Genomic DNA, 46325 nt, shown 5'->3' with positions numbered 1-46325 from the left:
ATGATTCGGGGTACAGTTCATTGTGAGTTGCTCTTTTTTAAATACATATTAATATGGTAAATGAAATTATATTGACTTTACACACATAACGACAACGTTAAGCTGCTTTCAATACTTTAATACCTTTAACAATATTCCAAATGAAGTAGTAAATCCCTACAAGAATAAACACTGCATACGTTATAACCATCCCAATTCCAACGCTCTCAGACTGATTGAAACTTAAACCGTATACTCCTGATAAAGCTAACCCTCCAAATAAAATTGCATATGGGAAAATATGTGACCAAAATGCTTTTTTCGCATGATATTTTACTTCATCTTCCGCAACGAAGTAAACGATAATTGGTAGTAAAAATGGTGCAAAAAAGATACTAAAATAACATAGCGAGGATAAAATATTATTTCCTTTCATACGATTCACCTCTAAAGTTTTTTATTACCTTCATTATGTCAGGAAACCTTTCCAGAAACTATCGCTTTACCTTTCATGAACATGACATTTTTGTAAGATTTTCCTCGAAATAAATCCCGCCTCAAATTTTGGGCGGGATTACTTTAACTATATTCGATTCATAAACCAATATTGCGTAATCGCTAAATATTCTCGTACATTCGATGGAATGATAATTGGCTTCGGTGTTTTGGCCGGAAGCCCTTCTAATTGCAAACCTTGTTTTGCAGCTATTTTTTTCGCTCTAAACATATGGAAATCGTTTGTTACGATCATACCTTTTTTCATATTGGCTGGAATTAACGGCTTTGAGAATTTAATATTTTCATCTGTGCTCGTCGACTTATCTTCCATTATAATGCGGTCTTCTGCAATATTTTGTTTCATTAATCCTTGTTTCATCGCTAATGCTTCTGTAATATCTTCACCTTTTCCTTGGCCTCCAGATACAATAGCAATTGTTTTATCATGTAATTTTAAATACTCAGCTGCTTTATCAATACGATATTGCAATGAATAAGAAGGTTTTGTTCCATTTACTTTCGATCCTAGTACAATTATATAATCCGCATCATCAATTGCATTCATATGCCCATGCTTATAAATGTTATATTGTAAAAACCCCGCATATACGGCGCAAATCATTATAACAACTAAAATATACTTGATTATTTTCTTCTTTCTCATATCCATATACCCCTATTCCCTTTACTTCCTTTATCATAATATCCATTTATTCGTTTGTATACAGACGAATTCCAATTAAGCCTAATTTATCCTCCAAAAGGTAATATTTCTATTAATTTCGGGAATAGTAAGTACAACTTCGCACGAAGGAGTGTCCCTATTGCTTCTCTTTTTATGTAACGTATCATTCTTTTTCATCTTATTTTTACTATCACTTAAGCTACTTGGTAAATCTGCATTAGCACAACTAACTCCTCATGATTTTGGGGCTATTATCTTTTTATCTTATTTAGCTTTTCAAGCCATACCAGTCGCTGGTGCTTTACAAGCATTTCTCGGTATGGTCGTTATTACATGTTTGCATTTGCTTCTTACAAAATTAAGCCTACTCAACAAACTAAATCGTTTTATTCTCGGACACCCCATTATTTTAATTAAACATGGTGATATTATTTTTGAGAACTTACAAAAAAGTAGATATCCGATCCCTGAATTGCTTTCTAACCTTCGCGTCGCAGGATATCCAAGTGTTCATGAAATCGAGTATGCGATATTAGAAGCGAATGGAGCTATTAGTATTTTACCAAAAAGAGAACTTGTGCCTCTGACTCCAAAAGATATGAATATAAATGTTAAGTATGCAGGCTTACCAATTGCTCTTATCGTTGATTCACAAATTCAATACGATAACTTAAAATTAATCCATAAAAATGAAAAGTGGTTACATGCAGAGTTAATGGAGAAAGGCGTTACAAATATTAAAAATGTGGCTTTCGCTTCTGTGCAGGAGACAGATGGATCTTTTGCGATTAGTTTAAAAGAATGAAAAAAAATCCCCTTACTTGTTCAAGGGGATTTTCTTCACTATATTGCTTTTTTCTCTCTCACCATGTTTAACGGAACAGGATGTTTCATACGATTCATCGTAAATACGATAATTGCTGTCAATACTTCCGCTACTGGCATAACGAGCCAAATTCCGTTTATACCAAATACTTTTGGCATAATCCAAAACAATGGGATAACAAATAATAAACCTCGGCTCATTATTATAAGTACTGATTTTTTCGTTTGTCGCACTGATTGGAAGTACTCTCCATATACAATGTTATAGCCTAAAAATACATATTGAATAAAGAATAAACTAATACCTGTTAACGTTAACTCCAGTAGTTCTGGCGATTGAACATTAAATAAACCTATAATATATTTCCCGAAGAATAAACCGACAACAATTGCAATACCTCCGAGTACAAGCGCAATTTTTACAGCAAACTGCAATCCTTCACGCAATCTTTCTGATAAGTTTGCACCGTAATGGAAACTAGCGATTGGTTGTAACGCTGCACCAACACCGAAGAATAATAGCAATGTCATTGCATGAATACTATTCACCATCGCATAAGAAGCTACACCTAGTTCTCCTGCATATTGAACGAACGCAATGTTAAAACCGATCGTTACGATTGCAACTGTACTTTCTGCTGTAAAACTTGGGAAACCGATCACCATAATTTGTTTAACCGTATCCCATTCAAAATGGAATTTCGTCCATTTTAAAATACTACTTTTTCTAAAGAAGTGAGTTAATAATACAAGGAAACCAATTGCCGCTGAAAGAATAGTAGCTGAAGCAGCACCAGTTACACCCCATCCAAAGATGAAAATAAAAATATAGTCGAACACTATATTTAATACAGCCGTTACAACAAGACCTGCCATTGCTAAATTAGGATTTCCGTCATTTCGTATAAATGTACTTAAAATATTTTCTAAAACGTATATCATTCCAAATGTTAATAACACCTGTAAATAGTCTAATGCGTATGGTAAAATCACTTCATTCGCACCAAATAAATATGCTAAATCTTCTATTCTCCATAAGCAAATAGCCGCTAAAACGCCAACGATAACAACTGCTACTGTCATAGATTGAGTAAAGATAGACCTTGCTCTTTCCAGTTTATTTTCACCTAGTGCAATGGAATATAGCGTTGCTCCGCCCATTCCAATCCATAATGAAATAGAGAAGAAAATTGAAAATGCTGGAATAGCTACGTTTACTCCGGCTAAACCGTTCGCTCCAACTCCTCTACTAATCATGACTGCATCAATCACAATATTAACCGACATTAATACCATCCCAAGAACAGCTGGTATTAAATACGTAATAAATAAACTTTTAATTGGTTTTTCTCTTAATTTTTCTGTTGTTTCCATCATATAAATGCTCCTTTTTCAATGCTCTGTTCACAGTTTAAACCTTCAAGTTACTTGAAGGTCAATAGAGAATCGAAAAATATATAAGCCTATTTTTTAACAACAGGTATTTGAATTTCCGTTACTTGCTCCTTCGGATTTTCTGTTACGGACCAATCAATTAATGCAAGTTCCAGTGCATCTCCGCACACTTCATATCCTTCGTTATCAATGTGCTTTAATAATTCCGTATACGTTGCGTCTGTTTCTTCATATGGTCCATGGTGATAAGAACAGGCAAATATCCCTTCTTTTATTTCATCTGAAGTATGCGCTTCAAAAGGCATGTAATCCAATAAAATAAACACACTGTTATATGCTTGAAACTCATTTTGCATTAATGCTTTTTTTGAAACTGTTACACCGATATCACCTGAAAATAAACTATTATCAATTTGCTTCATATTTTTTTGCAACGAATGGATATAATATTCAAACATATCATCCGTTGTATTTGGTGCAACTGCAATTGCTGTAATTTTTCGTTTCGGTATCTTTTTATAAATAATTTGATTTGCTTCAGATTTCGTCGCTTTCTTCATTAAATGGATTTTATGTTCCATTTTTGCCAAAGCATACTCGATTTCTCTTTGTTTTTTCAGCATCATTTCTTGTTGTTTTTCAAGTAAATTCAGCGCATAAGATGGATTTCGTTCATCAATATATTTCTTTATTTCCTTTAACGGGATGTTCAATTGGCGTAAAAATTTAATCGTATCTAATAGTGAAAACTGATCAATTGTGTAATAACGATAATTGGTTTGAGGGTCAACAATTGACGGATGAAAAATCCCTTTTTCATCATAATAACGTAATGTAGATTCCGCTATATTATGCATTTTCGCCATTTCCCCAATTGTAAAACGTTGATTTAATAACATTTTTCTTTCTCCATTCATTATATGTAAACTTTATTACTTCCTATTATATATCTATATCCCCCGTTTCTAAAACGAATCCTCTCATGAAAATCTGCTATTTTTTCATTGATTTTTAATAAATTTTATTATATATTAATTACAGGTTCAAATTACAAGTTCAAAAGAACTCGTAATCAGACCCTTTGTTTAATGGATCTTTACATATTATCATTAGGCAAATTCCGAGAAATCGTATGATAAAAATAAAAAATGATGAGGAGAGGATCAAATGGAATTCGAATTTTTCTTTCAGATTGCACTTATTTTATTAAGTACAAAGCTCGCTGGTGACCTTAGTGTTAGATTAGGTCAACCTTCTGTACTCGGTAAATTAATTGTTGGTATCGTTATCGGTCCAGCTATATTCGGATGGATTGAAAATTCAGAACTTCTAACACAATTAAGTAATGTCGGAGTTATTCTTTTAATGTTTATGGCAGGACTTGAAACAGACTTAGAAGAATTAAACGCAAATCGTAATTCTTCTTTAGCTGTTGCACTTGGAGGTATCGTTCTTCCATTCGTAGGTGGTTACGTTGCCGGTCTTGTTGTCGGTATGGAACAAGGGAATGCTGTCTTTTTAGGATTACTTCTATGTGCAACAAGTGTTAGTATTTCCGTTCAAACACTTCGTGATTTAGGTAAAATGAAAACACGTGAAAGTACGACGATGCTTGGAGCCGCTGTATTTGATGACATTCTTGTTGTTATTTTATTAGCATTTGCAATGAGCTTCTTAGGCACAGATGACGTTAACTTAACAATGATTATCTTGAAGAAAGTAGTATTCTTTGCTTCTATCATTTTAATTGGTTGGAAAGGTGTTCCAGCAATCATGCGTTGGTTATCACCGCTTCGCGTATCTGAGTCTATCGTTAGTGCTGCGCTTATCATCTGTTTCTCATTCGCATACTTCGGCGAACTATTAGGAATTGCTGGTATTATCGGTGCTTTCGCAGCTGGTATCGCTATTTCTCAAACGAACTACAAACATGAAGTAGAAAAGAAAGTAGAACCAATTGCTTACGCTATGTTCGTTCCAGTATTCTTTGTTAGTATCGGTATGAATATTACATTTGACGGTATTGGCGATCAAATTTGGTTCATCTTAGCATTAACAGTTATCGCTGTATTCACAAAACTAATCGGTTGTGGATTTGGTGCACGAATCACTGGATTTGATGCAAAGTCTTCTGCAATTATCGGTGCTGGTATGGTTTCTCGTGGTGAAGTTGCACTTATCATCGCAGGAACAGGACTTTCTTCTGGCCTATTAGCACAAGATTACTTTACAGCAATCGTTATCGTAGTTATTTTAACAACGATGATTACACCACCAATGTTAAAATACACTTTTGGTGCAAAAGATAAAGCAATGAAAGCAAGTAAATAAGTTTCATATAATAAAAGGAGATTGCTCTCTTATAAGATAGCAATCTCCTTTTTCATTTTATCTTTAAACAATTCCATTCATTTTTAACCAGTTTTCAAACATAGTTCGCGCTTCTTCATCATCGATATCATTACTAAATGAATACACCTTAATGCCATAATCATCTATATATTCACCTAGCTTCATTTCCTCCACTTTTTTGTAAAAATCATCTACCTCATAGTGTGGAATATATGCATCCCAAACTGCCTCATTTATTCTTTTGTACGCTGTCACTTCTAAATCATATCCGTCTTCATAATAACCAATGTGATAATGTTTGTTAGGATCATATTTCTCCATTAAAAGCTCCTCCTTGTAAACAAAAGCGAGCCTTATATTACAGCTCGCTCCTCTCGTTCTATTTATTAAATACGTTCCATCGCTGTCTTCAACGTTCCGACAATAAAAGCAATTTCTTCACCTGAAATAACAAGCGGCGGTGCTAATGTTAAAACGTTATTATAACCTGCTGTTGTCATACCGTTACGCCCAATAATAAGCCCTTTTTCTTTACAAGCATTTACAACACTTGCAATTTTGTCATTATCAATTGGTTCTTTCGTCGCTTTATCATTTACTAGTTCGATTCCAACTAATAGCCCTTTCCCTCTAATATTACCAACAAGTGGATGTTCTCCGATTTCTTCTTTTAATTGATTTAATAAAAGCGAACCCATTTGTGCAGAGCGCTCAATTAAATTTTCATTTTCCATAATCTCTAAGTTTTTAAGCGCTAATGCACAAGCCGCTGGATTTCCACCAAATGTATTAATATGGCGGAAGAATTCATATTCTCCTGTTCCTTTAAATGCCTCATAAATTTCTTTTTTTACAGCTGTTGCTGATAATGGTAAATATGCGCTCGTAATACCTTTTGCCATCGTAACGATATCAGGCTTAACGTCATAGTTCATAAACCCAAATGCTTTTCCTGTACGCCCGAAACCACAAATAACTTCATCACTTATAAGTAGTGCTCCGTGTTTTTGACATGTTTCGTGAATTGCTTTCATATAGTCTTGTGGTGGCATTAAAATACCTCCGCCTGTAATAATTGGCTCCATAATAAATGCTGCTATCGTTTCACTTAATTCCCATGTCATAACACGATCTACTTCTTTTACGCATTCTACATCATAAATATTTTGTGATTCCATTTCTGGCATGCGGTAACAATCTGGAGGCGTTACATGTAAAAACCCTGAAGCAAATGGCTCATATTGGTATCTACGTTGTGCTTGGCCAGTTGCCGCCATCGTTGCCATTGTGTTTCCGTGATAACCACGATAACGTGACATAAATTTGTAACGATGCGGTTCACCTTTTTGAGCATAATATTGTCTTGCTATTTTAAAAGCGGTTTCATTCGCTTCTGATCCACTATTAGAGAAGAAAATAACATACTCTCCACCAAGCCACTCGTTTAACTTTTCAGCGAGCTTAATTGCTGGTTCATGTGATTGTGACATCGGAAAATATGATAATGTTTGCAATTGCTTATAAGCTGCCTCTGCAAGCTCTTTTCTTCCATATCCGCTATTTACACACCAAAGACCACTCATACCATCTAAGTATCTTTTTCCTTGTATATCTTCAACCCAGCACCCTTCTGCTTTTGCCCCTACCATTGTACTACTTGGACTAAAGGGACGCATTCCGTGCCACACATATTGCTCATCTTTTGCTAATAATTCATCGGTTTGTTTTGTCTTCATCATTTCTTCCACCTTCCATAACAACTTATTTTTCACAAAGCTGCGCTGGTGCCATGATGAGTTAAATTTCTCCCTGCCTATTTTCATTCCACAAACACAAGACAAATCCTACCAAAATTAAAGTAATATTTATAAGAAAATGTCAAAAGAAAGAGGAGCTTTTCTTATATTTCGAAAAGCTCCTCTTTTTTAATGCGAAGATGCATCACTAATACCATGACCAGTATTAGATTTCACAAGAATTTCATCAAATTTCGCTGCATCTTCTTTCTTACTAGAGAAAACAGTTCCTAAATATGCTGCAAGAAACCCGAGCGGGATCGAAATAATTCCAGGTGTCGTATATGGGAATATCGCTTCTCCAACAAAAATAGCTTTTCCAGCTACTGGGTTCCAAACATTTGGACTTAACGCTACAAGAACAATCGCTGATACAAGACCAACAATCATACCAGAAATTGCTCCTGTTGTATTAAAACGCTTCCAATAGATTGTAAATAATATAACCGGTAAATTTGCACTCGCTGCAACCGCAAATGCTAGTGATACTAAAAATGCTACGTTTAATGTTTGAGCAAATAAAGCAAGTATAATAGATACTATCGCTACTCCAATAGACGCATAACGAGCCATTGACACTTGCTCTTTTTCCGTTGATTTTCCTTTACGGATAATCTCATTATAAAAATCATGCGCGAATGCTGATGCTGCTGTTAACACAAGTCCTGCTACTACAGCTAAAATAGTTGCAAAAGCAATTGCTGATACGAAAGCAAATAAGAAATCTCCGCCTAATGCTTTTGCTAATAAAGGTGCTGCCATATTACCAGCAGAGTTTGCTTTAATAATCGCCTCCTTTCCTACAAACGCTGCTGCTCCAAACCCTAAGAAAATTGTCATAATATAAAACGCGCCAATTAACCACGTCGCATATACAACAGATTGACGTGCAGTTTTTGCATCACGTACTGTAAAAAAGCGGACAAGAATATGTGGTAATCCCGCTGTACCAAGGACTAGTCCTAAATTTAAAGAAAGTGTATCAAGACCATCCTTATACTTTACTCCTGGATTTAAAAACGAATCTTTTAATGGAGTAGCTGTTTTCATGTGAGCGAACATTTCAGTCACACTGAAATTAAATTTGGAGAAAACGATAACAGAAATAATAAATGTCCCTGCCATAAGTAGTACAGCCTTTACAATTTGAACCCAGCTCGTAGCTGTCATTCCTCCAAAAATAACATACACAGTCATAAGTGTACCTACGATTAATACAGATGTTGTATATTCAATACCTAATAATAGTTTAATAAGTGCACCCGCACCAACTAATTGTGCAATCATATAAAAAATTGAAATCGTCATCGTATTAAGCGCTGCTATACCACGAACTTTTTTCGCATCAAAACGTGCCGCAATCATATCTGCTAACGTGTACTTCCCTAAATTTCTAAGCGGTTCTGCGACAAGATATAGAACAACTAAATAAGCAACTAAAAAGCCGATACTATAAAAGAACCCATCAAACCCAGTTAACGCTATCGCTCCGGCTATACCAAGAAATGACGCAGCAGACATGTAATCCCCAGCAATAGCCAGACCATTTTGCCAGCCAGTTAATCCCCCTCCAGCCGTATAAAATTCACTCGCATTTTTCGTTTTTTTTGATGCAAAATAGGTTATGACGAGCGTACCAAGAACAATAATTAAAAATAGTGCAAACGCAGTAGTATTCAAATTCAGCCCCTCCCTTTTTGCATATCTTGCAGAATTTTTTGCGAAATTTCATCAAAGGATTCGGCTTTCTTGCTGTAAATCATACATAATGACCATGTCATAATAAATTGCGCAAAAGCAAATACCCATGCCCATGTCACATCACCAAACACCGGTGTATTAAGCACCTTTGAATACGATGTTAAAATAGGTAGTGCTATAAAAAAACTTAAAAAGAAAATACTCATCGGAATGATAAACTTCTTTTTCGTATTTAATAACAATTGAAACTCTTCAGACTGAACAACTTCTGTATAATTCACCTCATTTTTTAACTTACGTGCTGACGTATCATCTCGTTTCATTCTCTGGTCCCCTCTCTTAACTTAAAATACAATTCACCTTGCATACATAAAGACTAAATTTTATAAATATTCAGAAACTTATTTTCATTTTAGACAATCCGTACATTCCTGCAAAGATTTTTCGATAGACATTTTTCGTCATTTTCTCCTAAATTTTCAATATACTTTTTTAACATAAAATTTGATTGATTCGATTAAACTTTTATTCCCATTAATAGAATAAAAAAGTAGTGCTTATCGCACTACTTCTTTCTTTGTCTCCTTTTCTAAATTACGAGCTGTTTCACTTAATTCAACGTCTTTTCCATCTTTAAGTGTTCTAAATATAAAATCGAATACTGGATTTGAAACTCCGAACCAAAACTTTTCATTTTTATAATGGTGTAATATGTGCTGTTTTTTTAGCCATCTTCCAAACTTAGTGAAGGGACGAATCGGTTTATGTGCAATATAATGTTTCCATTCATAAACGAGGAGCATGATAATCATTCCGATTCCGAATGAAAGTGTAACAGTAACACTTTTTGTAATACCATACGTTATAAGTAAATATATAGTAAAGCTAGGTATACTAAACCATACAGGCAAAAATAAAAGTTTTAAATCATCTGGATATACGTGATGATCATAATGTAATCTTCTTAACATTTTTAATAAAAATGCGTTTTTAGGCGGCTTTAAATGGAATAAAAAACGGTGTGTCATATATTCGTTAAACGTATAAAAAACAATCCCAAACATACACGCTAACATACCAATCCATGTAAAAAATTGCATTTTTAAAATAATAATAAAAATTAATAGAACACTATACATAATAACAATATCATGTTGTAAAAAAAACTCTTTCACCACTCTCTTCATCTTACTTCCCCCTTTTCCACAAAAACAGCCGCAACATATCGTTACGACCATTTTTTTCCATTTCATTCTTATTCCATTCACTTTACAAATTTGCCTGCTGTTCTATTGTCGAGAAAAAAGTGTTCGGACCAAATATATTTTGCTTCGGAATAATGTGTTCTAATGCAAACACTGTTACTTCTCCTCTTTGTACTTCTCCAATAATGAGACCAAATACTTCATGATTTACCGCAAACGTTGGTTGTTTCGTTTGCAGTAACCTTGCTGCATTTTTAAATACCGCTTCATATAGTGGATTCCTATCAGTAATTTCTTTTCGGATTTTTGGTGCTAAAGTGATGATAATTTCTTTTCCGTCAATAGTGGTTCGATACATAAAAATCTCCCCTTCAATCTTATATGAACAACTGTAAAGCTTTGTATGCAAATTGGATAGAATATCCTACTAAAATAATACCTGCTCCGGCTGTAATATAGCCAAGTGCTTTTTTCTTTAATAAAGTTCTTCCAAAATGTACAGAAAAAGCAATATTTAAATTCCACAAAATAATACCAACAATAATACAAAGACTGTACAAAAAAGCTTCTTGTTTTGTTACCTTTGTAAGCAACGAGCTAAGTGTACTTCCATATATACCAAACCAAAAAACGAGATTTAATGGATTGGATATCGCAATTAGAAATCCTGCCATAAAAGATTGTTTAAGGCCACCTATCTCTTCTTGTTTATATTCCATATTAGAGTGAGAAATTCCTTGTTTTACACTTTGAAACCCTAAATAAAACAACAAGAAAAAACCAGCGCAATACATAAAAGCTTGTACATATGTATACATAAACACAGAAGATAAACCAAAATAAATAAGCAGCATAAACAAAATATCAGCAGTCATTCCTCCGATTCCAACAATCCACGCATGCCAAAATCCACGTTCAATTCCTCGTTTTAACATTTCAATATTAATCGGACCTACAGGTGCAGCTAATGAAATACCTAATACTATTTGTTGTATAATTGCTCCAAACATCACTCTATCCTTTCTACTTCTTTTACTATTAAGTAATGATGCAAATAAAGAAAATAGACTAGCTTTCATAAAAATTATTCACTAATACAATACCCTTTTTTATCCAAAATATGCAAAAGAGCCATCCAGTTGATGGCTCTTATTTCTCTACCCTATGATGAAAAGGACATTTACCTTTAATCGGCTCAATATCATCCCCTATGAAATATTGTTTCCATTCACGATGATTAGGATCGCCGTAGTGACTAATGTTAGGGTGCTTCGGCAACTGATCCCACTTTTCAACTCGTTCACGGACCATTTGTCTTGAATACGACCCCTTAGGACGATCTCCTTCTAATCCATCGAAAATAGTTCGTGGCTGGAATCCAATAACGAGAGAATTTCCTAAATGCCTAGTCTTTCGCTGTTTATAAGCTGGCGCATTCCCAAATGCAAATATTGGTTCACCACCAAATGAAAATTCCCATAAATGATGGTCTGGATTTTTCGGGATTTGCTTTGGCCATAATTGATTATCTTGTTCATGCAAATATTGTAGTACTTTCCAAAAATAATCTCGATAATATTCGATTGATTTTTCTTCACATTCCGGTTCCACAAAAAGAAAAAATCCTCTTCTTACAATCGGCCGCTCTTTCATTAGCTCCAAAAAAGTTAACATTGTATTGGGCAAATGACTCCAATCATTATGAGAGAGAAATGAATAACGAAGTTCATTCTTCTTCAAAGCTGTTAAACCGAAATAACACGGGAAGGTTGGTTCTAACACGACACTCGAAAAATCATGAAATTCTTTTGCAACCCAATTCGGTATGTCGACTCTATTTTTCATCCCTTCATTATCTAATAAATAAGACTCATCCATTCTTTCACCTCATTATGTACAGCATTCACTTAAGAATATTACATACTCGGCTTGTCCTATACCTTTTTAAAAATTCAAGAAAAAATTAATTCAAAATACAAAATTTTAAAAACGCTTACTTGACTAAATTCTACCAATTCATGTATATTTAAATTAATCATTTAGCAGAATATTCGAGAATATAGCATTTTTTATTTTTATTATTTTTTAATGAATTTCACTAAATGAAAAAAGGAATCGTTTTTAGGAGGAATTGTGACATGCAAGGAAAAGTAAAATGGTTTAACAATGAAAAAGGTTTTGGATTTATCGAAATGGAAGGCTCTGAAGATGTATTCGTACATTTCTCTGCTATTCAAAGCGACGGCTACAAAGCTTTAGAGGAAGGTCAAGAAGTATCTTTCGACATTACTGAAGGAAACCGTGGACCTCAAGCTGCTAACGTGGCAAAACTTTAATCCCACTTATGACAGGAGGTTACCTTACTTGGTAACCTCCTTTGTTATTCCTTTGTATATTTCCGTTTTCCAGAGCAAAAACTATGTGAAATGCGCAAAATACAAAGGAGGCAATAACAATGGGGTCACATGTAAATGATTTTGAAGAAGTAAAATTCCGTGTAGAAACTGCACAAAAAATGGTAGGTTCTGCAACAATTTCAATGGATCCAGACACATTAGAGCATGCCACTACTGCAGTAGAATCGGCTCGTTCTCAGCTTGAAATCATGAAATCCGTTGCAACGGATTTAGATGAGCCATTTCTAATGAATGAAGAAAAAAAATTAAGTAAATGCGAGCATCAATTACATGAAGCGAAGCACTAAAAAACATCCAGAGAAAATTCTCTGGATGTTTTTTTATGACAATTGCTCCCCATACTTTTTCAACTTCTCTCCAACCGTACATTGCCGTATACAAAAAGAATGGGCATAGTATTTACTATGATTTTTCCGATTATGTTCCTGCAGGAAACACCCTCCGCAATACGTTTCTAATAAGTCATTTACCTCTGTAATGAGTTGCTTCTTCTTCACGTGTGCACCTCTCTATTCGGTTATTTCTTTATGACTATCAATTGTCGTCCCTTCTAATGCTTGCGCTGCTAATTGATGTGCCTCTTTATTTTGTTTTCTAGATATCGGTTCACAAATAAGTTTTAATTTCATTTGCTTCGCTTTTTGTTCAATTTGATCTAAGTAATGATTTAAATGTTCATCATAGCAAGGCCATTCACCAGCTAATTGCTGCAGTACAACTTGAGAATCTCCACGAAGTGTAACTGCTTCATATTTAATTCCTAATTCCTCGAGTGTATTCATCCCGTATAATAATGCTGCATACTCCGCTTCGTTATTATCATATATGCCTTCTATGTATGCATTGCGACGAATTCGGTAATTTGTATTTCCTTTTTTATAGTATACACATATACCAACCCCAGCTTCTTTCGTCTGTACATCATAACCACCATCAAAATAAACTTGAATTTCTTGCGGATCTTCCTCCACTTGCTTACTCAGTTTTTTCATTTCTTTTAATGACCATTCCGCGTCCATTTCATCGAAAAATAAAAGTTCTTTCACCCTACCTGTTTTCTCAAAATCCTCCGCAAATTGAAGCACTTCTTCTATGTTCATATAATCTGTTGTTAATTCAGTTTGTAAACCACGCTTCGTTTTATACAACCAATGTATTTTATATTTCATACTAGATTCCCCTTTTATAAGACTTCTTATATGTAGCCAGCTAATGAAAGCCTCACTTTATTTTATCTCTTTCGGCAAGCAGACTCCATCTGATTTGCGTTACGGGTGAAACCCAACAATTCAGGTGGAGATGAATTGCCGTCAGAAGGTAGACCAAACACTTTTGTTTCGTTCATAACAATTTTTTGAGGGCGAATATTTGTTTCTTTTTGTCTTACGATATAATCTGTCGTAGATAAGGAGGGAATATATCGTAAGACAACGAAATTGGATAATAATAATCATTTGGTTACTTGAGCCAAAAGGAATTACGATGAAGATCATGTTCATATTTTGTTCCGTTTCGTTCCAAATAATGCTTTGTCAAAAGCGATTAACAGTTACAAAAGTGTTAGTTCTCGTTTCCTGAAACGAGATTTTCCTAAGATAAAACATGATCTATGGAAAGAAATGTTTTGGTCTCGAAGTTATTGTCTTTTAACAACGGGCGGTGTACCTATAGATTCTATCCGTAAGTACATTGACTCACAAGGAAAGCAATAATTTTCATGAACTCTCTGAGAAAGGTGGTGAAAACAATGGCTAGAAAGAAAGCAGTGAAAGTATTACGTAAACAAAAGAAAAGAGAAACCATGCAACGATTCACGCAGAAACAGAATATCGGACGAGCTTGTCTCACAGCAAAAGAATTCCGCTTACTGCAACGCATGTCACATAGTTCAAAAGCGTTACGAAATGTTGGATTGTACACGATTAAACAAAGTTATTTGACCCATAATAAAATGGCTACTGTAAAAGAAGTGGACACCGCCATGCAAGCCGATATGAACTACTGGGGCATTCAATCAAACTCTGTTCAAGCGATTCGTAGAACCTTATTTACAGAAGTGAAGAGCTTTTTTAAAGCACTGGAACAATGGAAGAAAAAACCTGAAACCTTCACAGGTCGTCCTAAGTTTCCGAATTATTCTCGTTCAACTGATAAACGAATTATTGAAATCTATCAAGTTCCAAAAGTGGATGATAACGGGTATTGGATGATTCCCATGAATGTGGCATTCAGAAAAAAATTCGGTTCCATTAAAATACGTATGCCAAAAAACTTAAGACATAAAAAAATCTCCTACATTGAGATTGTACCGAAGCAAAAAGGTCGGTTCTTTGAGGTGCATTACACATATGAGATGCACGTTTCTCAAATGAAGAAACAATCCACGACTACTAGTAACGCTTTGAGTTGCGATTTAGGTGTAGATAGATTATTAAGTTGCGTAACAAATACAGGTGATGCATTTTTAATTGATGGGAAAAAATTAAAATCCATTAACCAGTACTTCAACAAAATGATACGTAATCTCCAACTGAAAAATGTGGAAAATGGACTTTCCAAACGTGTTGTAACGAATAAAATGGCTGCACTTTGGCATAAACGAGAAAGACAAATAAATGGTTACATTTCACAAACTGTAGGTTTGTTGTTCAAAAAAGTGAAAGCATGCAACATAGATACGGTTGTCGTAGGGTATAACACTGGTTGGAAACAAAAATCTGATATGGGAAAAAAGAATAATCAAAAGTTTGTTCAAATTCCATTTCATAAACTGATTGCAGCAATTGAGAATAAATGTGTAAAAGAAGGCATCCGATTTTTAAAACAAGAAGAAAGCTATACTTCAAAAGCTAGTTTTCTTGATAAAGATAGGGTTCCAGTTTGGTCTAAGGATGATAGGACGCATTATCGCTTTAGTGGCAAACGAATCACTCGTGGTCTGTACCAAAGTAAAGCAGGAACATGTATCCATGCTGATATTAATGGCGCGTTGAATACATTGGAAAAATCAAGAGTTGTAGAATTGGATGAAAATCTTAAAGTGAAAACGCCGATTCTATTAGAAGTGCAAACACGTAAGGCTGTTGCTTCGGCATAGCTTAGTGGGTGTGTCAACCATCCATGTGTACTCGACTTGTCGGGGCTTGTAGCACACGCCGGATTCATCTGAGTGGTGGCTTCTTCCATAAGGAAGAACTGCTCTTTTTCAAAAGGGTGGTGCAAGTGGGGAAACGATTGTTCGTTTCTAGTACCAACCAAAAACTTACTTGGGGTGTTACCGTAAGGTGGCATGAATTCTAGAGCGTCAAACTGTCTAGCGATAGATGAAAAGACCTAGAGTTCTAACTCAAGCCCCCACTGAAACGTTTCATCACAGTGGGGATAGTTGACCAAGAGTCACAGTATTATATACAATTTAATCACATACAAAAAGAGCCATCCTAAGTAAGGACAGCTCTTTCATCTATTGCATAAATCTTTCAAATTGCACTCGCTTATTAATCCAGTACATTACAGGCATACCAATTGCCATTACAACAAATTCACCAACTGCACAAGTTAGCCATGTCAATAAAAATGGCAGATCAAACGCAAGATGAAGTTCAATTGCAATCATAAGCATTGTGACTGTAAAAATAACTGTATTAAAAATCATACGAGCCCAAACACCTTTAATGAAGCGCATAGAAATAATAGTTGCAAGTAATGCAAGAATGGATTGCCCTACTCCAAATACTAAATCATAAGCGATCATAGGTGAGAAAAAGAGATTCGTTAAAAATACACCTAATACAATCCCGTAAATTGCTTTCTTATTGAATACAACGAGATGATTAAACATCTCTGAAATACGAAACTGTACACTGGTAAAGCCAAATGGCTGAATAAGCATAGAAACAGCAATATATAATGCCGCTAAAATACCATTACCGACTAATGTCCTTATATTCATGACAAAATCTCCTTAGTTTTTTTACGTGGGATGGTTTCGAACCACGTTATTCGTTTTTTAAGCAACAAGAATATATTCTACGCAATAGACACTCTCTCGTCAATAGATTCCTATCATTAACTACCTTTTTTCTTTTAGAAAACGTATAATAAAACATATGAAAGTTTTAGGAGGTTTCACTTCATGACAGCAACAATTCAAAATGAAAAAGTGATCGTTTCCATTTCTGACAAAGGTGCAGAATTACAAAGCGTTCGCTTAAAAGAAGATAACACTGAATACTTATGGCAAGGCGATTCTACTTATTGGGGGCGCCGCGCACCAATTTTATTCCCAATTGTCGGCCGATTAGTAGATAATACATACTACGTAGATGGTAAACCGTATTCTTTAACACAACATGGCTTTGCTCGTGATCTTACATTCTCTGTACAAGAACAAAGTGAAACGAAAATCACTTATATTGTAACTAGTAATGAAGAAACATTAAAAAAATACCCATACGAATTCGAATTACTCGTTTCTTATGAGCTAGACGGACAAATCGTCCATGTAACATATGAAGTAAATAATCCTGCTTCAAAAGAGATGTTCTTCTCAATCGGAGCACATCCTGGTTTCAACTTCCCCTTATTAGAGGGCGAATCATTTACTGATTATCATTTAGCATTTAATGGTTCTGAACGCTTAGAAACAAGCGTATTAGAAGGACCTTATCTTTCAAGTAAAAAACAATTAATTGCTGAAAATACGAATGAATTACCACTTACATACGATTTATTCAAAAATGATGCGCTTATTTTTGAAAATATGAATACGGATGAAATCTCTATTCGCTCTCATAAACATAATAAATTTGTAAAAGTAGAATTTGACGGATTCCCATTTGTCGGCGTATGGACACCAGGCGAAAACGCACCTTTCTTATGTATTGAACCTTGGTACGGTATTGCTGATGAAGTAAATCCGGCAAAAGATTTCAAGGAAAAAAAAGGAATTCAATCTTTACAAGCGAATGAAACATTTACATGTCGTTATAGTATTACAATCGGCTAAAGTACTCTATCCCCTACTTCAAAGAAACATATAAGTAGGGGATCATCTTATAATTTGGAGGTTTCTCATTTTGATTGAAGTATATATTGATGGTGCATCAAAAGGAAATCCTGGTCCTTCTGGTGCTGGAGTGTTTATTAAAGGGGTGCAACCAGCTGTACAATTATCATTGCCCCTTGGGACAATGTCCAATCATGAAGCAGAATACCACGCCTTACTTGCGGCATTAAAATATTGCACGGAGCATAATTATAACATTGTCTCTTTTCGTACAGATTCGCAACTTGTCGAGCGAGCTGTCGAAAAAGAATACGCAAAAAATAAAATGTTTGCACCACTATTAGAAGAAGCATTACAGTACATAAAAAGTTTCGATCTCTTTTTTATTAAGTGGACTCCAAGTAGTCAAAATAAAGTTGCTGATGAATTAGCTAGAAAAGCTATCTTACAAAATTAACGGGGGTATGAGTGTGAAAAAAGATTGGGTTGCTCCTCTTGCTTTATTATTTGTCTCTTTTATTTGGGGAGCTACATTTGTTGTCGTTCAAAATGCTATGTCTTTCGTTGGTCCATTTACTTTTAATGGTATTCGCTTTTTATTCGCTGGAATTATTTTATTATTCGTTCAAATGATTTTCTCAAAAAAATCTTCAAAACAAGATATAAAACAGAGTAGTCTCGCTGGATTAATCGTTGGATTTTTTTTATGCGTTGGCTATGTATTACAAACATTCGGCTTACTTTATACAACTTCTTCAAAAGCTGGTTTCTTAACAGGACTTAGTATCGTTATGGTACCCATTTTGTCTTTTATCTTTTTAAAACAAAAAGCTACCATTTTTATCGTAATGGGCATTGCTGTAGCAACAGCAGGTTTATACTTATTAACGGCTGGTGATTCTTTTCAATTAAACATTGGAGATATACTCGTTCTCGGTTGTGCAGTTGCTTTTGCTGCCCATATTCTTGTTAACGGTTTCTTTTCTAAGAAAATATCACCTTTATTACTAAGCACCTCTCAAGTATTAGCTGTCGGTATATTTTCTTCTATTTGCGCTTTTTTGTTTGAAGATTGGGAAAAATTATTTTCAGTTTCACTATGGACGAATCAATCCTTTTTATTCGCTCTATTTCTAACTTCCCTATTTGCGACATCAATTGCCTTTTTCATTCAAACTTCTGCACAAAAACACACTTCTCCAACGAGAGTAGCAATAATCTTCGCAATGGAGCCTGTTTTTGCAGCATTAACAGGTGTTCTAGTAGCAAATGAACAGCTTTCTATTTCTGCCATTATTGGATGTCTATGTATTTTCCTAGGTATGGTTTTTGTTGAATTACCTTCCAAAACAAAAAAAGAAGCGCAGGCTGCGTGAAGTTACGCTTGTAACTTCCGCATAAAAGCCTTAGCGCTTTTTTTATCTGTAATTTCTTCTTCTTTCAATCGTTCTAATAACGCAACAAAATAACTGCCATCAAACTGTAATTGATGTTTAATCGTCGCTTCTATTGCTACGTTCACAATCCCATCAGATGCACCAGTATATCCTTGTCCGAACATAATAAATCCTTGTGCTTCCTCTGATAATTTAAATCCTTTCGTATGTAAGAATGAAAGATAATCTTCTACTGTTTGCATGATATTCCCACCTACTCAAAAATTCTCCACTTCTTATCATACATGTTTTTATACTCTATGAGAATGAAATTTATTTGACAACTTTGTAAATCTATCGTCTACTTCTTAGAAAAAAGAGGAGTTCCTTACAATATAAAAGAATATGTAAAGTGGAATTTATTTCATATTAAAGGGGATATCGAATGAAACAAGCACTATTAATTATCGATGCTCAGCAAGAATTAATTGATGGAAATGAACAAGAAAATGAAGTTTTTCGTAAAACCGAGCTATTATCTACACTAAATACAGCCGTACAGAAAGCAATAGATTCAAATGCCCTTATTGTTTTCGTAAGAGATATCGATGTTGCTTCTGGTAGTGGTGTAGGATTTGAAGTACATAATCAAATTAAAGTACCTCAGTCTGCAATCCTTATTAATAAAGCAGCAACAAACTCATTCTATGGCACTTCTTTACTTGAACTTTTAAAAGAAGAAAAAATTAATCATATTGTTATAGGGGGATGTAAAACAGAACATTGCATTGACACCGCAGTTAGAACAGCTACTGTACAAGGATTTGACGTTACATTAATTAAAAATGGTCATTCCACAACTGATTCTGACGTATTGTCTGCAGAGCAAATTATTGGTCATCATAATAAAACTCTACACGGTCATTATAATGTTGATCATTTTTCTATGGTGAGAGATATCGAGGAAGATCTCTTTCAGCCAACTCACGACCAATATCGTGATTAACGAAAAAGAATCCTTCATTCAGAAGGATTCTTTTTTATCCAAAAATTTGTGCCGCAATACTATATAGCTCATTATTCCTTTTTAATAATTTATCGCTATTTTTCATCATAATTGGTGGTGTATTAACCTTTTTAAAACCGATAATCTCTAATTCTTTCATGAAATCTTTCTTTCCTTCTGGTACATCCATTCTTAATTTCCCATTATGCCCTTTTGCTAAATAATGTACCATTCTCATTGCCATCTTATCATTTTTAGCAACAATTGGTCCTATTATTTTATTTTCTGGCGTTTGTATACTTATACCGTATCCTAATACATTCTGTTGTGCATCCTTTGTAACAATACATTGTTCACTTTGTATAATTCGATACTTTAAAAACTCTTCTCTATTTGTTCCAAATGCATCTTTATCTATTTGTATTATATCTTCTAAATCACGTTCTTCATAATTCACAATATACTCTTCATTTCCTACACAATGGTAATTCGCATTGTACGAGTTACATATGTATTTAGAAACATAACTAACAGCCCTGAATCCTAGTTTTTCATATAAAATTTTCCCCTCATCCGTGGCAATAAGCATAATTGGGGTTTGAGTTGATACGCTTTTAACACATGAATCCGTTATTATCTTTCCAATCCCTCTTCCTTTATAATCTGGATGTACAATTACCATTCCAATTGAAGCTAATGTCTCCCCGTATAGTATAATTGCTGCGCTAGCAATAAGCTCTTCCCTCTCATTTACTACACCATATACTATACCCGTATGCAAAATCGTCTCAATTTCCTCTCTGTTGTAATCCCAGCCAATATGAGAAGATAATGCTACAATATCCTCTATTTTTCCTTTCCTAAGACGCTCCACTCTAATTTCCAATTCACTCATTCTCCATCCCCATATTTAGACGTTTGCATCATTCTTTCCGAATTAACTTGTACATGTTTCCCTTTACCAGTTACACACATATCCTATTTTGACCAAGACTCTATTGTAAATGAGGTGACAACATGCCCATTACGAATCGATTTTCTACCACCACTAACGGCGCACTCGCTATTACAGGAAACACACTAGGTTTAAGTAAAATTAGCAATCTCAACCGTGCTGGTACAATCGGTGCAATTGGTGCATTCGTAACTACGAATACTGCTTTACAAGTACCTACTTTTCCTGCTGGTACAACATTAAACTATACACAAAATAGTTCTACCGCTCTTTTAAATATCCCTGCTGGTAGTACTATTCTTTACGCAGAACTCGTTTGGGGTGGAAACTATTTATCTCGGGATCAAAACATTACGAGTGTATTAGGAAATCCCGTTTCTTTTACAACACCTGTGTCAACATACTCAATTACCCCTTCGGCTGTTACAGCTTCAAATCAAACATTCGTTTCTGGATCTGTCACATTTGGATTTTATACACGATCAGCGGATGTAACGTCACTCGTTCAAGCTGCTGGATCTGGATCTTATACAACAGGTTCTGTTCCTGGACTTGTAGATCCTTTAGACGCTTCTAATGGAGCCATTAATTCTGCAGGATGGACGCTTATTGTCGCTTATCAAAACGGTTCCTTATCCGCAAGAAATTTAACAATTTACGTAGCTGGTAACCGTGTTTCTGTAGAAACCGGTAGTGCAGATGTATCTGTCTCAGGGTTTTTAACACCTGCCGGGGGACCTGTAAGCGGGAGATTATTTTTAAGTTCTACTGAAGGGGATGCTGATTTAACTGGGGATCAAGCTTTATTTGGACCAAATTTCAGTTCATTAAATGCATTATCTGGGCCAAATAATGCTGTTAATAATTTCTTCGGTTCTCAAATTAATAATGCTGCAGGGAACTTAGATACAACTGGTACATTTGGAACACGAAATCAAAGTGCCTCTACAAGTACAAATATCTCCGCTGGAAGACAAGGATGGGACATTACTTCCATTGATATTTCTCCTTATTTAACAAATTCCCAAGTATCTGCCGCAATTCGTTTAACTACTAACGGAGATGCATATATGTTAAATACAGTCGGTTTACAAATCAATATAAACTCACCTAATATACAAGCAACTAAAAGTGTGAATAAAAGTGTCGCTACAATTGGAGATATTCTAACCTATACAGTTATTGTTCCTAACACCGGGCTTCTTCCTGCAAATAACGTTACTTTTACAGATGTTCTCCCTAACGGTACTTCCTTTATACCTGGAAGCGTAACGATAGATAACGTACCACAAACAAACGCAAATCCGGTCGCCGGTATATCTCTGGGGACAATTAATAATGGCTCTTCTCGTACAGTAGCTTTCCAAGCGACTGTCGTTTCTCTTCCAAGTCAAAACCCTATTTCTAACACTGCTAATATTACATTTCAATATACACCAATTGCCGGAGGAACGACTTTTAACGGTCTTGCAACAAGCAACTCTGCTGGAACACAAATTAACCTCGCAGATATTAATGGAACAAAATCAGTTAACAAACTTTTTACCGACATTGGTGAAACGTTAACGTACAGTATTTCCTTAGCTAATATAGGAAATATCGCTGCAACTAATGTTATATATACAGATCCGATTCCTAGCGGGACTACTTTCATTCCAGGGAGTGTAACTGTTAACGGAGTTACTCAAGCTGGAGCAAATCCCGCTAATGGTATATCAATTGGATCTATTGCTGCAAATTCTACTACTACCATTTCCTTTCAAGTATTCGTTCCTTCTATCCCACAAACAAATCCAATATTAAATAGTGGTACAACAACATATCAATACATTCCCGTACCAAACCAGCCGGCAGTAAGCGGGACTGACACGACGAATATTGTCTCCACGCAAGTGAATAATGCTACTGTAACAATGACGAAAGCAGTAGATAAAAACTATGCAGATATTGGCGATACACTGACTTACACTGTTGCCTTTACAGGTACAGGTAATACGAATGCGAACAATGTTATTTTTACAGATGTCATTCCTACAGGAACAACTTTTGTCCTAAACAGTTTAACAATAGATGGATCGACACAAGTTGGCGCTAATCCCGCTAATGGTGTGAACATAGGATCCATCCTAACTGGCACAACCAAAAGTGTTTCATTTCAAGTAGTAGTAAACACAATACCCGTGTCAAATGCCGTATCTAACGGATCAAGCGCTTCTTATCAGTACACCGTTAACCCTAGCCAATTACCCATTATGAAAAACATTTCTTCTAACGTCGTTACTACTCAAATTAACAATGCGAATTTAACATTAACAAAGTCTACAAATAAACAATTTGCCACAATTGGCGAAACGATAAGTTATACAATCCTTATTACAAACAGTGGAAATACGGCCGCCAATAACGTTCAACTAACAGATCCACTTCCAAATGGAACGATATTAACATTAGGTTCTGTAACGCTCAACGGAGTTTTGCAAAATGTGGATTCTCTCGTTGCTTTACCTATCGGCACAATTCCTGGTGGAGCTACTTTCACCTTATCCTTCCAAGTAACAGTCATTAACATTACTGCACAAAACCCTATCATTAATAACGCTTTCTCCTCTTATATTTACACTGTAAATCCAAGCCTGCCACCAACTTCAAAAACAGTAAATTCTAATTCTGTTACATCAACAATTAGACTAGCAAATCTTCATGCTAGTAAATCTGTAGATAAAGCGTTTGCGGAAGTTGGAGATGTATTAACTTACACCTTTGCTCTTACAAACGATGGAAATGTTGCGGCGAACAATGTATTACTATCCGATTCCATTGCGAATGGCACTTCCTTTGTACCGAACAGTGTTATAGTTAACGGTGTTACTCAGCCGGGCGCAACACCAGCTAGCATCAATATTGGTAGCATCAATGCTAATACTACAATTACAGCTTCATTCCAAATATTAATAACTAGTATCCCAAATCCTAATCCTATTTTGAATAGCGCTTCCATTTCCTATAACTTTATTGTTGATCCAAATGCTTCACCTGTAAGTAAAAATACAACTTCAACTACTACATTTACTCAAGTAAACGAAGCAAATGTAATTTCGGCAAAAACAGTGGATCGAGAGTTCGCTACCGTTGGAGATATATTAACTTATACCGTTATTTTAACGAATGCAGGAAGTGTTTCTGCTGATAGTCCAACTTTCTTAGATACAAATCCAGATGGCACTACCTTTATTCCAAACACTTTCCTTATTAACGGTGTACTCCAAAATAACGCAGATCCAAATATAGGTGTTCCGTTACCTTCCATTCCTGCTAGCGGATTAATTACCGTTTCTTATCAAGTAACTGTCACTGCTTTACCAGCTCAAAATCCAACAACTAATTCATCGAGTACACAGTATAGTTTCATTCTAAATCCAGGTGATCCACCAATTATAGAAACATCTTTAAGTAATACTGTAAGTACACAAATTAATTTAGCAAATGTAGTTATTGTCAAAGAGGTAGATTTAACTATTGCCGATGTCGGGCAACCAATCACATATACAATTTCCTTAGCTAACCTTGGCAATACTACAGCAAACAATGTTGTTGTTACCGATATAATCCCTCCCGGCACCACTATCGTACCAAATAGTATTTTTATAGGTGGCGCTTTACAGCTAGGTGCAGACCCAAGTACCGGCCTTCAAGTCGGCTCCATTCCTGCAGGTGGTTTTACAACGATTGTTTTTCAAATAAGTGCAAATGGGCTACCTTCACCAAATCCAATTCAAAATAGCGCTTCACTTCAATATAGCTTTATCGCTGATCCAAGTTTACCTGTTGTTGTGAAAAACGCTACTAGTAATATAGTAACTACACAAATTAATACTGCTAATATTGTTGCTACAAAACTAACGAGCACAAATTTCGCTGATGTTGGTGATGTCATATTATATGCGACTATTTTAACAAATAACGGGAATATCCCAGCTTCTAATGTAACGTTTACAGATATCATTCCAGCGGGTACCCTGTTCATTCCTAATACTGTAACAATTAGCAATGTCCCTATAGCAAATGCAAATCCTGCTAACGGTATTTTGATCGGTACGATCGGGGCGAATTCATCACGTACCGTTTCATTCCAGGTTTTTGTACCAAATATCCCTGCTGTAAATCCGATTACAAATCAATCAGGCACAACATTCCAATATACGTACGATCCATCCAAACCAGCTGTAATGCAGATGGTGGCTTCTAACACGGTACAGACAACTATTAATAACGCCTCAATTGCCGCTACAAAATCTGCAGATAAACAGTTTGCTAACGTAAATGATATTATTACGTACACGACTACTTTAACGAATAGTGGGAACACACTTGCATCAAATGTAATATTTACAGATGTAATTCCAAACGGGACCTCGTTTATTCCTAATAGTGTAACAGTAAATGGGAATACACTCCCTAATGTAAATCCAGCAAACGGAATTGCAATTGATCCAATCAATCCGAATGCAAATACTACAATCTCATTTCAAATAAAAGTAAATTCTATCCCTAGTCCAAATCCAATCCCGAACCAAAGTAATACAACGTATCAATATATTGTAAATCCTAACTTACCTCCAGCATCCGCCAATGCGTTAAGTAACGTAATAACAACTCAAATTAATAACGCTACGATCGTCGCTACTAAATCAGTGAATACACCGACAGCTGCAATTGGAGATATCGTTACCTATACGATTGCAGTTACAAACACTGGAAATATCCCTGCTAGTGCAAATGTTTTAACGGATGGGCTTGGCGCAGGAGCTTCATTTATCCAAAACTCCGTAACTATCAATAATGTTCCACAACCAGGATTAGATCCATCACTTGGTATTCACTTAGCAGATATTCCACCAGGTAATACTGTATTTATTACTTTTCAAGCACAAATTTTAGCGATACCGCCTAGTGGCACATTAACAAATAACGCCCTTGTAAATTATGAATATACAGTGAATCCAAACCAATCACCTGCTGTTGGTAGTACAATTACAAACACAACGGTTACTCCAATTATTGATGCTACTCTATCTATAAATAAAACTGTCAATTCAACATTCGCTACTATTGGAGATACACTTACTTTCACTTCTACCATTACTAATTCCGGTAACACTACCGCAAACAATGTTATTTTTACAGATTTAATTCCAGATGGTACAACGTTTATTCCAAATAGTTTTACAGTAAATGGAACAACAATTCCTAATACAAATCCACAAAATGGTATCAATATCGGTAACATAAATTCAAATGCATCAGTTATACTCAGCTTTCAAGTAAACATTACAACGATCCCAAATCCGAATCCAATTCCTAACAAATCATCGCTTCAATATAGTTTTATTGTAGATATTAATGAACCACCTGTTTCACGAACAGTTAAATCCAATAAAACTTTTACACAAGTAAATACTGCTTCCGTTATCGCAACAAAAACTGCGAGCAGTGCATTTGCTGCTGTTGGCGATACAATTACGTATACAACTACTCTCACTAATAACGGAAATACAACTGCAAACACACCTGTTTTTATCGATATATTACCACCTGAACTTTCATTCGTTCCTGATAGCGTACAAATTAATACCACCCTACAACTCGGATTTAGGCCAGATAACGGGATTCCTTTAGACCCAATTCCAGTTGGAGGAACGACAACAATTAGTTTTCAAGCGATCGTTGGCTCAATACCAGCTACAAATCCTACGTTGAATCAATCCAGTACGACATATTCTATCATTGTGGATCCTACCCAGCCGCCAGTGACAGAAACAGCTACAAGTAATCCAACTTTAGTGCAAATTAACGAAGCAATTATTCAAGCAACAAAAAGTGTCGATCGACTATTTTCTGACATCGCACCCGGAAATTCATTTTTAACTTATACAGTTTTATTAGAAAATATAGGAAACACAACTGCTACTAATATCACTTTTACAGATCCGATTCCAAATAATACAGTATTTATAGAAGATAGCGTTCGAGTAGGTGGGGTTTTATTACCTGGAGTAAATCCGGCGAATGGGATACCAATTGGGGATATTATTGCAGGAGATTTTATAAACGTCACCTTCCGTGTGCAAGTAGTTAGCATCCCAAATCCTATTTTTACAATCGGACCTGGAGGACCAAACTCACCTGTTGTAAACGGAGCTTCTATTAATTATCAATTTATGACAGGACCTAATTTACCACTTGTTTCACGAAGTACAACATCTAATCCGGTTTCAACACAAATAAATTCCGGAGAAATTTTGGCAGTTAAATCTGTAGATAAAACTTTTGCGAAGATCGGGGATACACTTTCCTATACAATTTCATTAAGCAACCCTGGAAATGTCACTTCACAAAATATAATTTTCACGGATATTTTGCCTGATGGAACGACATTTATATCTGGTACTCTTGTAAATGATTCTGGTGCTCAGCAAATTGGAAATCCTGGGAACGGAATACAGATTGGAAATATAAACCCAAGCGGAATGGCCGTTATTACTATTAACGCACTTGTTACAAACATTCCAAGTATAAATCCAATCTCTAATTCTAGTTCTGTACAATTTCAGCATATTGTCGATCCAAGTCAACCAGTTATAACTCAAACCGCTTCATCTAATACCGTTACTACGACAATAAATAGCGCAATATTAGCTACCTCAAAAAGTGCTGATAAATCCATTATTTCTGTCGGTGATACAATTACGTATACAACTACTATTACAAATATAGGAAATACACCAGCAACGAATATTACTTTCACAAGCGCTATTCCAGCCAACACTACATTTATACCAAATTCGGTTACAATCAATGGTATGCAGCAACTTGGTGCACGGCCAGCACTTGGAGTCAATATACCCAATATCGCTCCTGGCGCAACAGTAACCGTTACTTTCCAAGTAACTGTTATTTCTGTTCCCCCTTCAAGTTCAATTATGGATAACGATACAATTTTATACTTTTATACCGTTGATCCAAGCGCAGTTCCTGTTACTACTTCTACTTCAACGAACATCGTTACAAACCCTGTACTAGATGCTATGATAACGATGATTAAATCAGTTGATCAAACACTTGTAACACTAGGTGATACTATTACCTATACGACACTTTTAACGAATAGTGGGAATACAAATGCTACGAATATTACGTTCACTGACCTTATTCCAGACGGTACAACGTTCGTTTCGGATAGTGTCACAATAAATGGCATCACACAACTTGGTCTTAATCCTAATACAGGTATTACAATTGGATCAATTGCTCCTAACAGCTCAATAGCAATAGCATTTCAAGTTACCGCTACTTCCACCCCTGTTCAAAATCCCATTGCCAACTCCGCTACTGCTTCTTACACATTTATCGCTGATCCAAATGCACCAATTGTTTCAAGAAATGTTACTTCAAACACAACGTTTACTACAATTAATACAGCTACCATTCTTTCATCAAAGCAAGTTGATAAAGCATTTAGCCATATCGGAGACACACTCACTTATACTGTCACTTTAACAAACAATGGAAATTCCTCCGCACAAAATGTTATATTCACAGATACCGTGCCGAGCGGAACTACTTTTATTGCAAACACATTTTCTATTAATGGAATTCCTCAAAGTGGTGCAAATCCAGTGAACGGTGTAAATATCGGATCTATAACAGCTGGTACTACCGTAAATGTTTCTTTCCAGGTTACTGTAACGTCATTACCAACTGAAAATCCAATTGTAAATTTCTCATCGACATCGTACCAATTAGTCTCACCGCCTGATGCAGAAACTTCAATTAGTAATCCTGTTTCAACACAAATTAGAGAAGCTATATTATCTATGAAGAAAAATGAAAGTCTATCCTTTGCAGATGTCGGGCAAACTGCTTTTTACACTACTTCTATTGCCAATGTAGGCAATACGGATGCAACTAATATTGTATTCACAGATGTATTACCAAGTGGACTCACATTTGTTCCTAACACATTAACTGTCGATGGCATTTTACAACCTAATGCGGATCCAAATACAGGTGTATTACTTGCAGCACTTCCACCAAATGAAATATATAGTATCGTCTTTCAAGTTACAGTGAACAGCATTCCACCTATTAATCCAGCACCGAATACAGCATCAACGACATATGAGTTTACTGTTGATCCAGGTAATCCGCCGGTATCGAATACAGCTAGCTCCAACACTACACTTCTTCAAATAAACAACGCAAATATTATTAGTACAAAAACAGCAAATCTTACTTTTGCGGATGTTGGTAATACAATAACATTTACACTTAACCTTCCTAATACAGGGAATGTGGCTGCAACTGATGTAACTATTATCGATATTCTTGATAGCAATTTAAGTTTCATTCCAAACAGTTTCACAGTTAATGGGCAAACCATTCCAAACGCTGATTTGTCTACTGGTGTAAACATAGGTTCAATTAATGGAGGTAATACGGCAATCGTTACATTCCAAGCAACTGTTACTACACTTCCAACACTTAATCCAATTTCTAATTTTGCTTCTACCACATATCATTATGTCGTTGATCCTAGCCAGTCACCTATTACAACTTCCAATCAATCGAATACAACGACAACCCAAATTAATAGCGCTATCCTTACTGCACAAAAAAATTCAACTGCGGAAACGGTAGATATCGGGCAGGATATCGTCTACTCCGTTACAATTACAAATAGCGGAAATGTTAGTGCAACGAATGTTATTTTTACCGACCTTATTCCAGCCGGAACTTCCTTTGAACCGAATAGTTTTACACTTAACGGAATTAGCATCCCAAATGCAAATATAATTACAGGTGTTCCAATTGATGATATCGCGCCAAACGAATCTGTCATCGTAGCATTTCATATTAATGCCAATGAAATTCCGCCTATAAATCCAATTACCAATCAAGCTAGCGTTAGCTTCCAGCATATCGTTAATCCGGCTAATCCACCTGTTTCAAAAAATATTACTTCTAATAGCGTTACAACAAAAATTGAAAGTGCAATTTTAAACACTATTAAAATAGGAGATAAAACTTTTGCAACTATCGGTGATACGATTACGTATACAACTACTATTACGAACACAGGAAATATCTCTGCTAACAACGTTGTTTTCTCAGACCCTATACCAACATGGACACAATTTGTTGCTGGATCAGTTGTTGTTGATGGCACTCCATTACCATCCGCTTCTATTATTAGCGGTGTTGGCATAAATACGATAACTCCAAATCAAATCGTAACAATTATGTTCCAAGTCCAAATAATAAGCAATCCAACAACCTTCACACCTGAACTCCAAAACTTAGGATTTGTTAACTTCCAATATAACGTAGGCAATTCATTACAGGCTCAGCCTGGCAATGTGGAGACGAACGTCTTCGTTACTTCTATTAATTCAGCAATACTTTCAGCTGTAAAAACTGCTAATACAGCCTTTTCGAATATCGGAGACACAATCACTTATACAGTTTTGATTCAAAACAGCGGCAATACAAACGCTACGAATGTAAATTTCTCAGATCTTATTCCAGCTGGAACGACCTTTGTTGAAAATAGTTTTTCTGTAAATGGAAGTATCATTCCAGGGGCAAATCCAAATAATGGAGTTAATATCGGAACCGTTAGTACGAACAGTTCCTTAACTGTTACTTTCCAAGTCATAGTCACATCTACTCCACCCTCAAACCCAATTACAAACGTTGCATCTATTCAATTCACATTCATTGTTGACCCGGCAGCTCCTCCTGTTACAAGCACAATAAATTCTAATGGCGCTTCAACACAAATTAATAACGCTACCGTTACTACTGTTTTAGAAGCAAATCGATCAATCGTATCCATCGGAGATATAATTACGTATACAGCAACATTAACAAATACCGGAAACTTCCCTGCAAATTCTGTATTGCTCATAAACGGAGTTCCTGTAGGTGCAGTATTCGTTCCAAATAGCGTTACGTTAAATGGAATTTCGCTTCCAAATACAAGTCCAACTCTCGGTATTCCAGTTGGTATTATCGTACCAGGTGATTCTGCTACTATTACGTTCCAATTTCTTGCAAGTTCTATTCCACCGCAAGGAGCGATTATAAATCAAGCACTTACAAGTTACACTTATATTGTCGACCCAAGTCAACCTCCAGTTACAGCAACATCCTCATCTAATACGGTTAATACAGCTGTCGTTGATGCATCGTTATCCGTAATTAAAAATACAGATTCTCTCGTACAATCTACTAACGGTACAATCACTTACACAGTAGTCGTTCAAAATAACGGAAATACAACTGCAAATACAGTTAATTTAACAGATTTGGTCCCTGAAGGAACTGCATTTATTCCTAATAGCGTGACCATTAATAGCGTTTCCGTTCCAGGTGCCGATCCAAACGTAGGGATACCATTAAACGCCATCGCGCCGTCAGAAATCGTCACCGTCACATTCCAAGTTATCGTTCAATCCATTCCAAGCGTGAATCCAATTTCTAATACAGCCCGTATTGACTATACTTTTATCGCCGATCCAACCTCTCCTATCATCTCTCGTACAATTACTTCTAATCCAGCTTTCACACAAATTTCGGATGCGAATGTTCTTTCTTTAAAAGCTGTCAATGCACAACAAGCAACAACCGGTGACATTTTGACCTATACGATAACGCTAGAAAAGACCGGAAATATTCCAGCTACTAATCTCATATTTTCAGATACGCTTCCAGAAGGGACTACATTCGTAGAAAATAGTTTTACACTTAATGGAACAGCTATACTTGGTGCAAATCCAAATGTAGGGGTTGCTTTGCCTAACCTAGTAGCAAACGCTACTCACCTTATTTCGTTCCAAATTCTTATTAACGATTCATTCTCGCAAGAATCGATTACAAATCAATCTAATACAACATATACAATTCAACTAGACCCAGGACAACCGCCTATTACTGAAACATCTACAAGTAATATTGTCATTACAAATTTCGTGCAAGCACAATTGACAGTTACAAAAACGTCCAATCCAATAACTGTAGATATTGGCGGAACTATACTTTATATTTCTGAAGTGAAAAATATCGGCAATGTTGACGCAATAAATATTATTTTTACAGATTCTATTCCAGCTGGGACTACATTCGTTTCCGATAGTGTCACAATTAATGGTGTCCTGCAGCCAGGTGTAAATCCAGAAAACGGAATACCACTTGGAACAATTCCAGCAAACAGTTCCAAAACGATACTATTTCAAGTGCAAACAAACAATCCACCTACTGAAACCGAAATTGTAAATCAATCTTCTGGAAATTACCAATATGTAAGTATTCCTACAGCTCCACCGGTGAATCGCTCTGCAAATTCTAACATTGTTACAACATCACTTCAAAATGCAAATATTATTTCTGTTAAAAGCGCGGATGTAACTTTCTTATCAATTGGGCAAATTATTACCTACACAAATACACTACAAAATATAGGAACCATTCCAGCTAACAATACCGTGTTTATTGATAACATTCCAGAAGGTACTATATTCATTGAAGATAGCTTATCAATAAATAATGTGATTCAGCCTGGCGCGAATCCTGAAAACGGAGTAACTCTCAGCACGATACAACCAAATGAAACAGTCACTATTTCATTCCAAGTACAACTTACAAATATACCGTCCGGCAATACAGTCATTAATATTTCAGACACTTCGTACGAATACCAAATTGACCCTAGCTCTCCGATTATTCAGCGTAGATCGTTATCAAATGCAGTAAACACGGAAGTGCGGACGGCAAATGTTAGTGCAATTAAATCCGCCAATAGATCCATTACACGCATCGGTCAAATCATCACATATACAGTCGCCGTTACAAACGCTGGTACAGTACCTATTACAAATACTCTCCTAATTGACGCAATTGCTGCTGGCACCACATTCGTTCCAAATAGCATCCTTGTAGATGGCATACCAAGACCTAACGAAAATCCAATTACCGGTATCAATCTTGGTATTATCCTTCCAAATAATACGATTATTGTTACGTTCCAAGTAAATGTAGTCTCTATACCTGCACAAAATACTATTAATAATATCGCTGTTATACACTATGAATATCAACCGGAACCAAGCGCACCACCAATTTCAGAAACGACCTCTTCCAATACTACAAATATACAATTTATTGATGCTATTCTTATCGCTACAAAATCCGCTAATAAAGTATTAGCTAATATTGATGACACCATTGAATATACAGTATTCATTCAAAATAACGGATCTACTACAACTAACTCCATCTTTTTTACAGATACTATAGAAGATGGAACAGTATTTATTCCGGGAAGTGTAACAGTTAACAACACTGTACTTCCTGCAGCAGATCCGAATATCGGCTTTTTCATTCCTAATATTGCGTCAGGGCAAGCGACTACAATAACGTTCCAAGTTTCCGTTACGAATTTACCAGCTTTAAATCCAACGCCTAATACTGCAAACATCGTCTACGACTTTATTTTCAATCCTGACTTTGCACCAATTCAAAAATCTACTACTTCCAATACTACTTTCGTCCAAATTAATGATGCCGATATCGTTTCACTGAAAACTGTTAATTCGACTTCTGTAACGATTGGCGACATTTTAACTTATACAACAACTTTAACGAATATAGGAAATACAGATGCTACTGCTGTTGTATTTACAGACAACATACCTGATGGAACAACCTTTATAGACGGTAGCGTTTTAGTAAATAATATTCCTCAGCTTAACGCGAATCCAAGTACTGGTATACTTGTAGGAACGATTGCCCCTAACGTTTCTATTCCAGTCACGTTTTCCGTTACTGTATTAGCTCTTCCAGCTAGCGGTCGTATTCAAAATCAATCCACTTCTCGTTATACAATTAATGGTGAAGAACAAATATCGACTAGTAATATTACCTTCACTGAAGTTATTTCTGCTAATGTAATTGCAACAAAAACAACGCCTATCCAATATGCTGACCTACAAACTATCATCCCTTACACAATTTCCATCACAAACAATGGGAATATACAAGTAGAAAACATTATCGTTACTGATATCATCCCAGCAAATACGAGCTTTATAGAGAACAGTGTTATTGTGAATGGCACCGCTCGTCCAAATGACAATCCACTTAGCGGTATACAAATTGATAACATTCCGCCTAATACGACAGCAACTATTCTATTCCAAGTCCGGGTTACTTCCATTCTGCAAACAAATCCAATCTCTAACACGAGTACAATTGAATATGAATACACGGTACCAGATAGGCCACCTATTACTGAAACTATTATTTCATCAGCTGCCGTAACAGAAATTCATCACGCGAATTTAAATAGCAATAAAACTGTTGACCTTGCATTTGCAACGGTCGGTGATACGTTAACGTATACGATTACACTAAATCAAACTGGTAATGTTTCAGCAGATGATGTAGTCATTCAAGATATTATTCCTCAAGGTACTACGTTTATAGAAAATAGTGTCATTGTAAACGGAGAAACTGTTCCGGGAGTTAATCCAGTAAGCGGCATACCAATTGGTACTATAATTATAGGTGGAGATGCCATCGCTTCATTCCAAGTAACTGTAACTTCTATTCCAACACCAAATGAACTCAACAACAAAGCAATTACTACTTTTAACTATATAGTCAATCCAAATAACTTACCTGTTACAAATACGACTACAACAAATACTGTCACAACAACTGTCCAAAATGATAATATCGTTGCCATAAAATCTGTTAATGCCACGAATGCATTACCTAGTCAAACTTTAACGTATACAATTACAATTACTAATAGCGGTAATGTAACGATTGAAGACCTTCTTGCCATAGACACCGTACCAGTAGATACAATTTTCATTACTGGCAGTGTTACGATTAACGGGATCAATCAGCCTAATGCGAATCCTGAAAATGGTATTCCATTAGGAAACCTTGCTCCTAATGAATCTGTTGTCATTACGTTCCAAGTAACAATATCTTCTTCGACTCTTCTACCTGCAATCAATAACGATGCTTCTGTTTCCTATACTGTTATCATTGATCCGAATGAACCACCTATTACAATTACAAAGCAAACAAATGTCGTCACAACAACAATAGTGGATCCAATGGTTGGTATTGCAAAAATCGCTAACAAATCTATTACTATTACAGGAGATATCATTACATTCACACTAGACGTATTTAATCATTCTCCGATTCCGACTATAAGTACTTCCATTTTAGATACGATTCCAGCGGGTACAACATTTATTGAAAATAGTGTAACAATTAATGGAATACTATTTCCAAATATTCGACCAGACACTGGTATTAACATTGGTTCCTTATCGGCAGATGGAGTAGCAACTATAACATTTAAAGTTCTCGTAACTTCTATCCCTTCAAACAGTACAATTATCAATTCCGCAACAGTTACAGCTGCTTTCCAATTGACACCACAGGATCCGATTATTACTTTCATCGTTAATTCGAATATTGTTCGTATACCAGTTCAATTTATAACGGCAGCAGTGATAAAAAATGCTTCCGTCAGCTCTGCTTATTTAAACCAATATTTTGATTATACAGTGCGTATTACGAATACTTCCGAGATTTCACTTTCAAATATTTCATTACAAGACACCATTCCAGCAGGTTTACAATTTATGAACGGTACGGTCTTCATTAATGGGGAACGCTCTCCACTAGCGAATCCGAATATCGGTTTCCTAGTCGCTACTAATTTGGAACCGAACGAAACAATTATCGTGTTATTCACAGTACAAGTGATAAGTCCACCTATTAATAATGAATTTAAAAACACGGCAAACGTTTCTTTACAACTTCAAGTCTCTCCTACCGATCCACCAATCACAGTAACCATTACAAGTAACGAAAACATCGTCACCTTCATTCCAGAAAATCCAGATGAAACACTTCCAAATTTAAATTGTTTCTTTGACGGTGAACGTTTCATACGCATTACTCCTCGAAATATACGAAATTACTTTTGGACTTGGATTTGGTGGCAGTAATTCAGTACAACAAAAAAGATTGTATTTTGGTTGATTTGGACCAAATTACAATCTTTTTTTCATTCCACAGACTACACATTTCTCTTTTAAATTGAATTTATCCCGCTATTTGCGGGTAGTAAGGCTCCCACCTCAAAATTCGGCGAATGCGAGGAAGTTAGGTGGAGTCGGGCTGCCCGTAAAAGCCCCATTAATGCGGGCTAATAATCAGTGGGGGATGGACAAAACCCCACTGATTAAAGTTTCACTTTATCACGTCGCCTAGTACTCGTCCAAAATTATACAAAGACAGGATCATCTCACGTTATTTTAGTCGTAATAAGCTGACCAACTTCATTAATAGTAACTTTCCATTTCGCTCCACTAGCAGTCTTCATAATTACACCTTGACTCGCTTCCAGCTCAATATCTCCAAACATTCTTCCGCCAGTTGTCGCTAACCAAGCATTTCCATTTTCCATAGAAGACCTTGCAAAAATACGATTAATTCGAAAACGCTTATGGTCTTGAGAGTAACCACTCAATGTAATTCTTACTTTATATAACTGATTAGCTTTCATATTCGATATAACTGTATCTCCAACATTTAATGGAACATCTGCCGCGATAATCCAACTCCCAGTTGCACTTAATGCATATTCAATTTTAATTTTCTTTGGGCTCTCTCCCCATCCAAAGTACATCCCAATACAATTCAACATTTTGATCGGATTTTTCGTAAAGTCCAATTCAATAACAACTGGATTACTATCTGGAACATCAATATAATTCACACTTTGTTCATCTATTAAATTAAAACAATTAGCGATATTTCCTCCGTAAGGTAATTTCCCACTTACTTGCTTGACACTATACTTCAGCTGAGCATTTACTAAAATATCATCTTGATTTCCTATTAAATGTGGTTTATTCAGCGTCAAAGGTAACTGAATCCGAAGTGATTCTTCATAAGTAGACTTACAAACATTGTATTGTCCGTTATCTACAATAGTTGTTGAAAGTAAATTTGAAAAAAGGTAGTTACGATGGGAATTGGAAGAAAATTCAATTACTATTTGTTCACTACTCATCCTGTACGTATCCCAAATCATACAGTTGAATGTATTATAAGCACCTGAACAACGAATTGCTTTTTTCGTTTGTTGTCTACATTGCACTTGAATATCATGAAACGTATTTCCTGAACTTTCATTTGGTAAATCACTATTCCCATCTACTTCTATTCCATACTGACATCCATCAATAAATATAGATTGAAATACATTTGCGTTAATCCAGCAAGGTGTATTTATATTGTCTACATATTCCGTTTTTAAATATATTGCAGTTTGAAAATTTTTAACTTGAACATAGTTAACTTGAAAGAAACTAATATAATCCCACGCTTTTTGACAATAAAAATGTATAGCTTTTCCTTTATATGATGGTGTGGTATTTATTATATTTATATTTGATATGACAGATTGATTAGGCACTTCTATTTGTTGTGAACCGGAAACATAAATAACAGATGACTGAAATACTTGATTAATAACTTGAATAGTACCGCCAGTTATAGAAGCATTACTTTGTAACTCAAACGCATTAAAATCTCCATCAATTTGCAGCGTTACGGTAGGATCTAACTCTAATCTTACGTTGGATTTAATAACAATCGGCTTCAATATTTTATACGTATTAACCCCTGTAATTCTTACCGTCGAAATTCGGTTCGCTACACAATAATTAATCGCTTGTTGAATCGCTAACGAACTATCACTTCCTGAATTCGGAACTGCACCAAAGCAATCAATATGAACACTATTTTCTGGCGCACACTCCTCTTGTGAAGAAATATATTCTGACAAAATAAATTCACTCCTCATATTGCCTTTTTCATATAATATGTGAGTTCTCTCTTAAAAGTTTGTATCATAAAAAAAACAAACGACCTCCACGGTCATTTGTTTAATTCATATATATCCTTCGTTTCTTCTACCATTTTAGTTAACGAGAAATTTCTTTCCGCTTTTTCTCGCGCTTTCACTCTAATATCATTCACCTTTTCTTCATTTCCTTGTAATTCCTCCAGCACGTCTGCGAATTCAAATTCGCAATATTCAGATATTAAAACACCTGATTCTCCATCTATTACCGCTTCATTTATTCCGCCGACATCTATTGAAACAATTGGTGTTCCTGTAGCCATTGCTTCAATTACTACCATTGGAAACACTTCACGAAAAGATAATAAAAGTAATACATCCATATTTCCTATAAACTTATGTGGCTCTGAAATATTTCCTAACATCTTTACACTTTGTTGCAAGTCATATTTTTCTATTTCTTTCATAATAGATTCTTTCTCTGGTCCATCACCAGCAATATAAAACATAAAATCATTTCTCTTTTTCAACACATTTGCAATTTTAACAAATAGTTGATGATTTTTCTCCTTGGATAATCTAGCTAATATACCTACTTTATAAGTAGATTCTTTCTTTTTCTGCTGGAATAAAAATTTTTCAATATCCACACCGTTGTAAATTGTCTTTACTTTCTCTTCAGCTACATGAATTGAAATTAAGTTATTCTTTTCAAATTCACTTACTGTAATAATATTGTTCACATATTTATTCATGACATAACGAAAAAGAATTGGCATTTTCTTTTCTAGTATCGTTACATTATGTTTCGTATACACGATTTTTATCTTTCTTTTAATAAACTTTTGAAGTAGAAAAGCATATAATACCATTCGCAAACTATTTGCATGAATAAGTTCTATCTTTCGTTTATAAATCTCTTTTCGTAAGTAATGAATATTTCTCAAATGATTCCATCGACTAAGTAACATGAAATTTTCTTTTCTAGTAAGAGATTGATATAATTCTCCCTCACCTGCAGCTGTATAAACCGTAATGTTTTCATATTGCAAATTGTTTTCCAATTTACAGAAGTAACTCTCGGCTCCCCCAGTTATCAATTTATCTGTCATCAACAATATATTCATACTTGCGTCTTCCCAACTACATTGATTTTATTTTTTCTGTAAGCATGATAAGCATACTTACTAAAATAAAAAAAGGTTTGCAATGAATTAAGTGGTTTTTGTGCTCTTAACAGCTTCCAATATCGGAAGGCCGCCCTTATTTTATTTCTTGAAACAGAATTTGTAACAATTCTATATTTTGCCAATACCTGCTGTATCCCTTTCGCTTCATATCCTTTATATAACAATTGTAGCCATAACGCTGTATCTTCAGGCTGCACACTGGGCATTTCAATACAAGGAATCTTCTCACGATCAAGCATCACTGTTAAACACCCAATAATTGTGTTTCCCACTAAATAATGATAATCAACAAATTCCGGTACGTTCACCTCTCTATTCAGATCATTATTATTTTCATCTATTAAACTATAGGACGTATACGAAAACGCAACATGTGTTTCTTCCATAAATAACAATTGCGTCTCCAATTTATTTGGTAGCCAAATATCATCACTATCTAAAAAAGCAATATACCTTCCTCTCGCTTCTTTAATCGCTATATTCCGAGCTTTAGCAGCCCCCATATTTTCTTCTAATGATAATAACCGAATTCGTGAATCCCCTTCTATCATCTCTTTAATTTTTACAGCTGAGTGGTCCGTTGAAGCATCATCAACGATAAGCATTTCCCAATTTTTATAAGATTGACTCTGCACAGATCTGATTGTCTCACCAATAAAACGTAAACTATTATAAGAAGGTGTTATTATAGAAATACAAGGCACCTCGTTATGTACTGATAGACACTTTACCATCTATCATTCCCCTTCCTTCATATGTTGAAATGTACTTCACAACAACTGCTAAAAATAGAAAGAAAGCTTCGTTAATAATAAGTGATAATGACATCATCTGAAATAAAAATGCAATCATAGTCAATAAAAGATATGGCTTTTCACAAAACAAGTTATACTTATTCAACTTCACCATTAAAATACATAAAAAAGCGCTATATAAAAGAAAACCAATTGTACCCGATTCAGATAAAATTTCTAAAAATGTATTGTGCACATATAGTTTTTCATTGAACTGATACTCATAATAATTCGAAAAATTAAAAGCACCGATACCGATATATGGATTAGATAAAAAATATTTGAAAGCAGCTTCCCATAGTGTAAATCTGCCACTCCCATTATCGCGTGAAAAATCAGAAATTCGACCGTTCAATATATCATCTAGTTGTCCACCCATTACTACATTCGCTAAACTAAAAATAACAACACTAAACAATACTAAGCCCATTATTATTTTTACTTTTTTGGCAAAACTGGACATGCATACATATACAAAAATGACGAGCACAATTGCTAAAATACCACCTCTTGAAAAAGTTAATAAACTCGTTGTAACACATAGAATCAATCCTATTACGTTGGTGATATTATATAAATTTGTCATATAATACATAAAAAATATTGTATTATAAAAAATAAAGATGTTGGGATCATCTAATAATCCAATTAATCTCGGATATCCTCTATCTACTAATAATCCAGCATAAATCTCTCTCTCTTCTCCGCCATATAATCCAAAATGTTGTAATCCAACTATATAGAGTATGAGACTTACAATATTAAATACTAATCCTACATAGACAATGGCTGACTCGAGCACTACTATTTCGGTGTTCCCCAGTAAATTCCTCATAATAAAATAACATCCTAAAACAAGTAATACGCCGAAAATCATACGAATACTAGCACTTAAATATATAGAAAGAATGCCACTTAAACAATAGATGAAATAAAACAGTAAAAATACAACTTCATGAAAATATAGCTTTCGAATATAAAAATCTTTAATTGTTAAACAAAAATAAATGACTAGAAAAATCATATATATCTTCAAAGAAAACCCTATATATATGTTGTATTTACTTAACATAACAAACAAGATTAGAAGAAAAGTCCATTTCATTGAAATTTGCATATTATTTTCCATAGGCTATATCTCCTGCTTCGTAATATAATCCTTTTCTCGTATTTTTCTTATAAATGAAAGAATAAGTTTTTTTAACTCATAATCATATAGGAATATACCAACTACTACGATAAACGTATTAAGAACAAGTGCAATCAAATTATATGTCTTTAATACATATTGCACTCCAATAAAAGTTACACCAAAATAAATTGTATACGGTATTACAATTTGGAATACAATTTTTTTCCTCACTGTACTTACTGCTGTATATCCAATCAAAGCCACTATTTCAAATAAAACCATAGCGTAAGCCGCTCCTCTAACTCCACCAATGCTACTGAAGCTATATAGCATAATTCCTCCAATTACTAAAGCAACACACTGTACGGCAGTTCTCTTATTTTGAAATCCACTCGTTGTTAAACCATCGGCAATAGCAACATTTAAACTTTGTAATACAATGAGAAAAGATAGTATTTGGAGCGGCTCTACTGCATTACTCCATTCCGCATGAAAAAATATAGAAATAAAATAGGGTGCTAAATTATATAAACCTATCGTCATACATATTCCCACGACCGCCATTGATTTTATTTGAATCATATTTAATTTCGTATGCTCTTCTAAATTATTCTGGTTATAGTGTTTAAAGAGCACTGGGAAAAATGCCCCTGCAATTACCCCTGGCACTTGATATAAAGCCGCTGGCATCCGATAAGCTACCGCGAAAACACCCACCATACTTAATGGTAATGTATAATTGAGTAAGATGGGTGCTAATTGTGGCGTACTCATTATTAAAAACCCACTAACAATAAAAGGACCTAATTTCCAAAACAATCCTTTATGAATTGCTACTTTCATATTAATGTTCGTCTTTTTTCTCATAACGTATATGCTAAATAAACCGCCAATCATATAACCAAAACCATATAAGCGAGCTGTTATATACACTGGTAATTCTCCGAAAATGCAAAAGCATGTAATTATAATGACAACTGTTGCGGATACAACTTTAATTAGTGCTATATATTTCATACGTTCCATAAGCTGAAAGTAGGCAATCCCTATATTTTGACATGTAAGGCCTATTAACATCAGGAACATTACGTTTAACATCATATAAATTAAATTCTTATCCTCGTACACATAATGAATAGCTATATAACCAATTACAGAAATAAAAATAAGAAGAAGTATCCTTATCTTTATGTATGAAGATACAATCGTCCCTAAATCTACTCCATCCTTTGCCCCTTCTCGAAGAAATGTATTACTAAGCCCTAAATCTGTAAAAAATAACATTACAAACGTAAATGCTATCGCAACACTAAACATCCCGTAATTTTGTGCATTAAAAAAGTTGGCTAAAGCAATTAAGCTAATGGCTTGAAGAAGATTAGCTAAAATCGTACTATAAAATAGATGTACAATATTGTTTAGAATGGATCTACCCATACCAGTTCTCCTTTGCATGTAACCTACTTATATTTGTTGTGTATTAATTTAATATTTACATAAAATTATATTTACTATGTTTTTTATCTTGCGCCATTCCCATTCAATACAATAAAAACTGTCTTACATAAAATACGAATATCCATTCTAATCGTCTTCACTTCAATATATTCCATATCCAATTCCAACTTTTCTTTCGGATCAAGATTATATCCTCCATTTATTTGTGCCCACCCTGTTAACCCTGGTTTTACTAATAAACGGTGCCTGAATTCTGGAATATTAACTTCGAATTTTTCATAAAAATACTCTCTCTCTGGCCTAGGACCAACAAAAGACATATCACCTTTTAAAATATTTATAAGTTGTGGTAATTCATCCATTCTCGTTTTTCTTATAAACAATCCAACCTTTGTAATTCTCGGATCATTTTCATTTGCCCATTGTGGTCCGTTCTTTTCAGCATCGCTAACCATCGATCTTAATTTAAATAAATAAAATCTCTTTCCATTGATTCCTAAACGCTCTTGAAAATAGATTGGAGCCCCTGATGTTTCTAAAGCAATCAAAATACAAAAAAACAACATAATTGGTATCGTAAAAAGTAACAATATGAGTGAAAATATAATATCAAACAAGCGTTTTACACTTCGATTCAAAACCTTATCCTTTTCTTGAGCCGGAATAGCATACAACTTAGCTTGATTTGTTTCACGAATCATGGATCGTTACCCCCAAATTCAAGAATATAAAACTATACCTAGCAATTCACATTCTTTCCTCTTTATGTCCGCTATTACTTTTTTCACTGTACGCAGCGAATCTTTTCGTTTTTTGACTGCCAAAATTACTCCATCACATTTCTCCGCAATAATATACGTAGCAGGAAGCTCAAATACTTCGGATGAATAAAAGAAAATATAATCAAAGTCTACTTTCCACTTGTCTATTACATTATCAAATTCATCCATAGCAACTAAGGGCGTCCCAGTATGTACATTTTTTTTTGCGGGAATACAATATAAATATTCAGAAAAAGAACTAGAAAAAGATTCATAATTTAAGGCGGAAGAGCTTAATATATCGTTTACTGTTGTCATATGGTTGCTGTGTAATAGTAGATGGAGTTTAGGATCAGAAAAATTCATATCGACAAGTAATACTTTTTTTTTCATTTCCGCAAAAACTAATCCCATATTTACTATAAGTGAAGCAACAACACCTCTATCCTTCGTTGAGCTAACTGTGAATACTCGTTTTCCTGATTTTTTCAATTCATGATATATAGTATAAAATTGCTCTTTCATCAGAGCATCATGCGGATCGAATGGCAGCTTTTTCTTTGTCTTAAACATCGACATGTTCACCTCGATATATAGATGATTGCTTATCAACCTCTGTAGGTTTCTTTTTTCTTTTCGGTTTCATATTTATATGACCAATAACAGAGACTGTCGTTATTTTCTCTAAATCCTGTTCCACGTATATACGTTCATCAAAATAATCTCGAAATACAGCTAAACCTACACCAACAAAAAAACTAACAATTAAAGAGATAGGAATGATAAGTTGAAATTTCGGAAACAGCTTTTCAGCTTCTTCCTGTAACTCTCGGTCAGTTAATATTTTTACCCCCTGTACATTCGTATACTGTTGAAAGCTTTTTTGAGATTGTTCTGCCAATGACTTTACAATTTCTTTCACGATTTTAGGATCCGAATCTTTTACTGTAACAGTAACAATTTGTGAGTTGTCCGTATTCAACACCGAAATTTTTTGTGCTAATTCATAACTTGATTGTTCTAATTTCAAAGTGTTTCTTACTGTCGAAATAATAAGTGGACTTTTTAAAATGTCAACAAACGATGTTACAAGTTGCTTATTTTCTTGTGTTTTATTCGCTGTATTTTCCTTATTAAACTCATCTAAATTTCCAACAAGAATTTGCGCTGAATATTGATACGAAGGCTTTAGCACATACATAGAAATAATAACTAGAGAAACGGTTAAACAACACATCGTCAAAATGATCGTTACGAATCTTCTTTTCAGTAACTGTTGAAAATCTTTCATACTAATTTCTTGCTTCAATGATTCCACCGCCTTTTTATGAATAGCATCCTGTTAATCATTTTGTACAGATAACCCTTTCTTTTCTATATCTGCTTGTTTTGTTATATACTTTCCTAATCTGAATGAAAATTTCTCTACAAACAAATATGAAATCGTTGCAAGTATAAAAGAAAGAATGAGCGATATAATCAAAATAATAGTTAGCGGTAATATTTCATTGAGCATGTATATTAAGGAAAATAATGATATAAGATGATACAAATAAAGACTGTAAGAAATTTTCCCCAAATACAACAAGTATTTATTGCGTAGCAAGGTTGAAAATGTTGACACTGAAAGGCTTAATATGACAAATAGACATGCGCTTATCGCTACTACGTAGTCTCGAAATATAAAATTATTGAGCACTTTAATTTCTCCAATAAGCCCTTCATACATATAAAGTAAAATCGCAAATAAAAACCATGTGATTTTCGTATTTTTAGTACAATTACTATAAAAAGCTATTAAATTATTTTTATACTTCGCAACTAGTGCTCCTAGTAAAAACAGCACTGTGTAATGCAACGTTAATACATAGCTTGTTAATGTTAAACTCGAGCGAAATAAAAATAATATCACGACAGAACATATACTAAAACTAAACAATGATAGTAATGAACCCCTTACTGTTTTGCGTAAACAAGCCATCAAAACTAACGGGAAAATTATAGATATTCGCATTTCATGTACAAGTGACCAAATCACACTGTTATATGTATCTGTATTATATTTCCCAACCAATAAAACATGCTGTGCTATTAGACTTAAAGAACTTTCAATCGTCCATGAGCGATTAAACCATTCGCTTAAATAAGAAATACCATATTTACTTATTGTAGTCTGGCATATAATAGCTATGACTATTGCCACAATATATGGAATGTATATTCTGCATATACGTTTTAAAAGGTATGATCCATAGCTACTATTTGTTTTTTGAATAGATTCATACAAAACAAATCCACTCAAAACAAAAAAGATAATAACAGATTCGTTACCACTACTAAAAATAAGACGTGCAGGCGTTTCTTTTAATAGATATACAACAAATGGTTTATTATCTTCATAACTGTAATTTTGAAATGCTGAGAAAATCATCAAATAATGACCAATCATTACTACCAATGAAGAAATTCCTCTTATAGAATCCAGTTCTTCATGCCTCTCCATCGTTTTACATCAACTCCTAATGAAATGATAATAATCATTTCAAAGCGACATCTTTATTCATATTCCTCTCCTTTCTTTTCATTCCAATTTTTCATATTAAAATGATTTTATAGTATAAATTTGAGTGTATTGTAACACTTTTTGTAATATTATGAATAGTGAATCTTAAAAATTGGTATATACCAATTTCAACCTCGAAAAATGGGTAATATTGTTAGAAAAACACTATAAAAATATGTTGCATACTTACAAAATTAAAGAGAGGACTAGTGTTTTTTCAATATAAAATAAAAAAGATAGCCTTTATTTAATCTGTACCCTTTGTAAAG

At 34.8% G+C, this 46325-nt stretch carries 36 protein-coding genes, 1 pseudogene and 1 riboswitch; of the genes and pseudogenes, 11 read left to right on the top strand and 26 right to left on the bottom strand.

Going from position 1 to position 46325, the window contains the following annotated elements; all coding sequences use genetic code 11:
- Nucleotides 1-97 precede the first annotated feature (97 nt).
- Nucleotides 98-415 carry a magnetosome magnetite crystal formation protein family gene (locus B5P42_RS30755; RefSeq protein WP_002158508.1) on the bottom strand — a complete coding sequence of 106 codons (318 nt, stop codon included), beginning with the start codon at nt 413-415 and terminating at the stop codon, nt 98-100.
- A 147-nt stretch (nt 416-562) separates the two neighbouring features.
- Nucleotides 563-1099, bottom strand: coding sequence for a YdcF family protein (locus tag B5P42_RS30750; RefSeq protein ID WP_306475273.1), 537 nt, complete (start codon nt 1097-1099; stop codon nt 563-565).
- 202 nt (nt 1100-1301) lie between these two features.
- Here B5P42_RS30750 and B5P42_RS30745 point away from each other — a divergent pair, with 202 nt between their 5' ends.
- Nucleotides 1302-1967, top strand: coding sequence for a DUF421 domain-containing protein (locus B5P42_RS30745; protein ID WP_002011883.1), 666 nt, complete (start codon nt 1302-1304; stop codon nt 1965-1967).
- Nucleotides 1968-2005: 38 nt separating this feature from the next.
- Here B5P42_RS30745 and B5P42_RS30740 read toward each other — a convergent pair whose 3' ends face one another.
- Nucleotides 2006-3361, bottom strand: coding sequence for an MATE family efflux transporter (locus B5P42_RS30740; RefSeq protein ID WP_113736019.1), 1356 nt, complete (start codon nt 3359-3361; stop codon nt 2006-2008).
- Between the two features lie 89 nt (nt 3362-3450).
- Nucleotides 3451-4281: a MerR family transcriptional regulator gene (locus B5P42_RS30735; protein WP_002086530.1), complete on the bottom strand. Its 831-nt coding sequence runs from the start codon at nt 4279-4281 to the stop codon at nt 3451-3453.
- 268 nt (nt 4282-4549) lie between these two features.
- Here B5P42_RS30735 and B5P42_RS30730 point away from each other — a divergent pair, with 268 nt between their 5' ends.
- Nucleotides 4550-5713, top strand: coding sequence for a cation:proton antiporter (locus B5P42_RS30730; RefSeq protein WP_002011888.1), 1164 nt, complete (start codon nt 4550-4552; stop codon nt 5711-5713).
- A 63-nt stretch (nt 5714-5776) separates the two neighbouring features.
- Here B5P42_RS30730 and B5P42_RS30725 read toward each other — a convergent pair whose 3' ends face one another.
- The 8 genes from B5P42_RS30725 to B5P42_RS30690 form a co-directional block, all read right to left on the bottom strand.
- The gene (locus B5P42_RS30725; RefSeq protein WP_044438089.1) at nt 5777-6055 is read right to left on the bottom strand and encodes a DUF3986 family protein; all 279 of its coding nucleotides are present in this window, start codon (nt 6053-6055) and stop codon (nt 5777-5779) included.
- Nucleotides 6056-6120: 65 nt separating this feature from the next.
- Nucleotides 6121-7470 carry an aspartate aminotransferase family protein gene (locus B5P42_RS30720; RefSeq protein WP_044438088.1) on the bottom strand — a complete coding sequence of 450 codons (1350 nt, stop codon included), beginning with the start codon at nt 7468-7470 and terminating at the stop codon, nt 6121-6123.
- 189 nt (nt 7471-7659) lie between these two features.
- On the bottom strand, nt 7660-9210 hold the full coding sequence (locus B5P42_RS30715; protein WP_220089411.1) for a solute symporter family protein: 1551 nt from the start codon (nt 9208-9210) through the stop codon (nt 7660-7662).
- A 2-nt stretch (nt 9211-9212) separates the two neighbouring features.
- On the bottom strand, nt 9213-9554 hold the full coding sequence (locus B5P42_RS30710) for a DUF485 domain-containing protein (RefSeq protein ID WP_113736016.1): 342 nt from the start codon (nt 9552-9554) through the stop codon (nt 9213-9215).
- A gap of 234 nt (nt 9555-9788) precedes the next feature.
- Nucleotides 9789-10418 (bottom strand): sterol desaturase family protein, encoded by a 630-nt coding sequence (locus B5P42_RS30705; protein WP_002126527.1) that lies wholly within the window; start codon nt 10416-10418, stop codon nt 9789-9791.
- A gap of 82 nt (nt 10419-10500) precedes the next feature.
- The gene (locus B5P42_RS30700) at nt 10501-10794 is read right to left on the bottom strand and encodes a cytoplasmic protein (RefSeq protein ID WP_113736015.1); all 294 of its coding nucleotides are present in this window, start codon (nt 10792-10794) and stop codon (nt 10501-10503) included.
- Between the two features lie 19 nt (nt 10795-10813).
- The gene (locus B5P42_RS30695) at nt 10814-11446 is read right to left on the bottom strand and encodes a LysE family transporter (protein WP_113736018.1); all 633 of its coding nucleotides are present in this window, start codon (nt 11444-11446) and stop codon (nt 10814-10816) included.
- Between the two features lie 139 nt (nt 11447-11585).
- The gene (locus B5P42_RS30690; protein ID WP_002030884.1) at nt 11586-12314 is read right to left on the bottom strand and encodes a YqcI/YcgG family protein; all 729 of its coding nucleotides are present in this window, start codon (nt 12312-12314) and stop codon (nt 11586-11588) included.
- A 260-nt stretch (nt 12315-12574) separates the two neighbouring features.
- Between B5P42_RS30690 and cspB the strand changes: the two genes are divergently transcribed.
- Together cspB and B5P42_RS30680 are read left to right on the top strand one after the other, a co-directional pair.
- Entirely contained in the window at nt 12575-12772 is a 198-nt protein-coding gene (cspB, locus tag B5P42_RS30685; protein WP_002011904.1) for a cold shock-like protein CspB, read from the top strand.
- 119 nt (nt 12773-12891) lie between these two features.
- Nucleotides 12892-13140, top strand: a complete 249-nt coding sequence (locus tag B5P42_RS30680; RefSeq protein ID WP_002011905.1) for a DUF2564 family protein — start codon at nt 12892-12894, stop codon at nt 13138-13140.
- A 33-nt stretch (nt 13141-13173) separates the two neighbouring features.
- On the opposite strand, the gene B5P42_RS30675 is transcribed toward B5P42_RS30680, so the two are convergent.
- Both B5P42_RS30675 and B5P42_RS30670 read right to left on the bottom strand, forming a co-directional pair.
- Nucleotides 13174-13350: a zinc-finger domain-containing protein gene (locus B5P42_RS30675; protein ID WP_002011906.1), complete on the bottom strand. Its 177-nt coding sequence runs from the start codon at nt 13348-13350 to the stop codon at nt 13174-13176.
- A gap of 12 nt (nt 13351-13362) precedes the next feature.
- Entirely contained in the window at nt 13363-14022 is a 660-nt protein-coding gene (locus B5P42_RS30670; RefSeq protein WP_002126525.1) for a ribonuclease H family protein, read from the bottom strand.
- A gap of 306 nt (nt 14023-14328) precedes the next feature.
- On the opposite strand from B5P42_RS30670, the pseudogene tnpA reads away from it, so the two are divergent.
- Nucleotides 14329-14565 (top strand): annotated as a pseudogene (tnpA, locus tag B5P42_RS30660) (IS200/IS605 family transposase); the annotation flags it as partial.
- A 35-nt stretch (nt 14566-14600) separates the two neighbouring features.
- Nucleotides 14601-15950, top strand: a complete 1350-nt coding sequence (locus tag B5P42_RS30655) for an RNA-guided endonuclease TnpB family protein (protein WP_113736014.1) — start codon at nt 14601-14603, stop codon at nt 15948-15950.
- 366 nt (nt 15951-16316) lie between these two features.
- Here the strand turns inward: B5P42_RS30655 and B5P42_RS30645 are convergent, their stop codons facing one another.
- Entirely contained in the window at nt 16317-16805 is a 489-nt protein-coding gene (locus B5P42_RS30645; protein WP_113736013.1) for a QueT transporter family protein, read from the bottom strand.
- 6 nt (nt 16806-16811) lie between these two features.
- A riboswitch (PreQ1 riboswitch) is annotated at nt 16812-16856 on the bottom strand.
- Nucleotides 16857-16988: 132 nt separating this feature from the next.
- Between B5P42_RS30645 and B5P42_RS30640 the strand changes: the two genes are divergently transcribed.
- The 3 genes from B5P42_RS30640 (at nt 16989) to B5P42_RS30630 (ending at nt 19237) form a co-directional block, all read left to right on the top strand.
- Nucleotides 16989-17861 carry an aldose 1-epimerase family protein gene (locus B5P42_RS30640; RefSeq protein WP_002141077.1) on the top strand — a complete coding sequence of 291 codons (873 nt, stop codon included), beginning with the start codon at nt 16989-16991 and terminating at the stop codon, nt 17859-17861.
- 70 nt (nt 17862-17931) lie between these two features.
- Entirely contained in the window at nt 17932-18318 is a 387-nt protein-coding gene (locus tag B5P42_RS30635) for a reverse transcriptase-like protein (RefSeq protein ID WP_113736012.1), read from the top strand.
- A gap of 13 nt (nt 18319-18331) precedes the next feature.
- A complete protein-coding gene (locus B5P42_RS30630) occupies nt 18332-19237 on the top strand; it encodes a DMT family transporter (RefSeq protein WP_113736011.1) in 906 nt (301 codons plus the stop codon).
- A gap of 2 nt (nt 19238-19239) precedes the next feature.
- Here B5P42_RS30630 and B5P42_RS30625 read toward each other — a convergent pair whose 3' ends face one another.
- Entirely contained in the window at nt 19240-19500 is a 261-nt protein-coding gene (locus B5P42_RS30625; protein ID WP_001195213.1) for a DUF6123 family protein, read from the bottom strand.
- Between the two features lie 182 nt (nt 19501-19682).
- Between B5P42_RS30625 and B5P42_RS30620 the strand changes: the two genes are divergently transcribed.
- Nucleotides 19683-20243: a cysteine hydrolase family protein gene (locus tag B5P42_RS30620; protein ID WP_002064579.1), complete on the top strand. Its 561-nt coding sequence runs from the start codon at nt 19683-19685 to the stop codon at nt 20241-20243.
- 34 nt (nt 20244-20277) lie between these two features.
- Here B5P42_RS30620 and B5P42_RS30615 read toward each other — a convergent pair whose 3' ends face one another.
- A complete protein-coding gene (locus B5P42_RS30615; protein ID WP_044438083.1) occupies nt 20278-21138 on the bottom strand; it encodes a GNAT family N-acetyltransferase in 861 nt (286 codons plus the stop codon).
- Nucleotides 21139-21260: 122 nt separating this feature from the next.
- Between B5P42_RS30615 and B5P42_RS30610 the strand changes: the two genes are divergently transcribed.
- Complete coding sequence (locus B5P42_RS30610) at nt 21261-36293, top strand: DUF11 domain-containing protein (protein ID WP_113736010.1); 15033 nt, start codon at nt 21261-21263, stop codon at nt 36291-36293.
- Nucleotides 36294-36592: 299 nt separating this feature from the next.
- On the opposite strand, the gene B5P42_RS30605 is transcribed toward B5P42_RS30610, so the two are convergent.
- From B5P42_RS30605 to B5P42_RS30565, 9 genes are all read right to left on the bottom strand, one after another.
- Nucleotides 36593-38140, bottom strand: a complete 1548-nt coding sequence (locus B5P42_RS30605; RefSeq protein ID WP_002189041.1) for a glycoside hydrolase family protein — start codon at nt 38138-38140, stop codon at nt 36593-36595.
- Nucleotides 38141-38232: 92 nt separating this feature from the next.
- Nucleotides 38233-39285 carry a glycosyltransferase family 4 protein gene (locus tag B5P42_RS30600; protein ID WP_113736009.1) on the bottom strand — a complete coding sequence of 351 codons (1053 nt, stop codon included), beginning with the start codon at nt 39283-39285 and terminating at the stop codon, nt 38233-38235.
- Nucleotides 39282-40082: a glycosyltransferase family 2 protein gene (locus B5P42_RS30595; protein ID WP_044438077.1), complete on the bottom strand. Its 801-nt coding sequence runs from the start codon at nt 40080-40082 to the stop codon at nt 39282-39284. The genes B5P42_RS30600 and B5P42_RS30595 overlap by 4 nt, the downstream gene beginning before the upstream one ends.
- On the bottom strand, nt 40057-41271 hold the full coding sequence (locus tag B5P42_RS30590; RefSeq protein ID WP_113736008.1) for an O-antigen ligase family protein: 1215 nt from the start codon (nt 41269-41271) through the stop codon (nt 40057-40059). Before B5P42_RS30590 ends, B5P42_RS30595 begins: the two co-directional genes overlap by 26 nt.
- 3 nt (nt 41272-41274) lie before the next feature.
- Nucleotides 41275-42711, bottom strand: coding sequence for an oligosaccharide flippase family protein (locus B5P42_RS30585; RefSeq protein ID WP_002141066.1), 1437 nt, complete (start codon nt 42709-42711; stop codon nt 41275-41277).
- A gap of 83 nt (nt 42712-42794) precedes the next feature.
- On the bottom strand, nt 42795-43433 hold the full coding sequence (locus tag B5P42_RS30580; RefSeq protein WP_002030867.1) for a sugar transferase: 639 nt from the start codon (nt 43431-43433) through the stop codon (nt 42795-42797).
- A gap of 18 nt (nt 43434-43451) precedes the next feature.
- Complete coding sequence (locus tag B5P42_RS30575; RefSeq protein ID WP_002186267.1) at nt 43452-44072, bottom strand: CpsD/CapB family tyrosine-protein kinase; 621 nt, start codon at nt 44070-44072, stop codon at nt 43452-43454.
- Nucleotides 44059-44802 carry a YveK family protein gene (locus B5P42_RS30570; protein WP_002193180.1) on the bottom strand — a complete coding sequence of 248 codons (744 nt, stop codon included), beginning with the start codon at nt 44800-44802 and terminating at the stop codon, nt 44059-44061. The genes B5P42_RS30575 and B5P42_RS30570 overlap by 14 nt, the downstream gene beginning before the upstream one ends.
- Nucleotides 44803-44835: 33 nt before the next feature.
- Nucleotides 44836-45996 (bottom strand): acyltransferase family protein, encoded by a 1161-nt coding sequence (locus tag B5P42_RS30565; protein ID WP_113736007.1) that lies wholly within the window; start codon nt 45994-45996, stop codon nt 44836-44838.
- Nucleotides 45997-46325: the final 329 nt, after the last annotated feature.

Source organism: Bacillus sp. SRB_331 (assembly GCF_003264175.1).
Lineage (GTDB): Bacteria > Bacillota > Bacilli > Bacillales > Bacillaceae_G > Bacillus_A > Bacillus_A mycoides.
Note: the sequence above shows the minus strand (reverse complement) of the source record. Positions and strands in the feature narration are given on the sequence as shown.

Excerpts from the sequence above, each read along its gene's own strand:
- B5P42_RS30755 (WP_002158508.1), bottom strand. The coding sequence starts at position 415 with ATGAAAGGAAATAATATTTTATCCTCGCTATGTTATTTTAGTATCTTT.
- B5P42_RS30750 (WP_306475273.1), bottom strand. The coding sequence starts at position 1,099 with ATGATTTGCGCCGTATATGCGGGGTTTTTACAATATAACATTTATAAG.
- B5P42_RS30740 (WP_113736019.1), bottom strand. The coding sequence starts at position 3,361 with ATGGAAACAACAGAAAAATTAAGAGAAAAACCAATTAAAAGTTTATTT.
- B5P42_RS30735 (WP_002086530.1), bottom strand. The coding sequence starts at position 4,281 with ATGTTATTAAATCAACGTTTTACAATTGGGGAAATGGCGAAAATGCAT.
- B5P42_RS30730 (WP_002011888.1), top strand. The coding sequence starts at position 4,550 with ATGGAATTCGAATTTTTCTTTCAGATTGCACTTATTTTATTAAGTACA.
- B5P42_RS30725 (WP_044438089.1), bottom strand. The coding sequence starts at position 6,055 with ATGGAGAAATATGATCCTAACAAACATTATCACATTGGTTATTATGAA.
- B5P42_RS30720 (WP_044438088.1), bottom strand. The coding sequence starts at position 7,470 with ATGAAGACAAAACAAACCGATGAATTATTAGCAAAAGATGAGCAATAT.
- B5P42_RS30710 (WP_113736016.1), bottom strand. The coding sequence starts at position 9,554 with ATGAAACGAGATGATACGTCAGCACGTAAGTTAAAAAATGAGGTGAAT.
- B5P42_RS30705 (WP_002126527.1), bottom strand. The coding sequence starts at position 10,418 with ATGAAGAGAGTGGTGAAAGAGTTTTTTTTACAACATGATATTGTTATT.
- B5P42_RS30700 (WP_113736015.1), bottom strand. The coding sequence starts at position 10,794 with ATGTATCGAACCACTATTGACGGAAAAGAAATTATCATCACTTTAGCA.
- B5P42_RS30695 (WP_113736018.1), bottom strand. The coding sequence starts at position 11,446 with ATGTTTGGAGCAATTATACAACAAATAGTATTAGGTATTTCATTAGCT.
- B5P42_RS30690 (WP_002030884.1), bottom strand. The coding sequence starts at position 12,314 with ATGGATGAGTCTTATTTATTAGATAATGAAGGGATGAAAAATAGAGTC.
- cspB (WP_002011904.1), top strand. The coding sequence starts at position 12,575 with ATGCAAGGAAAAGTAAAATGGTTTAACAATGAAAAAGGTTTTGGATTT.
- B5P42_RS30680 (WP_002011905.1), top strand. The coding sequence starts at position 12,892 with ATGGGGTCACATGTAAATGATTTTGAAGAAGTAAAATTCCGTGTAGAA.
- B5P42_RS30670 (WP_002126525.1), bottom strand. The coding sequence starts at position 14,022 with ATGAAATATAAAATACATTGGTTGTATAAAACGAAGCGTGGTTTACAA.
- B5P42_RS30655 (WP_113736014.1), top strand. The coding sequence starts at position 14,601 with ATGGCTAGAAAGAAAGCAGTGAAAGTATTACGTAAACAAAAGAAAAGA.
- B5P42_RS30645 (WP_113736013.1), bottom strand. The coding sequence starts at position 16,805 with ATGAATATAAGGACATTAGTCGGTAATGGTATTTTAGCGGCATTATAT.
- B5P42_RS30640 (WP_002141077.1), top strand. The coding sequence starts at position 16,989 with ATGACAGCAACAATTCAAAATGAAAAAGTGATCGTTTCCATTTCTGAC.
- B5P42_RS30625 (WP_001195213.1), bottom strand. The coding sequence starts at position 19,500 with ATGCAAACAGTAGAAGATTATCTTTCATTCTTACATACGAAAGGATTT.
- B5P42_RS30620 (WP_002064579.1), top strand. The coding sequence starts at position 19,683 with ATGAAACAAGCACTATTAATTATCGATGCTCAGCAAGAATTAATTGAT.
- B5P42_RS30615 (WP_044438083.1), bottom strand. The coding sequence starts at position 21,138 with ATGAGTGAATTGGAAATTAGAGTGGAGCGTCTTAGGAAAGGAAAAATA.
- B5P42_RS30610 (WP_113736010.1), top strand. The coding sequence starts at position 21,261 with ATGCCCATTACGAATCGATTTTCTACCACCACTAACGGCGCACTCGCT.
- B5P42_RS30600 (WP_113736009.1), bottom strand. The coding sequence starts at position 39,285 with ATGAATATATTGTTGATGACAGATAAATTGATAACTGGGGGAGCCGAG.
- B5P42_RS30595 (WP_044438077.1), bottom strand. The coding sequence starts at position 40,082 with ATGGTAAAGTGTCTATCAGTACATAACGAGGTGCCTTGTATTTCTATA.
- B5P42_RS30590 (WP_113736008.1), bottom strand. The coding sequence starts at position 41,271 with ATGGAAAATAATATGCAAATTTCAATGAAATGGACTTTTCTTCTAATC.
- B5P42_RS30585 (WP_002141066.1), bottom strand. The coding sequence starts at position 42,711 with ATGGGTAGATCCATTCTAAACAATATTGTACATCTATTTTATAGTACG.
- B5P42_RS30580 (WP_002030867.1), bottom strand. The coding sequence starts at position 43,433 with ATGATTCGTGAAACAAATCAAGCTAAGTTGTATGCTATTCCGGCTCAA.
- B5P42_RS30575 (WP_002186267.1), bottom strand. The coding sequence starts at position 44,072 with ATGTCGATGTTTAAGACAAAGAAAAAGCTGCCATTCGATCCGCATGAT.
- B5P42_RS30565 (WP_113736007.1), bottom strand. The coding sequence starts at position 45,996 with ATGGAGAGGCATGAAGAACTGGATTCTATAAGAGGAATTTCTTCATTG.